This window comes from Rathayibacter sp. AY1B6 (genome assembly GCF_002932755.1).
Taxonomy (GTDB): Bacteria; Actinomycetota; Actinomycetes; order Actinomycetales; family Microbacteriaceae; genus Rathayibacter.
This window is the reverse complement of sequence record NZ_PSWL01000002.1, coordinates 1-55,781: the sequence shown is the minus strand read 5'-3', so window position 1 is coordinate 55,781 and position 55,781 is coordinate 1. Positions and strand designations below refer to the sequence as shown.

Below are 55,781 nucleotides of genomic sequence, written 5' to 3'. Positions count from 1 at the left end.
GAGGCGTTCGGCGCCGACTACGAGCTGCCCCCGGACCGCGCCTACGCCGAGACCTGCGCGGCGATCGGCTCCACGATGCTCAGCTGGCGCCTCCTGCTCGGCTCGAACGAGCCCCGCTACGCGGACCTCATGGAGCGGACGCTGCTGAACGCGGTGCTCCCCGCGACCCGCGACGACGGCCGCGCCTTCTTCTACACGAACACGCTGCAGCAGCGCGTCGACGGAGTGGCTCCGGACGAGTCGCGCGAGACCGACCGCGCGCAGTCCAGCCTCCGCGCGCCCTGGTTCTGGGTCTCGTGCTGCCCGACCAACACCGCCCGCACCCTGGCGAGCGTGGAGCTCGGCTTCGCGACCGCCACCGACGAGGGCGTGCAGCTGCACCAGTACGGCGCCTACGAGGTGCGCACCGGAGGCGTCGCGCTGCGCGTCGAGACGGAGTACCCGGCCGACGGCGAGATCGTCGTGCGGATCCTCGAGGACGCGGAGTTCGCGCTGACGCTGCGGGTCCCGCCGTTCGCGCGGGGCTCGGCGCTGCTCGACGGCGAGCCGGTCTCGACGCCGACCGTCACCGTCCGCCGGGCGTTCTCCGCCGGCGACACCGTGCGGCTCTCGCTGCCGATGACGGCCCGCTTCGTGGCCCCGCACCCCCGGATCGACGCGGTGCGCGGCCAGGTCGCCCTCGAGCGCGGGCCGTTCGTGCTGGCGATCGAGTCGCTCGACCTGCCCGAGGGTCTGGACACCGAGCACATCGCGGTCGACGCCTCGGTGCCGCCCGTCGCGACCGCGGAGGGTGCGCGCGTGGCTCTCGTGGCGCGGGAGGCGGCTCCCGGCTGGCCCTACGGCTCCGTGCCGGTGGAGGAGGGGCGCCGCTTCGAGGCGGAGTTCGGGCCGTACCACCGCTGGGCGAACCGCGGACCGTCGACGATGCGGATCTGGACGCCGACGGCCTGACCCGGCGGCGCCCGCGAGAACGCGGAAGTCGTCGCACTCGAGCGCGAGTGCGACGACTTCTGCGTTGTCGGCGGTGGTGCAGCCGGGCCGTGCGCTCAGATCCAGCCGCGCTCGCGGGCCTCGATGACCGCGCGCTGGCGCGTGTCGACGTCGAGCTTGCGGAGGATCGACGAGACGTGATTGCGGACGGTGCCGGAGGAGAGGTGCAGCGCCGCGCCGATCTCGCCGATCGTCTCGCCGCGGGAGCCGGCGCTGAGCACGTCGAGCTCGCGGTCGGTCAGCGGGCTGCGCGTGTTCGCCAGGGCGTCGGCGGCGATCTCCGGATCGACGTAGCGGCGTCCGCTCGCGACCTGGCGGATCACCTCGGCGACGTCCTCGACCCGGCGCGACTTCGGCAGGAAGCCGCTGACGCCCGCTCCGAGCGCCCGCCGCAGGACCCCCGGCCGCGCGTGCCGGGTGACGACCACGACCCGCGTCGCCGAGACCCGGCGCAGCCGCTCCGCCGCCTCGATCCCGTCGAGCCCGGGCATCTCGACGTCGAAGAGGCACACGTCGGGCTGCAGGCGCAGCGCCTCCGCGACCGCCTGCTCGCCGTCGCGGCACTCGCCCACGATCTCGAGGTCCTCCTCGAGGCGGAGGAGCGCGGCCAGCGCCGTGCGGATCATGTCCTCGTCGTCGGCGATCAGCACCCGGATCACGAGTCGCTCCCGACCGGCAGGCGCGCGTCCAGCTCGAAGGAGCGGCGGACCGCCCCGGTGCGCAGCGTCCCGCCTGCCCGCTCGACCCGCTCCGCCATGCCGAGGACGCCCGAGCCGGTCCCGTCCGCCTCCTCCGCATCCGGTGCCAGGTCGTTCACCGCTTCGAACCGCCACTCGTCCCGCTCGCGAGCGAGCCGCAGCCGCGCGCTGGTGCCGCCTCCGTGCTTGAGGATGTTCGTCGTCGTCTCGCGGACCACCGGCCCGAGCGTCTCGGCGGGCGCCTGGGCCGCCGCCGGGTCGACCTCGAGCTCGACGCGGAGCCCGGCCGAGCGGAGCAGGTCGGCGGCGTTGGCCAGCTCGTCGACGAGCGGGACGCTGCGGAAGCGCGTCGCCAGCTCGCGGGTGCCGGTGCGGGCGCCGTCGACCGAGCGCTGGGCGGCGCGCAGCTGCTCGAGCGCGGCCTCCGGGTCGCTCCCGAGGAGACGCTCGGCGAGCTCGAGCTGCAGCGCGATGACCTGGAGGTGGTGGCCCTGGAGGTCGTGCACGTCGCCGGCGAGCAGCAGGCGCTCCTGGGCGGCGGCGAGCCGGCCCTCGGCGGCGCGCGCCCGGTCGAGCTCGCGGACGATGTCCCACCACCACAGCGCGCTGACGACGGTCAGGGGCAGCAGCGTCGCGAACAGCAGGAGGGTCGAGAGCGCGGCCGACGCGTCCGGTGCCGCGCGCGTCTGCTCGAGCACCGCCGCGACCCCGAGGACGATCGTGCAGAGCACCATCACCCGGAGCCGCACCCCGCTCTGCCAGGGCAGCACGGCGACCAGGGTCGCGGCGAGCGAGAGCCCGAGCGCGAGGCTCCCGGCGGCCGTGCCGGTGAGCGCGGCGGCCGCCACTCCGAGGCAGAAGACCAGGGTCGGCGCGGCCCGGAGGCGCACCGGACCCTCGCGGTCGGCGCGCCGGTACGCGAGCGCGGTCGGCGAGAACACCGCGATCCAGGCGGCCGCGCCCAGGAAGTACGCGCCCTTCCGCCACTCCTCGGCCTCGGCGCTCAGCACCGCCACGGACCAGACGGCCAGGACGACCACCACGAAGGAGGCGGCTGACGCGAGGGTGTACCACCAGGTCACTGCGACGCCGCGGCCTGCGCGCACGGGCGGATCCGCCTCGGTCGTGTTCACCATGCGGCCCAGGCTACGACCATGACACTTGTCACCCCTCGGACCGTCGATCGTCCCGGACAGCGGTGACCCGGCGGCACTGCCGCGGCGCTCCCGGACACGGTCGGATGGAGGAGTCCCGAGAGCCGGGGCCCCGCATCGGAAGGCACGACCATGACGATCATCAGCGACGCGATCCTCGGATTCCAGGACCTGATCGGCCGCGTTCCGGAACTCGTACAGCCCCTCGTCGTCGCGGCGGCCGGGGCCGTCCCCTTCATCGAGGGCGAGGGGGCGGCGTCGATCGGCATCATCGGCGGAATCCACCCGGTGGTCGCCGGACTCGCCGGGGCGATCGGCAACTTCGTCTGCGTGGCGCTGCTCGTATTGCTGGGCACCGGCGTCCGCTCGGCGATCACCGGCCGCTCGGAGGCGAAGCGGACGAGTCCGCGGCGCGAGAAGTTCCAGCGGGCCTTCACCCGCTACGGCGTCCCGGGCGTGAGTCTGCTCGGGCCGCTGCTGCTCCCGACGCACTTCACCGCGGTGATGCTGGCGGGCGCGGGAGTCGGCCGCGGGCGGATCCTGCTCTGGCAGGGCGTCGCGATCGCACTGTGGACGACGGTGCTGACCGTGATCGTCGGGCTCGCCGTCTCGGGCGCGACGCAGGCGGGCTGACCGCGCCGGGCACCGGTCCTGAGGCGTGCGAACCCGGTGGCGCAGTTCTGTCCGCACCGGCGGTCACCGCCGGATGCGCCGCCCCGGTCCGTCGTCCGGGTCCGCCGGGCTGCGGGGCTGCAGCTGCGTGTGCAGGCGGATGAGGGTGTCGCGCAGCCGCGTCTTGACGGTGCCGAGGGGGATCGACAGCTCCTCGGCGATCTCGGAGTGGCTGTACCCGCGGACGTAGGCGAGGTAGAGGACGTCGTGGTGGATGGCGGCGAGCTGCCGGATCGCGCCGGCCGCGGGCGCCAGGGCCAGTCGGACGTCCGAGCGCTCCCACTCGTGATCCCTCGGCCGGTCGAGGACCGTGTACTGCACCTCCCGGCGCCGCGCCGACCGGTCCGCCCGGGCGCGGTCCACGGCCCGACGGTGCGCGACCTGGGCCAGGAAGGCGAGGACGGGACGGCCCGGGTCGAGCGAGCGCGCCGTGCGCCAGAGCTCGAGGTAGACCTCCTGCGCGACCTCCTCGGCGGCGGCGCGGTCGTCGAGCACCGCGTCCGCGACGGAGAGGACCCTGCTCGCGGTGAGCGAGTAGAGCTGCCGGAAGGCGGTCCGGTCGCCTGCGCAGACCCGCAGCAGCAGGGCCGCCGACCGCGCAGGGCCGTCCCCGGGCTCACGCCGCTTGCCTGTCATCGTCGACACAGGGCTCAGCCTGGCACCGCGGACGCGCTCCTCCCGGGGTCGTGCCCCCAAAGATGGCCCCCGTTAGAGGCTCACTTCTGCTCTCGTCCGCCGATGCGCGCCGCCCGATCCCCCCTCTGTGCAGGGCCGGCCGTTCGCAACCGAGGCTCGGAGCGTCCGACGGGGCCCATCAGGCCAGTGCCGGGCCGCTCGACCTCGGTTGCGGACGGGCTCAGGCGGCGACGCGCGCGTTCGACTGCGCGAGGAGCGCGACCGAGCGCAGGCGGGCCTCCGTCTGCAGCGACGCGTGGGCGACGATGACCTCGTCGGCGTCGGCGGAGCGGGCGAAGTCGGCGGCGTAGTCGGCCACCTGGTCGCCGGTGCCGACACCGGTGTAGGTGGTCATGCTCGCGACGTGGGCGCCGATCGGTGCGCTGAGCAGGGCGTCGAGCTCCTCGTCGTCGAAGGTCTGGCCGACGGGGATCTGCCCGCTCTGGCGCAGCAGCATCATCAGGCGGGCGCGCTTCATCTGCGCGAACTGCTCCTGCGCGTCCTCCTCGGTGTCGGAGGCGATGGCGTTCATCCCGGCGATCACGTACGGCGCATCGAGCTGCTCGGAGGGGCGGAAGCCGCGGCGGTACTCCGCGACGGCCTGGTGGAGCGCGTCCGGAGCGAAGTGCGAGGCGAACGCGTAGGGCAGGCCCAGGGCGGCGGCGAGCTGCGCGCCGAAGAGCGAGGAGCCGAGGATGTAGAGGGGGACACGGGTGCGGGCGCCCGGCGTCGCGCTGACGCCGGGGATGCGGGACTCGCCGGCGAGGAAGGCCTGCAGCTCGAGCACGTCCTGCGGGAAGCGCTCGGAGGAGTCGGGGTCGCGGCGGAGCGCGCGGAAGGTCGCCTGGTCGCTGCCGGGGGCGCGGCCGAGCCCCAGGTCGATCCGGCCCGGGTGCAGCGTCTCGAGGGTGCCGAACTGCTCGGCGATGGTGAGCGGGGAGTGGTTCGGCAGCATGACGCCGCCGGAGCCGAGGCGGATCGTGGAGGTCTGCGAGGCGACGTGCGCGATGAGCACCGAGGTCGCGCTGGAAGCGATGCTCGCCATGTTGTGGTGCTCGGCGTACCAGACGCGGCGGTAGCCGTTCCGCTCGGCCTCCTGGGCCAGGGCGACGGAGGCGGCGAAGCTGTCGCGAGCGGTCTCACCGGGGGCGATGGGGGCGAGGTCGAGGATGGAGAGGGGAACGCTCATGGTGAGGGCAACGCCCGCGACGGCTCCGGTGTTCCCGTCGCGGGCGCCTTCCTCACGCCTCAGGGATGGCGCGGCCGAACGCCTCCAGCGTCACGGCCTCGGGCTCCGGTCCGCCGCGCACGCCGGCCTCGAGGGCGTCGATGCGGGCGAGCTCCGAGCCGGAGAGCGCGAAGTCGAACACGTCGATGTTCTCGGCGATGCGCTCGGGGCGGGTCGACTTCGGGATGACCTGGCGGCCCTCCTGCAGGTGCCAGCGCAGCATCACCTGCGCGGCCGTCTTCCCGTACTTGGCGCCGAGCTCGAGGAGCACCGGGTCGTCGAAGCTGCGGCGCGGGGAGTCGCGGTAGGCGGTGATCCCGCCGATGGGCGACCAGGCCTGGGTGAGGATGTCGTTCTCGCAGCCGAAGCGCTCGACCCGCCGCTGCTGGAAGTACGGGTGCACCTCGAGCTGGTTGACCGCGGGGACGACGTCGGTCTCGGCGAGCAGGCGCGTGAGGTGCTCGACCATGAAGTTGCTCACCCCGATCGCCCGCACCCTCCCGTCGGCGAGCAGCCGCTCGAGCGCCCGGTAGGCGTCGAGAGTGCGGTCGAAGGCCTCGGGCAGGGCCTGGTGCAGGATCAGCAGGTCGATCCGCTCGACGCCGAGTTTGCCCGCGCTCTTGTCGAAGGCGTGCAGCGTCTCGTCGTAGCCGTAGTCGCTGATCCACACCTTCGTCTCGAGGAAGACGTCGTCGCGGCCGGCGATCGCCTCGCCCACCTCGCGCTCGTTGCCGTAGGCCGCCGCCGTGTCGATGTGCCGGTATCCCGCGTCGAGCGCGGCGGTGACGGCCGCGCGGGTCTCGTCGGGCGGAGTCTGGAAGACGCCGAGTCCGAGGGCGGGGATCTCGACACCGTTGTGGAGAGTGAACGTGTTCATGAGCTCACGCTACGACCGCAGACGCCGAGTCGCCCGAGAAGCCGCGCGCGACTCCTCAGGCGACCCCGTCGCTCCGGCCCTGCTCAGCCGTCGATCGGCAGCAGGATCCCCTTCACCGTCTCGTCCGTGGCGAGGAACTCCTGCACGGCCGGGTCCTGGAAGGCCTGGACGAGCTTCTTCACGTTCTCGGTGTCGCGGTACTCCGAGCCGATGGTGAGCTGCCCGGCGAAGTCGTCGGGGGCCTGCGGGGCGAAGATCTGCTGCTCGATCGGGATGCCGGCGGCGAGGTAGTACTCGGTGTAGCCGACGGCCGCGTCGAGGTCCGGCAGCGCGCGCGACTGGGCGGCGAAGTCGAGCAGGGTGAACTGCAGGTTCTTCGGGTTCTCGGCGATGTCGTCCTGGGTCGCGGTGCCCGGCTCCGTGCCCGGCTTCAGCGTGATCAGGCCGGCGTTCTGCAGCAGCCAGAGGCCCTGCGCCTCGTTGGCGGGGTCGGAGTAGAGCGAGACCGTGCCGCCGTCGGGGATCTGGGAGACGTCGGAGTACTTGTCGCTCCAGAGCCCGAAGCCCCAGCGGAAGACGGGAGTGGCGGCCTCCTCCTCGAAGTCGGGGTTGGCCTCGAGCACCTGCCCCAGCCAGAGCTTGTGCTGGTACACCGTGGCCGCGACCTCGCCCTCGCTCACCGCGCGGTTGATGGTGTTGCTGTCCGAGAGCCCCTTGAAGGCGACGGTGATCCCGTAGCGCGGCGCCACCTCCTTCGCGACGAAGTCGACCAGGGCCTGCTCGGAGGCGTTGCCCTCGGCGGTCGCGACGTAGAGGGTCGCGCCCTCCTGCTCGTTGGCCGAGACGGCGGGGGAGAGGAGCGGGACGGCGATCGCGGAGGCGACGCCGACCACGACGACGGCCGCTCCGGCGATCCAGGGCCAGCGGCGCTTCTTCTTGAGGTCGAATCCGAGGTCGTCGGGAGTGGACATGGCGGTGCCTTTCGAGGAGGGGGTGCGCGGGCGCGCTGGAGGGACGCCCGAGGGCGCAGGAGGAGGAGTGGTGGTTCTAGACGGCGGCCGCGACCCGCGGCGCTCGCCGCGAGCGGGAGGCTCCCGGGGTGGTGGCGCGGACGAGGGCGTCGCCGGTGAGCTGCACGGTCGCGACGGTGGCGACCAGGATCACGATGGTCGCGAGCATGACCGTGGTGTCGAAGCGCTGGTAGCCGTAGGTCACCGCGACGTAGCCGATGCCGCCGGCACCGATCGTCCCGGCGATCGCCGAGTACTCGATCATCGCGATCGTGTTGATCGTCAGGCCGCCGATGATCTGCGGCACCGCCTCGCTCAGCTGGGCGGTCCGCACCACCTGCAGCCGCGACGCTCCGGAGGCGCGGGCGACGCGGGTGAGCGAGAGCGGCACGCTCCGCAGCGCGTTCTCGACGATCCGGGTGAAGAAGGCGATCCCCGCGATCGACATCGGCACGACGGCGGCCGCGATCCCGATGTTGGTGCCGGTGATCAGGCGCGTGAACGGCATGATCGACGCCATCAGGATGAGGAACGGCAGCGAGCGGCCGACGCTGATCACGGCGCTAAGCACCTGGTGGGCGGCCCGGTTCTCGGCCAGCCCGCCCGGAGCGAGGTTGTGCACGAGAGCGCCCAGCGGCACGCCGACCAGCACCACGACCGCCATGACGATGCCGACCATGATCAGCGTCTCGCCGAGCGCCGGCAGCACCAGCGCGGGGATCTGCTCGAGCGGGACCTTGTTGTCGAGGTGGAGGATCACGCCGCCACCTCCTCGGCGAGGACGCGCACGCCGGCGGGCCGGACGGACAGGCCGAGCTCGGCCGCCGCGCGGGTGAGCCGCGCCTCGTCGACCGGGCCGAGCCCGATCGTCGCGTGGCCGACCGCCTGCCCGTCCACCGTCTCGATCGCCGCGCCGAGCAGCGCGACCGGGCCGACCGCCTCCGTGAGCCGGGTGACCCAGTCGGACGGCACTCCGGAGCGGGAGTAGCCCACCACCCATTCGCCCAGGCCCGGGCCGGGCGCGACGGAGGGGCGCACCGGGTTGAGGGCGAGGCCGAGCGGGGACGCGGGGTCGCGCAGCAGGTCGACGAGGCGCCCCGACTCCACGATGCGGCCGTGGTCGAGGCGGGCGACGGAGTCGGCCACCTGGCGCACCGTCTCCATCTCGTGGGTGATGAAGAGGATCGAGAGGCCCAGGTCGTCGCGCAGCTCCTTCAGGAGCGTGGTGATCGCGCTGGTCGAGGCGGGATCGAGGCCCGAGGTGGCCTCGTCCGAGAGCAGCACCGAGGGGCGGAGTGCGAGCGCGCGGGCGATGCCGACGCGCTGGCGCTGACCGCCGGAGAGCTGGTGCGGGTAGTAGCGGGCGCGGTCCGAGAGACCGACGCGCTCGAGCAGCTCCGCGACGCGGCGCTTCGTCTCGGCGGCGGTGACGCCGAGGTACTCCAGCGGCAGGGCCACGTTCTGCTCGGCGGTGCGGCGGCTGAAGAGGCCGTCGGACTGGAAGACGGTGCCGATGCGGCGGCGGGCGACGCGCAGCCGCTCCTCCGAGAGCTGCGAGAGCGCCTCCCCGTTGACGACGACCGTGCCCGAGGTGGGCCGCTCCAGGAGGTTCACGCAGGCGGCGAGCGTGCTCTTGCCCGCACCGCTCGGGCCGACGACGGCGAAGATCTCGCCGGTCGCGACCGAGAAGTCGAGGCGGTCGAGCACGGTCGCCTGACCGTACGACTTGCTGAGCTGCTCGAGCCGGATCATCGTGTTCCTTCGGACGGGTCGGGCGGCCGCGGCCTCTCCGCGTCGTCCCGGACACGATGATGGAGCACCGCGGGTCCGCTCGTCCCGGCCCGCGTCGCCCGGCGTCATCCTTCGTCGCCGGGCGTAACACTGCGCGGAGCGGAGGGGGCGAGGCCGCGAGACGCGACAGGTCCGCCGCGGCCGGCAGCACGCGGGCTACCTTGACCGGATGCAGCCGAAGTGGGAGTCGACGACCATCGAGCGCGCCTTCGACGAGGGGTGGTCGGACGAGCCGATGGGGACGAAGGAGAAGTTCTGGCTCGTCGCCGACCGCGATCTGTGGCTCTTCAAGTTCGCCCGCCAGCGAGGAGACGAGACCCGCGGTGAGGACTGGGCGGAGTGGGTGTCGTTCCATCTCGCGCGGATGCTCGACGTCCCGTGCGCGGAGATCCGACCTGCGACGGTGGGCGGTCGGCGCGGAATCATGTCGAGGAACGTCATCGAGCGCGAGCAGATCCAGAGCCTCGAGATCGGGAACAGCCTGCTGCGCCACTCCGATCGCCACTACGACCCCACTCGGAGGCGGCCCAACGACCGCTACACCGTCGATGCGGTGAGACGTGCTCTCGACGGCGTCGACGCTCCCACAGGCTTCGACGCCGTCGCCGGACTGAGCGGTTTCGACGTGTGGGCGGGCTACCTGCTGTTCGATGCCTGGGTCGCGGGACGGGATCGACACGACGAGAACTGGGCGGTCATCGCCGGACGCGGTCATCGGACCCTCTCGCCCTCGTTCGATCACGGCAACGCCCTCGGGTTCCAGGAGACCGAGGAGAAGCGCGCCGCCTGCCTCGCCGATGAGGCTCTCTTCGACCGGTGGGTGCGGAGAGGAAGGAGTCACCATTTCGCCGGGAGGCCGCTGCTGGTCGACCTCGCGATGGAGGCCCTCGCGGCGGCCTCTCCGGAGGCGCAGGCGTTCTGGCCTGCTCGACTCCGAGCGATCGATCCCTCTGCGGTCCGCGAGGTCCTCGCGGCGGTTCCTCCGACCCTGATGTCGGAGACGTGCGCTAGTTTCACGGAAGGACTGCTGGCAGCGACACGGAGGAGGATCCTCGATGACTCTCCTCGTTGATCGACCGGCGCCGCGTCCGGCCCCTGGTGTCCGTGAGCTGCTGCTCGTCTGGCAGAACCCTCGTACCCGCCGATTCCTCCGCGCGGCGGTGCTGTCCGTCGGGGTCGACGGCTTCCTCTTCCGGTACGAGCCGGACGCTGTCGCCGACGAGGACTTCTTCCCGCTCGCGGAGTTCCCCCTTGTGGATGCGGAGTACCGGAGCTCGTCCCTTCCGCCGTTCTTCGCCAACAGGGTGATGTCGTCCGAGCGCGGCTCGTACGAGGACTACCTGGGATGGCTCGGTCTCGAGGCGGCGTCCCCCGACCTCCCCGTCGAGATCATGGTCCGGACCGGCGCGACGCGAGCGACCGACACCTTCCACGTCGTGGAGAAGCCTCTCCGCACCGCGCAGACCCTCATCAGTCGCTTCTTCGTGTCGGGAGTCCGCCATCGGGCGGAGCTCCCGCTTCCGGTGCTGCCTCTCGAGCAGGGCGGCGGGCTGGTCCTCGTGCCCGACGCCTCGAACTGCCGCAACCCGGAGGCCTACGAAGTGGCCTCGGTGTCAGGAGAGCGGATCGGATGGGTGCCGGACTGGCTGTGCGCTGAGGTCGCCGCGCTCATGGCGTCCGGATGGGAGTTCGAGGCGGTCGCCGAGAAGGTGAACCCCGAGGCCCCGTCCCACATCCAGGTGCTCTGCCGGATCACCGCGACCCTGCGTCACTGAACCCGCTCGCGCTCCCGCTCAGCTGGCGGCGGCCGCCGCGCGGGGGGTGTCGGCGCTCGCCTCGCGGTCGAAGCGCTCGCGGCTGAAGACCTGGTCGGCGGTCGTCAGGGCGAGGCCGATCACGCCGGCCAGCTCGCCCAGGTCCGACGTGTGGATGGTCAGGTGCCGCGTGGCGAGCGGGTGGGTGCGCAGGTAGACGCGCTCGCGCAGGCCGGACATCAGCACCTCGCCGCAGTCGCCGAGCTGGCCCGAGATGACGATGGTCCGCGGGTTGAGGATGTTGACGAGGTCGGCGACCGCCTCGCCGAGGACGCGGCCGGCCTGGCGCACGGCCTGCGTCGCGCGCATGTCGCCGCGGAGCACGCGGGCCGTGACGTCGGCGACGTGCTTGATCGAGGGGTCGTCGGCCGAGAGGTCGCGGACGAGGGCCCAGCCGCTCGCGTAGGCCTCCACGCAGCCGGCGTTGCCGCAGCGGCAGGGCAGCGGATCCGCGTCGACCGTGCCGGTGACCGCGCGGGTGTGGCCGATGTCGCCGGCCGCGCCGACGGCTCCGCGGATCGTCGCTCCGTTGAAGACGAGGCCCGAGCCGATCCCGGTGCCGAGCTTGAGGCTGATCAGGTTGTCGGAGCCGTGATGGCGCGACTCGGCGAGGGCGCGGGCGTTGGCGTCGTTCTCGATGACGACCTGCACGCCCTCGTAGGGCTCGGCGAAGTAGCCGGCGATGTCGAAGTCGTCCCAGCCGGTCATGATCGGCGGGTTGCGCACGCGCCCGGCGGCGAACTCGACCGGTCCCGGGACTCCGACGCCGATGCCGGCGACCGCGTCGCCCTGCTGCAGCCGCTCGAACGCGGCGAGCACCAGCGTGAGCACGGCGTCCGGCCCCTCCCAGACGTCGACGACACCGCTCTCGTGCCGGAGGGGTGTGCCGCGCAGGTCGCAGGCGGCGGCGACGAATCCGCTCGCCCCGATGTCGGCGGTGAGGAACACCGTGCCGACCAGGTTCATCGCGAACATGCTCGAGGGGCGCCCGCCCGTGGACTCGCCGCCGGTGGTGGGGGCGATCAGGCCGAGCTCCACGAGGGTCGCGAGGCGCTGGTTGACGGTGGAGCGGGAGAGCCCCGTCTGCTCCATCACCGCGTTGCGCGAGACCTCGCCCTGCTCGCGGAACAGCGCGAGGACGTCGGCCACGTGCGAACCGGCCTCGCCGGTAGAGTACCCCGTCATCGCTCCCCCTCTTGTCACGGTCAGCGTACATGGCTGCCGACGAGGAACTTGAAGATCCCCGACTTTCGTATTGCGGTAACGCGAAAGCCCGGGTAGTTTTCGTACACCGGCACGCAGTGGTGCCCTGATCTTCAAGGATGACGATGAACCGCACAGCACGCCGCCTCCTCCCGGTTCTCGCACCGGTCGGCGCCCTCGCACTCCTCCTCACCGGCTGCGCCTCGGGTGGCGACACGGCCGCCGGCGGCTCCGGATCGACCAAGGTCGCCGCGGTCATCAAGGGCCTCGACAACCCGTTCTTCCAGGCGATGGAGAACGGCATCGAGGACACCGCGAAGGACGACTCCGTGGACGTCTCGGTGCAGGCCGCCGCCGACATCGGCGACACCACCGGCCAGGCCGACAAGCTCACCACCGTCGCCGGTCAGGACTTCGGCTGCCTGATCGTCAACCCGATCAGCGGCACGAACCTGGTGCAGGCCCTCGCCTCCGCCACCGGCAAGACGATCGTCAACATCGACAGCCCGCTCGACCCCGACGCGGTGCAGGCCGCGAACCTCGACGTCACCACCTACATCGGCACCGACAACGAGGCCGCAGGCGGCAAGGCCGGCGACTTCCTCCTGAAGCAGCTGCCCGCCGGCTCCGAGGTCGCCGTCATCGGCGGAGTCTCGGGAGACGTCACCAGCGCCGCCCGCGTCGACGGCTTCACCGCCGCGATCGGCTCCGACCTCACTGTCGTCCAGGAGGCCGCGGCCGACTGGAAGCGCGAGGTCGCGCTGACCAAGGCGACCGACATCCTCGCCGCGAACCCCGACGTGAAGGCGTTCTTCGCCGCGAACGACGACATGGGCCTCGGCATCGTCAAGGCCGTCGAGAACGCGGGCCTCACCGGCTCCGTCCAGGTGGTCAGCGTCGACGGCAACGAGGACGCGCTGCAGTCCGTGAAGGACGGCGGCCTCACCGCCACCGTCGCCCAGTACCCGTACGCGATCGGCCAGCTCGGCGTGCAGGCGTGCGAGGCCGTCGGCGCCGGCGAGGAGATCCCCGCCGAGATCGAGTCGCCCACCGCGCTCGTGACCTCCGAGACCGCGGAGCAGGCCCTCGGCGCCTTCCCCCAGCCGTTCGAGGAGTTCGACAACCCGCTCGCCGCGCTCGTCCCCAGCAAGTAGGACCTCCCGCCCATGGCAACCCAGGAAGCGACCATGACCTCAGTCACCGCCCGACCCCCGGCCAGCGCCTCCCCGCTGCTGGCGAACCTCCGTCAGCTCAGCTTCTGGGCCGAGAACGCCGCACCGATCGGGCTCGTCGCTCTGGTGATCGTGTTCTCGATCGCGACGCCGACGTTCCTCAGTCTCGGCAACATCAAGGCGATGCTCGTCGCCGCCGCGATCCTGGTCATCCTCTCGATCGGCCAGTCCTTCGTCATCACCACCGGCGGCATCGACCTCTCGATCTCGGCGACGATGACCGTCGGAGCGGTCGGCTTCGGCATCGGCTGGAGCGCCGGCTGGGGCTTCTGGCTCTCGGCGCTCGCGGCCCTGCTCTTCGCGGGGCTGATCGGAGTGATCAACGGCTTCCTGATCGCGAAGGGCAAGGTCACCGACTTCATCGCGACACTGGGCACGCTCTCGGTGGCCACCGGCCTCGCGCTGATCGTCTCCGACGGCAAGCCGATCACGGTCGGCAGCCCCGAGCTGCTCCGCCTCACCACCGGCTCGATCGGGATCATCGGCTACCCGATCATCCTGGCCGCGGTCATCGGAGTCGTCGCCTGGGTCGTCATGTTCCGCACCCGCTTCGGCCTGCACGTGCAGGCGGTCGGCGGCAACGAGGAGAGCGCGGTCGCCAACGGCATCAAGGCCGGGCGCGTGCGCATCGCGGTGTACATCATCGCCGCGGTCCTCGCCGGAGTCGGCTCGCTCCTCCTCGTCGCCCGCGTCGGCGCCGCGGAGCCGGCCATCAACACGCAGTACCTGCTCAACTCCATCGCGGCCGTCGTGCTCGGCGGAGTGAGCCTCACCGGCGGCAAGGCCAAGATCGTCGGCCCGATCATCGGAGCGTTCCTCCTGACCGCGCTGACCAACGGCCTGACCCTGCTCGGCGTCTCGCAGTTCTACCAGCCCCTCGCCGTCGGCCTGGTGGTCGTGCTCGCCGCCCTCATCACCCGCTACCAGAAGAAGTGAGCCCAGCCATGACCAGCGACATCCTGCTCGAAGCGCGGGACATCAAGAAGTCCTTCGGCGGCGTCCACGCTCTCAAGGGAGCGTCGATGTCGATGCGCCGCGGCGAGATCACCGCCCTGATCGGCGACAACGGCGCGGGCAAGTCCACCCTCGTCCGCTGCCTCTCCGGGGTGCACCCCGCCGACTCCGGCACCATCACCCTCGACGGCGACGTGGTGCACTTCACCACTCCGCTCGGCGCGCGGGACGGCGGCATCGAGACGGTGCACCAGACCCTCGCCCTGGTCGAGGACCTGACCGTGTGGCAGAACTTCTTCCTGGGCCGCGAGCTCACCAAGGGCGTGCCCGGGGTGCGGTTCCTCGACCGGACCCAGATGAAGAAGACGGCCCAGGAGCTGCTCGGCGACCTCGCCGTGAACGTCCCGCCGGTCACCAGCAAGGTCCGCCGCCTCTCGGGCGGCCAGCGCCAGGCAGTCGCGATCGCCCGGGCCGCGGGCTGGGGCAGCAAGATCGTGATCATGGACGAGCCGACCGCGGCGCTCGGCGTCCAGGAGACGGCGCGCGTCGAGAAGATCATCCTCAAGCTGCGCGACGCCGGAGTGGCCGTGCTGCTGATCAGCCACAACTTCGACCAGGTGATGCGCCTGAGCGACCAGGTGTGGGTGATGCGCGCGGGCCTCGCCGTCGCCGGCCGCCGCACCGCCGAGACCAGCGGCGACGAGCTCGTCTCGCTGATCACGGGCGCGAAGGCCGCCTGATGCACCCCGAGTTCCTGCACCGCGGGAGCACGGAGCGCTCGTCGCCGATCGGGGTCCACGCGGGCCTGCTCGTGGGCGACTGGACGCCGGAGTCGGGGCGCCGCGCCATCGGCACCGCCGCCTCGATCGGCTTCGACCTGATCGAGATCCCGGCGCCCGCCGACCCCGACGCCTCCGCGTGGACCTCCGGCCTGCTCGACGAGCACGGGATCGACGCGGTCGTCTCGCTCGCGCTGGACGCCGACTCCGACATCACCGACCAGATCACGGCCGAGCGCGGCGAGGAGCGGCTCCTGGCGGCCGTGCGGTTCGCCGAGGCGATCGGCGCCCGCTACGTCGGCGGAGTCACCTACTCGGCCATGCGCAAGTACGAGCACGCGGCCGACGCCGCGGCCCGCTCGCGCTCGCTCGACGTGCTGCGGAGGGTCGCCGCGGCCGCCGCTCCCGCCGGCGTCGTCGTCGGAGCGGAGTACGTGAACCGCTACGAGAGCAACCTGCTGAACACGGCCGCCCAGACCGCCGCGTTCCTCCGCGAGCTCGACGCGCCGAACGTGCTCCTGCACCTCGACACGTTCCACGCCCACCTCGAGGAGGTCGACCTCGCGAGCGCCGTCCGCGACGCCGGCGACCTGCTCGGCTACCTCCACGCCTCCGAGAACCACCGCGGAGAGCTGGGCACCGGGAGCACCGACTGGACCGGGCTCGCGGCGGCGCTCGCCGACTCCGGCTACCGCGGCCCGCTCACCCTGGAGAGCTTCTCGCCCGCCGTCCAGCCCCCGGCCTCGGCCGAGGGCATGGGCCTCTGGCGCGAGCTCTGGCACGACCCCGTCGCCCTCGCGACCTCCGGCCACGCGTTCCTCGCGGGCCTGCTCGACACCGACCCCGCGGCCCGACGCCGCCCCTGAACCTCTCGAACCAAGGAGCACCACCATGACCACGAACCCTCTCGGAGTGCACGCCCTCGTCTTCGCCGGCGGCACGACCCCCGACGAAGTGACCGCGACGATCGAGCAGACCAAGGCGGCCGGATTCGACCTGCTGGAGCTCTCGCTGCACGACGTGCAGAACCTCGACACCGCCTCCGCCCGCGCCGCCCTCGAGGCGAACGACCTCGGCATCGTCTGCTCGCGCGGCCTCGCCTTCTCGGCCGACGTCTCCAGCGACGACCCCGAGGTCGTGGCCCGCGGCGCGAAGCTGCTCGCCGACTCCCTCGAGACCACGCACGCGCTCGGCGGCACGCACTTCACCGGCGCCCTCTACAGCGCGCTCGGCAAGTACAGCGCGCCCCTCTCGGCCGCGGGCCGCGCGAACGTCGTCTCGGTGCTGACCGACCTGGCCGCGGAGGCCTCGACGAAGGGGATGACCCTCGGCCTCGAGATCTGCAACCGCTACGAGACCAACGTCATCAACACCGCCGCGGACGCCCTGCGCCTCGCCGACGACATCGGCGCCGACAACGTCCTGATCCACCTGGACACGTACCACATGAACATCGAGGAGGACGACTTCTTCCGCCCGGTGCTGCTGGTCGGGGATCGTCTCGGGTATGTCCACATCGGCGAGAACCACCGCGGCTACCTCGGCAGCGGCCACCTCGACTTCACGACGTTCTTCCACGCCCTCGCCGCGATCGACTACCGCGGGCCCATCACCTTCGAGTCGTTCTCGTCGGCCGTCGTCTCGCCGACCCTCTCGAACGACCTGGCCGTGTGGCGGAACCTCTGGAACGACGGCCCCGCGCTCGCCCGTCACGCCCACGGCTTCCTGGTGAACGCGCTGGAGAGCAGCCGTGGCGAGGCCTGAGACCGAGGTCGCCCCCGAGGTGGAGTGGCCCGGGCTCGATGAGCTGGCCGGGCGCGCCCTCGCGCTGACCTCGCCGGGCCGCCGCGCGATCGTCGCGATCGCCGGCAGCCCCGGCGCCGGCAAGACCACGCTCGCCCGGGCCGTGGTCGCCCGCGCGAACGAGCTCGCGGGGGAGGGGACCGCCGCCTTCGTGCCGATGGACGGCTTCCACCTCGCCAACGCCACGCTCGACGAGCTCGGCCGCCACGACCGCAAGGGCGCCCTCGACACGTTCGACGGCTGGGGATTCCTCGCCCTGGTGCGGAGGCTGCGCGCCGAGACCGACCACGTCGTCTACGCGCCCACCTTCGAGCGCACCGTCGACGAGGGAGTGGCCGGAGCGCTGGCCGTGCACCCCTCCGCGTCGCTCGTCGTGCTGGAGGGCAACTACCTCCTCGTGGACGAGGGCCCGTGGGCGCTGCTGCGCGCCGAGTTCGACGAGGCCTGGTTCTGCGCGACTCCCGAGACCGAGCGCTTCGAGCGCCTGGTCGACCGCCACGTCTCCTTCGGCCGCGCCCCCGAGGCGGCCTCCGCCTGGGCCTCCGAGGTCGACGGGCGGAACGCGGTGCTGATCGAGGCCACGCGCGACCGCGCCGACCTGATCGTGTCGGGGACGGCGGCGGGGGTGGTCTGACGCTCTCCTGCACGTGACGTGCTCTCCTGCGCGCTGGATTCGCGGATTCGGCGAGCACAACGACATCCGGCGTGCAGGAGCGCCGGGATGTGATCCAACGGGCGCGCCCGGTCCGACCGCGCCTACTCCGTCGGGTAGTCGGGCGCGACGAAGACGCAGAACGGGTGGCCGGCCGGGTCCGCGAGGACGTGGAGCGCCTCCTCCGGGTCGTCGCTCCTGTCCTCGATCAGCGCGGCACCGAGAGCGAGGGCGCGGGTCTTCTGCCGGTCGAGCTCGTCGGCGTCCGCGACCATGAAGTCGAGGTGCAGCTGCTGCGGGACGGGTCCCTCCGGCCAGGTCGCGCGCGGCAGGGCGGCCACCCGCTGGAACGTGAGCTTCGCGCCGTCGGCGGTGACGATCGCGACCCACTCCGCCTCGTCGTCGGAGCCGTCCGCGGGCGGCTCGTCGCCGGGACGGTACTCGCCGCCGAGCAGGGCGAGGTAGAAGGCGGAGAGGGCGCGGGCGTCCTCCGTGTCGAGGACGACCTGGCGCAGGCGCATGCGGGCAGGCTACCGCCGGACGGCCCGCACGGGCGCTGCGGATCGTGATCGCCGCACACCGTCGGCTGAGAGCGGGGTCCCTGCCCCGACAAGGCAGGCCGTCCCCTCTCAGCCGAGGTCGTGCAGCCCGCCGCGCGCCGCCCTGCCACTCCGCGCCCGCTTCCTCAACCCCTCCCGGCTCCCGGCCGCGCGCCAGGGCCCGGCGCGTACTGTGGCCGCTGACTCACGACGGCTACGAGGGAGACACCATGACGGAGCAGATCGGAATTCCCGAGGCCGCGGCACTGGGGAGCGAGCAGCGGAGCATCGCGATCCTCGGTGCGGGCGGCGACCTCACCGAGCGGCTGCTGCTGCCGGGCCTGGGCCGGGTGGCCGAGCTCGCGCGCGATATCGAGCTCACGCTGATCGGGGCGGCTCGCACGCCGCAGACCGACGAGGAGTGGCAGGGCCTCGTCCGCCGCAGCCTCGAGGCGGCCGGAGTCGCCGCGCACACGGTCGAGGCGCTCGCGTCGCGCGCGCGCTTCATCGCCACCGACGCCTCCGACCCGGAGCAGCTGAAGGCCCTCCTCGACGCTTGCCCGTCGACCCCGGTGCTCTACGTCGCACTGCCGCCGGCCATGGGGCACAAGGTCGCCGCCTCGCTCGCCGAGCTCGACCTGCCCGAGGAGCTGGTCGTCGCCATCGAGAAGCCGTTCGGCGAGGACCTCGACGACGCGATCGCCCTCAACGCGGCGTTCGCGAAGGTCCTCCCCGAGAGCCGCCTCTGGCGCATCGACCACTTCCTCGGCAACGCGACCGTGCTCGGGATGCTGGGCCTGCGCTTCGGCAACAGCCTGCTCGAGGCGAGCTGGAGCGCCGAGTGGATCGAGAAGGTCGAGATCGTCTACGACGAGACGCTCGGCATCGAGGGGCGCGCGGCCTTCTACGAGAAGACCGGCGCGCTGCGCGACATGCTCCAGAGCCACCTCCTGATGGTGCTCGCGCTGACCACGATGGAGCGCCCCGACGAGGTCACGCCCGACGAGGTCCACGCGCGCATGGCCGAGGTGCTCGGCGCCGTGCGGCTCTGGCGCGACGACCCCTCCTCCGCCCGCCGCGCCCGCTACACCGAGGGCCGCGTCGACGGCCGCTTCTTCCCGTCCTACGTCGACGAGCCCGACGTCGACCCCGAGACCGGCACCGAGACCCTCGCCCAGCTGCTGCTCCAGGTCGACACCCCGCGCTGGGCCGGCGTCCCCTTCGTCCTCCGCTCCGGCAAGGCGATCGGCGACCCGCGCCGGGAGGTGGCGATCCACTTCCGCGCCGCCACGCCCCCGCGCGGCCTGCAGGCGGCCGAGGGCGACGCCGGGACGGTCCTCCGGATCGGCCTCAAGGGCGGCGACGTCAGCCTCGACCTGGTCGTGAACAGCGCCGACGAGCTCACCGACCTCGAGCGCACCACTCTGACGGCGCAGCCCGGCGCGGCCACGCTCGACCCCTACGCGCAGGTCCTCGCCGGGATCCTGCAGGGCGACACCCTGCTCTCGGTCCCGGGCGACGTGGCCGAGCAGTGCTGGCGCATCATCACTCCGGTGCTCTCCGCGTGGGCCGCGGGCGACGCTCCGCTGGACGAGTACGAGGCGGGGAGCGCGGGGCCCGAGGGCTGGTGAGCGCGCGGGCAGAGCCGACCGCTCCCCCCGCCGCCGCGCCTCAGTAGGCGAACTGCCACATGTAGCGGCGTCCCTCCAGCGCGTAGCCCCGGGCCGCGGCCCAGTGGGCGGCGAGCCGGGAGACGAGCGTCGAGTACACGAGCGGTGCGACGAAGGCGCGCTGGGACGCCGCGATCCCGGGCAGCTCCAGCTCGCGGGAGTCCACGTAGTGGGTCGTCCCGCTGTACTGGTCGAGGAAGCTCCGGGCGCGCTCGCCCATCGGCCGCGTCGCGTCCTCCGCCAGGAAGACGAGGGACTGCGTCTCGCCGTCGAACACCTCGAAGGGGCCCTGGAAGAACTCGTCCGCGTTGATCGTCGCGGCGTGCATCCACTGCATCTCCTGCAGGTAGCAGGTGGTGAACGTCTGACCGGGGTTCATGAGCGACCCGGAGGTGATCAGGTAGGTCACCGGGACGTCCTTCATCGCGGCGGCCAGCTCCTCCGCCCTCGGCTCGAAGGCGGCGACCGTGGCGACCATCGCGGACGGCAGGGCGCGGAGCGCCTCGAGCCGATCCGTCACGTCCACCCCGTCGCGGCGCAGGACCGCGAGCGCGAGCAGCTGCAGCACGAGCTGCGTGCCCTGACCGGTCTGCGCGACGAAGGCGGTGTCGAGGGCGAGCGCGAGCGGTCCCTCCTGCTTGAGGGTCACGCCGACCACGGCGGCGCCGCGCTCCTGCGCCCACTCGCCGGCCCGCACGGTCTCGGGGGTCTCGCCGGTGCCCGAGAGCACGACGACGAGAGCGCCGGGGCCGACCGAGGCGGGGGCCCGGAAGAAGAACTCGTCCGAGTTGTAGGAGGCGGCGGACGTGATCGCGGCCGTGTCGAGCAGGTACTGCGCGGCCTGGACGCCCATCAGCGATCCGCCCGCGCCGACCAGGAAGACGCGGTCGACCGCGGGGAGGGAGGCGACGTGGTCGTCGATCCGGCCCCACAGCGACAGAGCGTGCTCCATCGAGGGGGCGATGTCGTCGGGGACGGGGGCGACGGGGCCCGGTCCGAGGTAGGTGCCGTCGGTCATCAGAGTTCTCCTTCTGCGAGGGGGTGGGTCTGGTGGTCGAGGGCGGCGGCCGCGGGCGGGCCGGCCTCCTCGGTGATCTCGATCGGCGCCCCGTAGCCGAAGGCGCCGTGCTCGGTGCAGGTGAACGCGGCCGAGATCGAGGCCGCGGCCATCAGGTCGTCCAGCTCCTCGCCGCGCAGCAGCCCGATGAGCGTGCGGGCGATGAACGAGTCGCCGGCGCCGAGCGTGTCGACGACGCGAGTGGCGACCGGGGTGCTGACGGCCCGGTGGACTCCGTCGGAGAGCACGGCTCCGCGCTCGCCGCGGGTGACGAGGGCCCAGGAGGCGCCGGCGTCGAGGGCGCCGGCGAGCAGGTCCTCGATCTCGTCGTCGCTCCGGCCTCCTCCTGAGAACGAGGCGAGGAAGCAGTGCTGCGCGACGCCGGCGACGGATGCCCGGTCGAACTCGGAGGAGAAGTCGTACGACACGCGCGTCCGCTCGGCGAACGCGCCGAGGTGCTCGTCGAGGAAGCTCGAGGCGCCGACGTGCAGGGCGTCGAAGCCCGCGATCGTGTCGAGGTCGGCGGCCGAGGGGGTGAAGAGCGAGACGCCCTTGCCCGGGTCGAGGAAGACGCGGTCGCCGTCGATCAGGCCGATCCGGCAGTAGGCGGTCCAGCCCTCCTCCTGCCGCAGGCGCGACACGTCGACGCCCTCGGCGGCGAGGGAGGAGCGGAGGAGCCGGCCGGCGGCGTCGTCGGAGACGGCGCCGATGTAGGCGGTCGGGACGCCCTCGCGAGCGGCGTAGACCGACACGTTGACGCAGTTGCCGCCGGGGTACATCAGGCCGTCGGCGGTGTAGCAGTCGACGACGTTGTCACCGACGGCCACGATCCGCGGATCGGCGAGCGGGAGCGGGCGCATCAGGCCGTCACCGCGCTGAACCGCGACGAGCGGAAGGGCCGCAGCAGCGGGCTCGCCTCGCCGGAGAGGATCTCGAGGGCGATCAGCTCGCCGGCGATCAGGCCCAGGGTCGCGCCGCTGTGGGTGAAGAGCGCGTGCAGACCGGGGATCTCCTCGACCGCCCCGAGCACGGGCTCGCCGTCGCCCGGGATCGGCTTCGGGCCGGCTCCGAACGAGTCGAGCTCGAGCCTCGGGTTGCCCGCGAGCACGGCCGACGCCTCCTCGAGGGATTCTGTAGGTGAGTCCGGTCCCAATCGGCTACGTTGAGACCGGACTCACCGCGGTATCGAGGAAGCTACCCCGCGCTGGGAACGAGTGTCAAGGGCAGTGGAGCATCGGATCGGAAGGAGCGTCGTGGCCGAGATCACGAAGCGCAGGCGCGAGGTGACCGTGGCCGATGTGGCCCGGGAGGCCGGCGTGGGCAAGGCCACCGCGGCGCGCGCGCTGGGCAACTACGGCGCCGTCAGTGAGAGCGTCCGTGACCGGGTGCTGGCCGCCGCCGAGCGTCTCGACTACCGGCCGAACGAGCTCGCCCGGAGCATGAACACGGGCAAGTCGAAGACCATCGGCGTCATCGTCGGCGACATCGAGAACGGCTACTTCGGCCTCGCGATGAGGGGCATCACCGACGCCGTCGCCGGAGCGGGCTACGACGTCGTCCTCATCAACACCTCGGAGGACGTCGACACCGAGGTCGACGCCGTGAGGGTGCTCCTGGACAAGCGCGTCGACGGCATGATCGTCTCGCCCGCGTCGTCCTTCCACACGCAGCACCTCCACGACGTCCACGCCACGGGGCGTCCCCTGGTCCTGCTGGACCGGCGGATCGACGGGCTCCCGGTCCCCTCGGTCGGTGTCGAGATCGCCGTGGCCGCCGAGCAGGCGACCGCCGCCCTGCTCGAGGCCGGGCACCGCCGGGTGGCGTTCGTGACGGCGCTCGCCGACCCCGGCGACTGGACGCCGGGCGAGCCCCTTCGCGTGTCCTCCGTGACCGAGCGCCTGTCCGGCATCTCCGCGGCGCTCCGCTCGGCAGGCATCGCGCCCGACCGGGAGCTCATCCACTTCGGCGCGATCGGCTTCGTCGAGGCGGCCGCCGTCCTCGACGACCTCCTCGCGCTCCCCGAGCCGCCCACCGCGATCCTCGCCTCCGACAGCCTCATCGCCCTCGACCTGCTCCGCGCCGCGAGGGCTCGCGGCCTGCGCGTCCCGGACGACCTCTCCTTCGTGATGTTCGACGACTTCCCGTGGGCCGAGCTGATCGATCCGCCCCTGTCGGTGGTGTCGCAGCCGATCTACGACGTGGGAGTCGCGGCCGGCCGCACGATCCTGCGCCTGCTCAGCGGCCGGACGGAGTCGGACGCGGAGCTGCTCGCCGCGACCTTCATCGCCCGAGAGTCCATCGGGCCGGTGGGCGGCGGCGCGCCGGAGGGGCGCGTGGACTGAGGCGTGGTGCCGATGTCGGCAGGCGCTTCTCCGCGGCGTGCCGGAGCGCGGGGGTCCTGCGCCAGTTCGTGCCGCGGTCGCGGCCGTCTCCGTAGGCTCCGACGCATGACTGATCAGGTCCAGGCCGGAGTTCAGCGCGGAGCGGGGCGGGGGACCCTCGCCCACCGGTGGTTCGCGGTCGCGGCCTCCCTGGTCTTCGCCTTCGGCTGGCTGCTGATCCCCGGAGTCGGCTGGCCGATCGGCGCCGTTCTGGTGCTGTGGAGCTCGTCGTGGACCGGCGCCGAGAAGAGGTCGGCGCTGGCGATCCCGCTGGTCGCGGCCGCGCTGGTCGGCAGCGGAGTGGGGCTCGCCTTCGGGCTGCACGCTGTTCCGAGTTCGAGCATGACGATCTGGACCGCGGTGTCTGCCGGGGTGCTGGCGGGCGGCGCGGCGAGCGTGGTTCTGGGGGTCCGGCTGTGCGCCCGGGCGCTCCGCCGGCCTGCAGCGTCGGGAAACCGCTCGCTGTCCGGGGCGGCCTCTGCGCCTCGCGCGCACGACGTCAGCTGAGAGGAGGGGGCGTCGCCCCCTGGGGGAGGCCGCCCTGTCTCAGCTGACGTTGTGGACACCGGCGCTCGCCGACCGGAGGGTCCGCTGGAGTTCCGGTTCCGGCAGCTGCCCGACCCGGAGCGCGCACGACGTCAGCTGAGAGGAGGGGGCGTCGGCTCCTGGGGAGGCCGCCCTGTCTCAGCTGACGTTGTGCGCAGGCCAGTCGAGGCGAGCGCCTCGACGGCGCGAAGGGCGCAGCTCTGCCGGCGTTCTCGCGCGTCGGCAGATCCCGCTCAGCGCCCGCCGGCCCCGCTCGCGTCGTAGCGGAGCCGCACCAGCTCCGAACCCGGCAGGACCGTCGCGTCGAGCAGGCGAAGCCCATGCTGCGGCGCCCCGGAGTAGAGCGGCGACCCGCCGCCCGCGAGCCCCGCGCCGACGAGGACGATCAGCTCGTCCACCAGGCCCTGCTCGAGGAGCGGATTCCAGGTGGTGCCGCTGCCGAACATCAGCAGGTCGCCCCCGTCGGCCCGCTTGAGCCGCTCGATCTCCGACGGACCCTGCTCCCGCGGCACGATCCGCGTGGTGGCGGCCCAGGGAGCCTCCGGATCGGGCGCCAGCGAGTCGCTGATCACGAGCGCGTCGAGCGACGTGACGAGCCGCGCCGTCTCGTGCTCCCGATCGCCCGCCGTCTCGTCAGCGGCGACGGCGCTCCAGCTGTCCCAGTTGTCGCGGAACCAGCGTCCGCCGTAGACGAGAGTGCCCGCGCGGCGCAGCAGCTCGAGGTTGTGGTCGTTGAAGGCGTCCTCGAACGGCAGCGCCGACAGGTCGTGCCCGGGCCCCTCGAAGCGGCCGTCGAGCGAGGTGAGGACGGAGACGACGAGCCTGCTCATGCGGGGGATGCTACTCAGGGGAGGGTGCCGGGTGAAGGGGTGCGGCGGGCCCCGCCACCCTCCTCAGTCCGCCGCCCCCAGCGCCTCCCGCAGCGTCGCCCGCGCCCGCGCGTGGCGGCTCCGCACCGTCGCCGCGCGGAGGGACAGGATCTCGGCCGCCTCGGCGAGGGAGAAGCCATCCCAGTAGACGAGGGTGATGATCTCCTGGTCCACGGGCTTCAGCTGCGCGATCGCGGCGCGCACGTCCTCCGCCGCGTCGTCGGCGGGTGCGGGCGGGGTGACGCGCAGCTCCTCCGCCAGCCGCTCGACCAGCGCGCTCCTCCGAGTCGCGGTGCGGCGCTGGCCCGAGAGCACCCGCCGCGCGACGCCGAACGCCCACATCCGCGCGCGCGTCTCGTCCTCGGGGATCGACCGCTCCTTCCGCCAGAGGATCAGCAGGGTGTCGCTGAGGAGGTCCGCGGCGTCCTCGGGGCTCGCCGTCCGCCGTGCGAAGTAGCGGAGCAGGTCCGGCGCCTCCCGCTCGACCAGGGCCGTGATCTCGGCCTCGCGGTCGCGCGCGGGGGAGCGGACGACGCTCCGGGCCATGGTCGGCGCCGCCTCGCCGGCGCTCATCACAGCTCTCCCGTGCAATCGGTGCTGCCGCCCAGCCCGCCGTCGCCCTCGACGATCGCGCCCTCGGGGATCGTGTCGAGGATGTGGTCGTCCGCCGCGGTGATCCAGGCCCGCCAGCGGATCGTCTCGTCCGAGAGGCCGGGGCCGTCGCTGTTCATGTCCGAGGCCAGCCACGCGGGATCGGTCGTGTAGGCGACCGCGTCGTCGTGGATCCGCTGGCCGACGCCGCTCCAGTCCTGCGCGCGCAGGTAGTCGGTCGCCAAGGTGGTGACCTCGCGGTAGTCGATCTCGCCGTTGAAGTAGTCGATCGAGCAGGTCACGGCCGCGCCGGAGTCGGTGGTGTAGCTGATCGGGATCGTGAAGTCGGGGACGGAGCGGACATCGGTGCCGGCGCTGGTGGCCAGCACGAGACCCGGGACGATCAGGACGGGAGCCGCCAGCCACCACGCCTTCGAGCGCGCGGGCCTGCGGGGCGCGCGCTCGCGGGTCTCGGCGATCACGGCGTTCAGGGCGGTGCGGACGCCGGGCGCCCGGTCGTCGGTCGCGGGGTCGCTGCGGGAGAGCAGGTCGTCGAGTGTGCGTCGCGTCATCGGGTCCATCCTTCGTCGGTCGAGCGTCTACCGAGTACATGGCCGGGTCGAGGTCGAGCGTTGCACGAAGGGAACGGATCCGTGATCCTGCCGCGAGCAGATCGGCCGTTCGGGGGTCTTGCTTGAACGGTATTCCACTGAGACAGTGACGCTGCTCGCACACAGGGTGCGAACGGCCGCCGCTCCGCTAATGGAGTCGATGCTCCGGCACAGGCGCCAGCACCAGACGAGGCCGCGAGGCCCCCGACGACGAGGACCCGACGTGACGCTGCCCTTCGCTTCCTGGAAGCACCCCCGAGCCGCTCGAGCGGTGGCCGCCGTGTCGGCCCTGCTCCTGGTGGGCGCCGGCGCCCTCGCCTCCGTCACTCCGGCCGCCGCGGCGGCGCAGACCGGATGCTTCGACCCCGCCTCGGGCGCCCTGCGTCCGGTCGCGTCGTCGGTGCACTGCGGTTCGGACGGGCAGATCGCGGTCGCCTGGACGACGGACCCGACGTCGTCGGCCGATGCCCGCACGGTGGCTGCGTCGTCGACGGTGAGCACCGGTCCGCGCGGAGCCACCGGTCCGCGTGGAGCGACCGGTCCGCGGGGCGCGACGGGCCCGCGAGGAGCGACGGGTCCTCAGGGGGCGAAGGGTGCTCCGGGCGCGAAGGGCGCGACCGGCGCGAAGGGGGCGACGGGCGCGACCGGAGCGACGGGGCCGCGGGGCGCGACGGGCGCGGCAGGAGCGACGGGGCCGCAGGGAGCGACGGGCGCGGCAGGTGTGGACGGAGCCGCCGGGCCTGCGGGTGCGGACGGTCCGGCGGGAGTCGCGGGAGCGGAGGGGGCTACTGGAGCGACGGGTGCTGACGGCGCGACCGGAGCGACGGGTGCTGATGGTGCGACCGGTGCGACGGGTGCTGATGGTGCGACCGGAGCCACGGGTGCTGACGGAGCGACCGGAGCCACGGGTGCCGATGGAGCGACCGGAGCGACTGGAGCGGACGGTGAGGCGGGCCCGGCCGGTGTCGACGGTGCCGATGGTGCCGACGGCGCGACCGGCGCGACCGGCGCTCGGGGTGAGACAGGTGCTGACGGGGCGAAGGGCGCGACCGGTGCGGTCGGCGCTACCGGAGCAACGGGCGCGACCGGAGCGACGGGTGCAGCTGGAGCGCAGGGTGCCATCGGCGCAACAGGTGCGACCGGTGCCCAGGGCGCGACCGGCGCAACAGGCGCGACCGGCGCGACCGGTGCCCAGGGCGCAGCCGGCGCTGACGGCACCGCGGCCTGGTCGACGGTGACGCAGTGGAGCGACCGGACCGCGTACCGAGTCGGCCCGCCGTCGAGCGTCGTGGTGTTCGGAGGCGGCGCCTACGTCGCCGTGGCCGACAACCGCGCGATCTCCCCGGCCGCCGGCACCGGGGCCTGGGTGCAGATCGCGGCCCCCGGAGCACGAGGTCCGGAGGGCATCGTCGGCCCGCAGGGTCTGCAGGGGCTCCAGGGCCTCCAGGGCGCGCGCGGCGCTGACGGCACGGTCGGCGCCACCGGCCCGACGGGCGCTCAGGGAGTGAAGGGCGATACGGGCGCCGCCGGTCCGCAGGGAGCGAAGGGCGACACCGGTGCCGCCGGTCCGTCGGGCGCCCCGGGCGTGAAGGGCGACACCGGCGCGACCGGCGCTCAGGGACCCGCCGGCCCCGCCGGACCCGCCGGCGCCGCTCCGGAGGACACCTCCCTCGGCTTCCCCGAGGGCTGCACTCCCGCCGGTTCCCCGCTCATCACCTTCGCCTTCGACGCCACGACGATCGCCGTCGACGGGAAGGGCTTCTGCTCCCTGACGGAGTACCTGGGCGGCCGTGCCGACACGACGACCGTCGTCGACATCGACACCGCGACGATCGCGACCGAGCTCGAGAAGGCGCTGAACGCCCGATCGGTGATCCCCCACGTGACCGTGCAGCTCGGCGCCGTCGGCACGTGCGACTCCTCCACGGCGCCCTGCAAGCGGCCCGGCGGGATGACGTACGCCTTCGACTCCGTGACCATCGACGCGCTCAGCATCAGCACGACGGGAGACGGATCCGCGACGTTCCCCCTCATCTGGAAGAAGATGACCGTCTCGAAGGAGGGCTCCCGGCTCGATCCCGTCGTCGACGCGGTCGGCAACGAGCGCTCGACGTCCCGCGGCAGCCTGGGGGTGTCGTGCCGTCCGTCCGAGGGGATCGTCCGGACCCTGACCGTGTCCTCGGTCGGCTCGACGAAGCCGATCCTGTCCACCGCCGTCCTCGGAGGAGCCGAGTGCTTCGACTTCACGCCGGCGGGCAGCACGATCCTCCAGCCTCTGAAGACGACGATCGCCGATCCTCGAGGCGACCTTCTGAGCGTCGCGGAGGGCACCACCCGGCGCGTCGTCCTGACGACCACCGACTCCTCGACCGGGACGACGAGCACCGTCGACCTGACGGCTCAGCGTTCCGGGACGATCAGCGGCGGAGGTGTCAACGGCGACCGGCTCACCGTGACCTGGGTGCCGCTGAAGGTCGCCCAGACGATCACCCCGGCGAGCGGCAGCCCGTCGACCTTCTCGGCGGACTACACGAAGCAGTAGGGCGTGGCGGCGGCGCTCCTCAGGCGGGCCGCCACTCCTCGAGGAACTCGGCGACGGTCTTCGTCTCGAGATCGAGCTCGACCTGGCCGAGCAGGTAGTGGGCGTCGGTGAGATCGGCCTTCACGCGGATGATCTCTGCTCCCGTGTCGAGGCGGAGGACGACGAGGTCGTAGGGCGCGAGGATCCCGCTGCCCAGCGCCATGTCGATGGTGAGTCGGAGCCGCCCGAAGCGCCTCAGCTGCAGCTCGGCACGCAGGTGCTCAGCGGCGACCTCGGGGACGTCGGGAGTGGGGTCGGGCATGGGGGAGACGGTACCGAACCCGTCGGAGCGGACTCCTGGAGGGGAACCAGGGTCGGCCCGAGACGGTCGCGTGATGGTCGCCGGGAGGACGCCGGACACGACCGCTGCGGTGGCGAAGGGGGTGCGAGTCGCGGGGATGCACCGGCGCGCGTGCCCGCCGCGGTCCCGATGACGACAGCCGGTTCCCCTTCGAATTCGACGAAGCGAGAATGTCTCGTGCAGTCGGACAAGAAGGGCAGTGATGCGCAGTGCTCGTCGTCGTGGATCCGGTCACGCAGGTCGAATGGGTTGTCCCCCCGTTCGCGACGGTCGAGAGCACTCTCGCCAGAGCGGCACAGGCTCGCGAGGGTGAGCTCGCCCGCGTCGTCATCGGTCCGGATCACGGGACCCCCTACGCCCTGTGGATGGACTACGCCGCCGTTCATGAGCCCGACGCCATCGGTATCCCGCCTGCGGTGGCGCAGGATCTGAGGGAGTGGCAGGAATTCTGGAGTCGCGGCTTCTGGCCGGAGGCCCGGTGGTCCAGTCCGAGTCAGGAGGCGATCTTCGAAGCCGAGGGTGAGCGCCTGCAGACAGCGGTGGAAGCGCTTCTCTGGAACGTCGCCGTCGTCGTTCGCGGCTTCTGACGGGGCGTCGTCTGCAGCGGTGTATCCGACGCCCCGTCCAGATCGTCGGAGTTCGTCTGGACAAGCAGATTCTCGAATGTCGGCACGATTCTCGCGGTTGTCGTCTCGACAGGAACGCTGTCGGCGACACCCCCGCTTTTATGAGAGATCAGGTCGACTGCTCGGTCGCGCACAAGAGGGGCGCTCATGCAGGTGCTGAGGTGGTCAGTCCCGCAGGCCGACCGTTACCGCCCGGCTCTCCGGCGCCTCGATCAGGTTCTTCGCCACTGCGGCCGAGAGGTAGGACGTCGCGTCGTGCCGGCGCAGGGTGACAATAGAGGCGACGGCTCGCACCGCCAGGACGATGGGAGCGAAGCTCGGCCCTGAGGTCAACCAGTCTCCGACCGCGACGCCGACCTCGGTCATCGGGATCAGCAGAGTCATCGGATCGAGTCGCCCGCCGCCCTCGCCTTTCAGAGGTCCGGACGCCCGGTGCAGCTCCGTGACGCGCGCCTTGTAGGTGAGGAGCGCGTCCTCGAGCTCCCGGCCGTCCTCCGCCTCGGCGACGGCGAGCCGCACGTCCCGGAGGCCGTCGAGGTACCGGGCGAGCAGCTTCTCCTTGCTCTGCCGGAAGGCCACGATGTCGTCGAAGGTCGCATCCTGGTGTGGCTCGGGGATGTCGTAGAGCGTGAGGGCGAGTGCGCGCTGGTCGGAGGCGTCGTCGATCGCGAACAGCGCCTGGCGGGCAGTCGCCGTCGTGGCCACGCCGTACTGCCAGCCCTTCGCCTGGCAGAGACGCCGGCCGCAGACGAGGAGCGCGGGGACGAGGTTCTGTCTGGTCGCTCGGAACTGAGAGCCGTCGCGAGAAGCCGGCCTGAGGTAGTCGTTCTCGACGAGCCAGTGCTCCAGTTCGTAGGGGAGCTTGCGGGCGAACAGCCTGTCGGACTGCTGCCAGTCGTCGGTCGTGAACGTGTACCGCTTTGCCGCGCGGACGCACTCGCTGACGGCCCGCTCTCGAGTCGATTCGTCGAGGTCATCGAGGTGAGCGGGGACCCACCAGCCTCGCTCCTTCATCTCGGCCAGCGTCTCGGTGCGCGGGAATCCCCGTGGAGCGATCGTCGAGAACCGCTCGCTCAGCAGCAGGGCCTTCTTCATCTCCGTGTCGGGCGGAACGATGAGCGGCGACAGCAGAAGGGTGTCGTCGAGCGTGTGGGTCATGGAGTTCCGATCGTCTGGCCGGTGGTGCTTCAAGCCACTCGTATCGAGATGTGTACTCCGGCGTCACTTCTGTCACGGACGCACGCGACGGGGGCCAGGAGTACTCGCACCCTGCTTCTGGCCGATCCCGTGCGCATCTGCGGCCCTCGCCCTTCTACTCGGGGCGGTGGTAGCCCTGAGAGTAGGCCCGACGCTCCGATCCGGATAGGGCCGGAATCGCTGCTCCTCAGGCGGGCCGCCACTCCTCGAGGTACTCGGCGACCGTCTTCGTCTTCAGGTCGAGCTCGACCGGCCCGAGGAGGAAGTGCGGGTCGGTGAGACCGGCCTTCACGCGGATGATCGGCCAGCTCGGGTGGAGGCGCGGCCCGATTGGCGAGAGGCGGAGGCGCCACGGCACTGGCGCCACCACGATCACTTCGCCGCTGCGGTCGGCAAAGCGGCGGCCGGGTCGACCTGGTTGCTAGCCGAAGCGCTCGTGGTTCGAGAGTCGGAGCAGGTGAAGACGCTTGGTCGAGTCTTGCAAGAGTCATGCGAGACGTGTTAGCTTCGTCTTGTTCGAATCCTACCCACCATGAAGAGGAAAAAATCATGTCTGACTATGTGATGGTCCCCGTCCCCGAGAGCCTCGTGATCCCCGTGATGCGCCTCATCGCCGAGCACGACTCCGCCGATGAGCGACTGCGCGGTCGAGGGTCGGCAAGAGTCGTGGATCACGACGACACGGAGGCCGAGGATTCGCGGGAGTGGACCCTCGAGGAGTTCGAGGTCCTGCGATCCGGCGAAGCGAAGTCCATCAAGCTCTTCTGCGAGGTCCTCGACGTCCTCGCCGCGGCGTCGCCGTCGGCGGTCGCCCTCGAGGACGTGGCGAAGGTGACCGGCGTCGAGCCGCTGACCATGCAGCGCGCGTTCGGCCGGGCAACGGTGTGGATGAAGAACCGCATGGGCGGCGACACCCGCTGGCCGATCTTCTGGCCCGGCGACGGCTGGGCGATGACGGAGACCAACGCCTCGCTGTGGAAGTCGCTCGCCGAGTGAGCGGTGGGATGTGGTGATTCTCGTCCTCCGTGCCTGAGGCCTCGTGTCGGCTAGCGATTTTCGGGGGCCGGAGCCGGCCGGCCGCCGCTGGGCCGTGGGTGCGAGGTCAAGCCGGGCGGTCCGAAGCGCTCACGATCGCTTCTCCTTTCGCATCGGAGCCTGAGGTCAGCACCGCGGGGCGGTATGGAAGCGGCGGCGCGAACTCCTGGATGCGGCCAGTGGGATCACTGGAAACGAGTTCTGAGACGCCAGAACGGATCTGCTCTTCGAGCCCGCGCGATGATCTGCTCTCAGATCATCCGCTGCTGCTGACAAGTGCGTTGTCGTGCGCCGCCAGCTCGCCCACGAACCACTCGAGCACCTCGACGAGTTGCAGTCGAGCAGACCGATCGGCGAGGACATCGAGATCGAAGGATGGGCGCTTCTCCAATCGGTCGGCGGGCAGGTCGACGCCGCTGACCGCGTTGAGGCGGCTGAGCAGCGCCTGTCGGAGCGTGACGGAGTCGAACGGCGGTCGGCTCGGCATGTGCTGGAAGACGACCTCGACATTGCCGCTCGGGTAGATGGTCAGCGGCCCGATGCTCTTCTACGCAGGCGCGGGGCCGCGTGCGACGAGGAAACACGGCTTCTCCTCCGCGGCGCTGAAGTCCATGACGCCTCCGAGACGTTCCCACTCGTCAAGGGGCTCGACGAAGCCGTGGACGGTCGACGGAGCCTGCCGGTCGGCCACGCCGGCGAGGAACTCGGCTCGCTCGATGTTCCCCTCGTTGAGCGCGGAGTAGACCGGAAGCCCCTCTTCCGAAGAGAATGCGCTCCTTGCAGTAAGGGATATCGTGGATTCGGTAGACCTCTCGCAGCGATTACTGCAATCGACGTACGCTCACGTTCCATGCAAGTCGAAAATTTGATGGAGACACACTATGAAAGCTGTGGACGCGAACCTGCTGGAGTTGTTGAAGAAGGCTGATCGTTTCGTCGTACCGATCTACCAGCGCGTGTACTCGTGGGGCGAGGCGGAGTGCGGACAGCTCTGGACCGACATCACGCGCGCCGGAGCCCGGGACGGGCTCAGCAGTCACTTCACTGGCTCGATCGTCTACATCGAGCGAGGCCAGGGCACCCGGACATCGAGCGAGCCTGACCTCCTCATCGATGGGCAGCAGCGCGTGACGACGGTGACGTTGCTGCTCGCGGCCCTTGCAGCTCGTCTAGACGAGCTACCCGAGGAGGAACGGGAGCCGGTGGCGGGGTTCGCCCCACAGAAGATCCGCGGGCTGTACTTGACGAACCCGTTCGAGTCGGGGGACGGGTTCTTCAAGCTGATCCTGTCGCAGCGAGACAAGGAGGCGCTGAAGGCCGTAATCCGAAACGCTCCCCTGCCGGTCTCAGATTCTCGGGTGATCAGCAACTACCTCTACTTCGTGGGCCTACTGCGCGGAGCCTCCACTGACGCCATCGTCGACGTGTGCCGTGGCCTTGCCAAGCTCGTCGTGGTCGACGTGAAGCTGACCCGGGGCACCGATGATCCGCAGCTCGTTTTCGAATCGATGAACGCAACGGGCAAGAAGTTGTCCCAGGCTGATCTGATCCGGAACTTCGTGCTGATGGATCTGACGCCCTCGCGGCAGGAGCGTCTCTACGAGGTGTACTGGTTCCCGATGGAGCGGCAGTTTCAGGGAGCCGACGAGGGCCGCTTCGACGAGTTCGTGCGTCACTTCCTCACCGTGAAAACCTTCGCGATTCCGCGCATCGACGAGATCTATGACGCGTTCAAGAGCTACGCCTTTGACCAGGAGCGAGACGGGACCACCCGCGATCAGCTGGTAACGGGTCTGAGCCATCACGCCGGCTGGTTTGCGGCGATGGCGCTCGGCGCGGAGACGAACCCGGCTCTGGCGAAGCGCTTTCGAGAGCTCGACCAGCTGGCCACAGTCGCCTATCCCTTCCAGCTGCGCCTGTACGCGGACTACGTCGCGGGCGTTCTCGACAGTCGAGCGTTCGTTCAGATCCTCGACGCGATCATCGCGTACCTGTTCCGCCGCGCCGTTTGCCGGATCCCCACGAACAGCTTGAACAAGACCTTCGCGACCCTCGCCTCCGCCATCGATACGGAGCACTACGTCGAGAGCGTCTACAGCCGTCTCCTGACCCTTCCGGACTACCGGCGGTTCCCCACGAACGAGGAGTTCGAGGAGGCCCTGAAGACCTCGGACATGTATCACCTGAAGCGGCGCGGCTACTTCTTCCGCGAGATGGAGAACCACGGCCGGAAGGAAGAAGTCTCCACAGCGGAGTACACCATCGAGCACATCATGCCCCAGCACGTTACCCGCGCCTGGCAGCAGGAGCTCGGCGCCGACTGGGAAGCCGTGCACGACCGCTATCTCCACACGCTCGGAAACCTGACACTTACCGGCTACAACCCGGAGTACTCCGACCGGCCGTTCCACGAGAAGCGAGACATGCCAGGCGGATTCCGCGACAGCCCCCTCCGCCTCAACAAGGGACTCGGACAACTCGAGGGATGGAGAGCAGCCCACATCGAGCAACGCGCTGCCTCGCTCGCCGCGCAAGCGGCAGCCATCTGGGCCATCCCCGCACTCGAGGAGCCGATCCTCGCTCAGTACCGGGAACGATTCAGCGACTCCCGACGATTCGACTGGTCCCAAGCGCACTCCATCCTCGATGCCCTCCCCGCCGGACGCTGGACGAGCTACAACAACCTCGCCGAAGCCGTCGGCACCGGCGCGCAAGCCATGGCACGGCACCTGGCCGCATGCAGCAGGTGCGTGAACGCCTATCGAGTGCTGACCTGGGACGGCACCATCGCTGAAGAATTCCGCTGGCCCGACGCCGGAGACAAGCGCGACCCCGCAGACGTGCTCACCAACGAGGGGCTCGCCCTCATGGGAGGACGGGCTGACCCTGAGCAACAAATCTCCGCCGAGGAGCTACTCGCACTCATCGGAGAGGACGAGCGGTAGCACCTTCGCTGGCTTCTAATCCGCGCTGCATGCGCAAGTGTGCCTCTGCGCATGCCGGTGACACCCTCTCTCCACCGGCACGTGCGTGTCTGTAGGTCGGTAGCCCCTTCTTCTGTCAGGCACTGCCCCTCAACCGCTAGCCGCCTGCTGTGAAAGCTTCGAATACCGGACAAAAAGCGCGGCCTCCCGAGTTGCTGTTGTTGGACTACGCAGTCCATACAATTCGTCAACCACGCGGTCGATATCCTCATGCGCCTGACGGAGCTCGGCGGGAGTATCTGAAGGTTTATAAAGCTCGCTGAGGCTCTTGGTGCTTCGAAGCGGTTCGCGAATTGCCAGCATCTGCCGGGTTGCGGCTTCAAGTAGAGAACGCATCGATGTTGGCAACTCCGGCCACGGGAATGAGTTATATGCGAGGTCTGCAGTGATTGTCGGATCCTCCCGCAGGCGACCGCCAACCGCTCGAATCCACGTTTGATACATCTGAGATTGCAAAAACCCCAACAGCCACACTTCCGCCGGGTAGACAATCGTGGCCTTATTAGATGCCACAACACCTGTACCGAAAATCTCAGCGGGTATCCATCGCCGACTGTCAGTCGAATTCTGGGGCAAAGCAATGTACTCGACGTTAGGATGCTTTCTATGCGTGAATAAGTGACCAGGGGTGGCGCGGAAGGCTGCCGTTGGAGACTTTTGGCGCTCTTTCTCGACGGCATTCACGCGCTCCTCGATCAAGGACGACCTCGAAAGCTCAGTAGGATCTGCTCCTTCCATGTACAAGCACCAGATGACTTTGCCAGAGAGCAGCTCTTTGGCCCCCATGTAGCGTCGTAGATATTTCGACGCGATTGGGTCGACCTTAAACGGCTTAACCTCTTCTTCACTCAGCAATAGCAAACCCCCGTCGGTCGGCTGAGAGCCGACCGTCATTCGAGGCAAGCCGCTGATGAAGGGGCTTCGTCTGGGATGAATCTCAACATGTGGAGCTGGCGTAAGCCACCAATTTATCTCGGGGTGCCACGTCGGTGTTGCCTCGTTGCCAACAAACAGCGCGGCCTGACCCGAATACCCAGCCGAGAATCCAATAATGACGACGTGAACGCCAGCAGGGTTTTGTGCTTCGGAGCTCCACAAAAACGAGCGGCGAGCGAACACGATTCTGGCGCCCAGCCGTGTCATAAGCGGGCCCATAACCCTTGCCTGCTCGCCTTGTGCAATGCTGTTCGTCGCCACGAACGCAATACGTGCAGAAACCTGTCGACTGAAATCAGCCGCCTTAGCGAACCATGCACAGACGTAATCGATACGACCGACGCGTAACCCAGTACTCTCGGGAAGAGAGTCGTAAAGACGAGTACGCTCTGCCTGTTGTTCAGGTAGAAGCTTCAGGCCGCCTTTATAAGGTGGGTTCCCGGCAACGATGACTTCGCCATCACCTACAATCTTTCCCCAATCTGCGTCCAGCGACCGACCAACTACGATCTCGGCTCGAGTCTTGAGGGGTAGACGTTCCGGAGCACTTCCGAAGCGGTCCTTCAAAAGCAGGTCGCTCTGGCGATCAACCATGAACATGGCAGTCTCCGCGATGCGTGCTGGCCATTCGTCTACTTCTATGCCAAAGAAGTGGTCGAGCCGAACCAGGAGAGTGCTAGTCCAGTCGGTGTCCAAGGCGACACCGTTCTCGCCGACCTCTTCAACTGACAGTGCTTCGAGTACGCGAAGCTCTAGGTCCCGTAACTCGCGATACGCAACAATGATGAAGTTTCCGCATCCACACGCTGGGTCGAGGAAGCGGATGGCGCCCAAGCGAGTCCACAGCCGACGCAACGAGTTTATTCTCGTCTTCGTGGTGTCTCGGGAGAGAGCAGCGCTCAGATCTGCTCTGAGATCATCTAGGAAGAGTGGATTCAAGGTTCGGAGAATATTCTCCTCCGATGTGTAATGCTCTCCAAGCTGACTTCTTGTCTCTGCATCCCGGACCGCTTGGAACATAGATCCGAAAATAGCAGGACTGATTGTTGACCAATCGACCGCACATGCGCGGAGAATTGCTTCGCGTAGGTCGCTGCCTAGCGCTGGAAGCTTTATTGGCTCCTGAAAGAGGCCTCCGTTGATGTAGCGGAGACCATAGCTAGACAAGTCTGGATCTTCGCTATTTAACTCAGCAAAAAGGTGGGTGAGAGAAGCCCCGAATCCTTGCTGCGAGGCCTCATTATGCTTGACATAATTACGAAATGCGTTTGGCTCCCACATTTCTGTATCATCACCGAACATTAGGAAAAGTATTCGCGCGAGTGTGACAGATATTTCATGATCCCGAACGCGGCGATTGTAGTCGGTCGGATATGCTCGTTCGAGCGAGGTGTACATGTCAACCATGAACTTTGACGCTTGCTTTGATTCATTTCTCGATTCAACATCGAAGGCCTGGCGTAATCTTGACAAAACAGTATTGACGTCCAGCACTTCGCTCGAAGGGAGACGGATAACCTCTAGTCGTGCTTCGAAACGGTTGTTCACCTCGCCGATACGATGGCGATGGGACGTTAGTCGGGAGGCGACGCTGTTATCGAGGATGCGGCGAGATGGCCACCGCCATACTTGGTCGACCGCATTGTGAAATATGACCAGCCGGTCCGTCGAGACTCTACCGATTTCGCGATCGAGGAAAGCTTGTGCTGTTGTCGACGGAAGTTGCTCACAGACCCAGACTCGCAACCCAAGAAAGGATGATACGTTGTGAGCAATTAGCGAGGAGCCGTCTTCAAGTTGTACGTCCACTGGCTTGCGGTCCGGAGCGTGCCAATTCAGATCTTCTAGAAATAGGGTCTGGAAATCGAGCGAATTGACGCGTTCAATTAATCTCATTACTCCGCCTTCACTACGCCGATTGAGCAAACAATCCGCATTTCGTCTGTCTCGGTCGTGCCGATGACGAGGCGGTCCTCCGAATGGAGCCGGTTCATCAGATCAAGTACGTCGCTGTCGGAGTACCTGTTGCGGCGAGCAAGAGACAATTGATTTGTTGCATACGCTGTCAGAGAGCGCGCGTGCAGCGCCCCCAGCGCGTCCTGCGCAGACTCCGACCCAAGCGAACCACCGAACCGGTTCCACGCCCACTTTCGGATCCCCTTCAAATTGCCCATCGAGGCCGCCTCGATCGCAAGGGGCCCTCGCACCAGGCCGGCCTGCCGCTCGAAGTGATCTGCACGACGTTGTCTCGCCGGTGTCGTCGGTTCCGCGTAGAAACTCCGAAGTGCCTCAGATTGAGTCAAAAGACTTTGGCTGCCGTCAGCATCGTTGTACGTTGCGAAGGCCTCCGTTCCCCCTTCGGTGCGTACGAAACAGGTGACTCCACCATGGCTCTCATTCGCATATTCGGACCGGGTACTTTGAATAAGATCGGGCAAGGTCAGAGCGCGATTGGCCGCGTCGGGACTTTCTTGTTGTGCTTTGGTCCAAACCAACCAAGCCTCACTTACGGCATCGGCCTCGCCGTCAAGTTCGTCATCATCATCGGTCATCCGGCCATTGTAGAAATCATCCAGAATCTTGACTTCGCGTTCTGTCCCGAAGAATTGCTCGTCAGACCCAAACGCCTCAGCGGAGGCATTAAGTCGTTCCTTTATGCGGGTCCTAAGGTTGATTTCATCGTCAATCTTGTCGTGACTAAAGATGTAGACATCAACTTCGTCGGATTGCTGCCCAACCCTGTCAACTCGTCCGGCTCGTTGGATTAGACGAATAATGGCCCATGGAAGGTCGTAGTTCACGACAATGTGCGCATCCTGAAGATTTTGGCCTTCGGACAGTACATCAGTCGCCACGAGAACATTGATCGAATCCGGCGGTACAATAACCGAATCGAGCGTTTGACCGGGAAGGCGGTTTGCCACCGGTGCAAATCGACGTGCAATTTCGGAGGGATCGGTAGATTCGCCAGATGCGAGACCGACACGCTCCACCCCCGCTGCGACCAGCGATTCCGACACGTACCTTGCTGTGTCTAGATACTCGCTGAAAATTAGCACCTTTTGATTGGGGTGGGTCTGCTGGATTAGCTCCACAAGTCTTGTCATCTTAGAATCGGTCGAGCGATCCCAGGATCCAAAACGAGCTAACAACTCCGATATCGTTTTATTATCGGCTTTGAGATCTGCGCGAAGCGAACTGGTAAATACCGTGCTGTTGATCCATTTCGTCTTCTTGGATGCATTTTCACGGATCTGAGAGTATCGCTGCTCGGCTGTGCCGACCGCGGTGTCTTCGAGCTCGATGTCCTTGTCGCCTAAAGTTATAAAAGATTCACTGAAGCTGCCAAGCGGTAGTGGCAAGTCGTTCTCAATTGCGTAACAAAATATTTCATTTCGGGCTTTTTGGCGCTCAAGGGATAAGATGAATGAGTGTCCTGACGATGATAGTCTCTTAAAGAGCCCGGTTCGGACGAATCCACTAACGTTGCCGCGCCCGGATCGGATATCGTCGAGGTATCGGGAGTCATCGGGACTCTTTGGAGCTCGCCGATTCTCATAGTCCGCTAGCCGATAGCGTGGCAGGTTGAGAGACGAGACAGCATTTAGGGTTGTATCATCTTCCATTTTGGCGGCGGGGTCGTCTGAGCTAAAAGCAAGAGGGAGATGATGTGGAATCCGTGTCGGGAAAAAGAAGTTAGTTCCGTCTGAGAACTTGAGGTAATCCCGAGTGCGCGTCGTTCCATCTACGAGGGTCTCTGTGACTCGCTGGGCGGTCCGCTTCACGAAGCTTCTTGTACGACGAACGAGATGGTCTGACATGAGGCGCCGCCAGTCGTCTGCTTCATCAGAAAGCTTGAAGGCATCCAGTGTGTTTGTTTTTCCGTCGACTTTGTCTGCTAGCTTGGGGTCTTTAGCGAGAGCTGCAGACGGGACGATACCGAGGTCCTCGTCTTCTTCAATGTATAGTGCAAGTTGGTTTGCGACGTCTGTGAAAGCGAGATTGTATGGCGTTGCTGTGAGTAAAAGCACCTTAGAGTTGTTCCGTCTTACGTATGAGCGAACGGCCTCATATGCGCGGGTGCTTTCGTTCCGCAGATTGTGCGACTCGTCGCAAATAACAAGTTTGAATAATTTCAGATCGGGCAAGAGTTTATGCGCCATTGAGTACGGTACAACTCGCGCCCCGTCCATGTTGTATGCATCGATGTGGCGTTGCCACATGTCAACTAGATTTTTCGGGCAGAGAATCAAGGTTGTGTAGTCCTCGGCGGATTGAAGCATGAGGGACGTTGCTACCGCAGTTAAGGTTTTACCCAAACCGACGACGTCGCCGAGCATTGTTCCGCCTCTACGCACGATGCGTCGGGCAAGTGTCCTGACGGCGGTTGCTTGGTAATTGAGAAGAAGGTCTTCCATGGATTTCGGAAGAACGTATCCCATTCCGTCGCGTGCATCCTGCGAGAGCGCATGACATACTTTTAGATAGACCTCGTATGGCGTGGGTTGCTCAGGGTCCCCCCACGACTCTGCAATTAGATCGATAATGTCTTCTGTGATGTCGAGAGAGAATTTGTCGGCCCACCGCTCTTCAAACCAGTGCGAGAGCTTTTCCGTTGCATCGTTGTCGGGAACGTCGATGTTTAGTTCGAGGTTCGTGCTTAGGCCGGCAGCTGTAAGGTTAGATGAGCCAAGGTAGCCCCAGGATGGGTTCTGATGAAGGCCTTCAGTCAATATGTATGTTTTTCCGTGCAGTGGACGGCGAGTATAGACCTTCATTTGTACGCGTCCCTCTTGAAGTTGATCTTTCAAGAGTTGTAGTGCTTCAAGTCCTGATTGGGTGGGTAAACCCCGCATCAATTGAGTTCTGAGGTGTTTCACCAAGCGTGATCGCTGTTCAATGGCTTTGCCAATGTCCGGGATACCTGCGCCCATAGCTGGTTCTTGTACCTGATCTTGCAGTTCGGCGAGGATCGCGGCGGCATCTGAGGGTGCAATCATGCCGACTAGTATCCGTGCGACAGGAGAACCATCGGTCGGTAGTGCCTTCGTTTGAATAGACGGACCCAAGTGGTCCCAGCCTCGAAGGTCGATGTAGCCGGTCGCTACGTCGACTCGCTCATAGTGGTTGTCGAAGGTTGCCCTGATGTCGGCGCCCAGTCGAGACGCTGGCGTCAGGTTGTCGAAGATTTGAGGCACGGATCGATCTTGCCGCATCTAGCGACGTCTTCAGCAGGGGCCGAGGTGGGCGGTCTCCGTGTCGTGTGGCGTGGGTCCCTGCGGGATGCGTTCGTTTGCCAGTAAGGTCGGCGCCTTCAAACCGGTGTCCGGTCGTCTCGCTGGTGCTGCGACGGAGTCGATGGCCCGGGACGCTCACGGAGCTTTAGGTTTTGCTGTTGCTTCGTCTGAGACGACGATGCAGGCGGGGGGCCGGTCGGCTCGGCGAGCATGTAGAGCGTTTCCTCCGGTTTGACGCTTCTGATCATCGGTGACCGTCGCACCCACTGCGACCGCTGGTGCTTCCTGCTGCTCGAGCTCGTCCATGCCCGTGTCCGTGGCGGTTACCAGGGTGCCGGTTCGCGGCCGTTGCGGGAGCCTTCTGCTCCGACGATCGCTGCTGTGCACAGGACGAGAGCTTCGTAGAGTCGTCCTTCGCGCTTGAGTTGCTTGATCGGCTCGACGAGCTCCAGATAGTGCACTTCGTTCACCATCCCGCGCTCGAAGTCCTTCGCACGCGCTCCGCCGCCGGCGAGGGCCTCTTTGACCATGGTTCGGGAGGACTGGTGGTGCGCGGCGGCTTTCGCGGGTGAGGACAGGGGTGGTCGGTTCGATGCGGACCATTGCTACCGCGCCGGTCCATCGCCCAGCCATGCCCATGCCTCGGCTCGCAGGCCGGCGGGTAGTAGTTCGGTGAAGATCTGCACTTCAACGACTTCTGCCCCGTCCTCGCTCAGCTCGAGCTCCTGAGCGATGAAGCTGGGGAGGTAGCCGATGCGCTCGCCCTCAACATGCCCTCCTACGGCGAACGGGTCTGCTCTGTTGTCGGGCTCTCGTTGCAGGGATCCGCTCGTCTCGATGTAGCCGCCTTCGGCGGCGTGATGGCGTGATGCCAGCGCCGTGATCGCCCCGCGGGCGAAGGTCGTCGTTCCCGTCAGCTGCACCACGCCAAGCTCGATCGTGGTGCTGAGGTTCACGCGAAGTTGAACGCGGTGCGCGGATGGGGACTCTGCGCTCGGCTCGTCCTTCGACGTTGCGTTGTCGGTACGAGGAGCAGTCCGGCCCAGCAGCCTGTCGAGGAAACCCATACCCCGCATCATCGGGCAAAGGATCCCGAATCTGTACTGCGGCCGGGGTCCCGCTGTCCGCCTGTGTGCAGGCCACCCCCAGCGAGAGCTGGGCTGTGCATAGGTGGTCAGGGGGCGTCCGTGAACAACTCAGTTTCAGCCTCCCTGGTCTCGCAATCAGCCGAGGTTCCGTCCGCCCGATAAAGGAGCATCAGCTTGGCCTCACAGCGCAGCCGCACCGGTGTCAGCCGGGACGGAGAAGCCCTTTTGAACGGCAGGCTCGAGCGGGGGCTTTCCGACGCCAGCGAGGGCGCGCTGGGTCGAGCGCAACGCTACTCGGCAGGCCAGCTAGCAAGCGCATCGGAAAACGTGAGGGTAGGCATGCCGTCGACGTCCTGGACGGCCGTCCCGGGCTCATTGAATCCGGCAGAGTGCGCTATCCGGCAAGCACGAGACGGGCGTGCTCGTAGTTAAGTCCGGCGACGTCCTCGCGCAGGTCCACGGGTGTACCGGGCCCAGGCGAGGTGGCCATCCGGGCGATGCGTTGTTCGCCGCCGTTGAGCGCGCCGATCTCGTAGCCCAGGCGATCGAAGTCGACCGCGTTCGTCTTCCAGGCGTTGTCGGTCCGGACCCACGGAGCGCCCTCGTAAACGAGGCCCGATCGGATCAGGAGCTCAACCGCTGCAGCGAGCGGGCTCGACCCCTCGGCACACGCGCGGATGGTGAAGCCCCGGTTGGCTGCTTGAACGAACTCTGCAGACGGAAGCACTTTTCGCTAACGCACTCACAGGACGGCATTCGACTCATACCCTTACTCGCTGCATCTAGCATGACTCGCCTCTATGTCGTTCCACGGCATTGCAGCTGGGATCGTCCTCACTCATGGAGTTCGTGGACCGCCTCCTCCGAAACGCTTTCCCCGAGGACGTCGTCCTCGGTTGGTTGCGCGCCAACTAAATTGACCTCGCAGGAACCATCTACGAGAAGGACGGGAGGACGTTACCGACGAAGAAAGGACAGGCCCTCTGCTTCGTTCACCGCGGACTGGCCGTCGAGAACGAGTCGATCTTCCACCAAATGGCCGCTATCGGCGTGGCCGAAGCTCGAAGCCGACTGCAAGCCCTGAAGTACGCTGAGACCGGTAGCCCGGCGGAGATTGACGAGATGGAGAAGCTCCTCTACGCAGTCGAGGGCTACTTTCTCTTCGCGATCCGAGCCGGCTGGATCGGGGCCGGCGACTCTGAGCTTGCAGATATTCGCACCAGGCTCGAGGGCAAGCGCTGACTCAGGAGCGCGTCGGCCGAGGCGAGCTGACGCTCGCTGCGGGCAGTCACTCGTCGTGCTTGGGGAGCTCATTTAGTCCGACATCCTGATGAGCTTCCCAGCATGTCGGCGACCTGCGTAGGACCGACGCGAATATCCGATAATCGCGACTGTCAGGGCGCTACTGGCGATGAAGGGGTGCCGGTGAGGACAGTGGACTCGTCAAGTTGCGCTGACGCCTGCTTTTCCCCGCGGTGACCCGCGAGACGAGGTCACGAACAGCAGCGGAGACGCCGACGTTCGCCGCGAGTTCAGCGCCAGAGACGCGCCGTCTCGAGGTTGGGTCAGGCGGTACGGTTCCATGTGTCCAGCAAGCTGCTGGACACGTGGAGAGCGCGGTCTATCTGCGTCACCCGCAGTAGACCTCGCGGGTCGAGTAGGGGAGCGCCCTAGTTACGTTGGGCGGGTGGTGTCAAATCTCGAGCAGTTGCCCTCCGATTACATGGCAGTTCTCCGCGACCTGAAGCGTCAGGTGCTAACCGCGCAACTCACCGGGCAGCGCCGCGTGAACACGGAGCTGTGAGCTTGTACTGGTCGATCGGGAACAGGATCCTGCCGGGTCAGGCGGACCAGGGCTGGGGATCATCTGTCATCGCACGTCAGGCCTAGCATCTACGCACGGAGTTCACCGCGATGCGAGGTTTCTCCCGATCCAACCTCATACCCGAGACATTTCGTCGAAGCGGATCTGTCCCCGCTAGTGACGGCACTACCCGATCGCGGGGCTCGTACCGCGCATCATGCCGAGGCCGGAATCTACCGGCCCAGCACCGGAATCTCGCCGATACAAGTTGCCGGTGTTCGCTTGGAACGCAGCGACCCATCCGGCTCCGGACCGAGAGATAGACGGGGATGTTCCAGTCATCATTCCAAGTTGTGTGTCGACTGTTCCGGCATCTCCCGTTGCCCAAAGATTGCCGGTGTTCGCCTGGAATGCAATTTCGTAACCGCCGTCTGACAGGGCAGTAATGGCTGGACTGGTGCCATTCTTCATACCCAAGTTGAGGTTTGTAACGGAGCCAGTGGACGCGTACTGATACAGATTCCCCGTGTTCGCCTGGAACGCGACCTTGTATCCACCATTCGTGGCAGCAATAGCTGGAGACGTCCCCGGCATCATGCCCAAACCGGTGTCGCGGGTGCCGGCGTCACCCGTGACCCAGAGATTGCCTGTGTTCGCCTGAAAGGCAATCTGGTAGCCCCCGGTAGATAGGGCGGCAATGGCAGGGCTGGTGCCCGATTTCATGCCGAGATTGAAATTCGCCGCGCCACCCGGTGACCCAAATTGGTAAAGGTTGCCAGTGTTCGCCTGGAACGCGATTTTGAAGCCACCCCCGGGTGAGGCGGCTATTGCGGGCGAAGTGCCACTCATCATACCCAGCCGAGTGTTGTAGCTGCCTCCATCGCCAAATGCGTAAAGATCCCCAGTGTTCGCTTGGAACGACATTTCGTAGCCACCAGACGAGAGCGCGACGATGCTCGGGCTGGTTCCAGCGCGCATGCCCTGACCGAGGTCGGCGGCACCGGTCGTCAACGAGTTTGTGTACAAGTTCCCGGTGTTCGCCTGGAAGGCGGTCTTGGACACGCCCAGGGGTGTCGTCGGCGAAGTATTTCCAGAATTTCTGAAGTTGTTTTGAGGGGCGTGCAGCACGGCCTTAACGCTGGTCGGCCCGCCGAGGTAACGGCCGCCATTGTAGCGATACGTCGATCGCCCTGAGCTGGCGACGCCATTCTGCTCGACGACGAAGATTGAGTCGCCGCTCGCATAGTCAACGACGGCCACATGGCCGTAGGGCCATGCCGATGTGGCGTTCGAGATGACCAGGTCTCCGGGGACCGGGAAGTAGCCGGATCCCGAGTTGTGGCGTGTGAGCCCCGGTGAGCCTTCAGGGATATAGGCAGCGCCTCCGTTCCCCGCGGCGTAGACCCGAGGCCAGCCGAATTTTGGGTAAAGGCGCATTTGCGGCAGCTCGACGCATTGGTAGTAGGTGTTCAAATTTCCGCCATTCCCGACGACGTCGACACCCTGACCTTGAAGCCAGGAACTACCGGGGATCAGTACACCGCCGGGGGCGGCGGCGGCAGTCGTCGCCACCGTCGTGACGACGGCGCCTGCGGCGAATGTTCCCATCGCGACCGCGAGCACGTTGCGGCGAGAGGTGCTCGCGCCGCCCGAGAAGCATGAAAACATTTTTCTCCTACATTTGACAACGTCGTGTCGTGAACTGTAGAGGACGTCCGTTTGGGACACCAACCCCAGTCGGGGCCCTCGTGCCTTCTCGGGTTGAGTGGAAGCGCGACACCGATCCCGCCGGGTTCCAGCACTACTGGGTGCAGACATCGATCGACTGGAACGATGCCGATCGGGTTAGCACCCCGACCCCGCTGCCGTCGGCGTTGCGCGAGTGGCGCTGGTCGAGGAATGGAAGGACACGGTGGCCCGTAAGCGCGCCTGTGCGAGCGCTGAGCTGATGGAGGCGCAGCTGCTCATCGCGGACGCCGATCGGCTCGACCGAGACAACGACGACGCGACGTCGCCGTCGCTCGAGAAATCCCCAGCGCGGCCGATTTCGACAACGGTCAGGCGAACATGGCGGCCGAGCTCGAAGCGGGCACGAACAACTACGACCGCGACGTCGCAGTCGGCGGTACCGCCAACGCGATTCCCGATGAGCCGCGAACGCAGTGGTCCACGCAATTGGCGAACCGACTCGGCAGCGCTTGTTGCCCGACGAGCGACCTGCGACCATACCCCTTCTGGGCGCATGAGATTGTCTCCGACAATCGAGATTATGTCTGCCACGCGGGGTCGGCGTTGGGGTACGTGGGGTCCCGGTGCCCGCGCTCGTCAGGTCGAAGACGTGTCGCTTCTCCGACCCACTACTTCCGCCGATTCAGCACCTTCGTCCCCACCCCCGCGATCGCCGCACCCACGATCGGCGCCACCAGGAACACCCACACCTGCCCCAGCGCGTCCGGCCCCGCGAACACCGCCGCAGCAATGGACCGAGCCGGGTTCACCGACGTGTTGCTCACCGGGATGCTGATCAGGTGCACGAGCGTCAGCGTGAAGCCGATGGCCAGGGGCGCGACGGCCTTGTACTCGCTCTTGGCGGTGACGGAGAGGATGACGGCGACGAAGACGGCGGTCAGGACGATCTCGGTCAGCATGACCGCGCCGAGGCCGAAGCCGCCGGGGGAGGCGGCGCCGTAGCCGTTGGAGGCGAAGCCGGAGTCGCGGGCGGCGGCGAGGTAGCCGGCGGGGCCGTCGGCGGCGACGAGGAAGACCATTCCGGCTCCGACGAGTCCACCGATGATCTGGCTGACGATGTAGCCGGGGATGTGCTTCCACTCGGTCCGGCCGGCGATGGCGAGGCCGATGCTGACGGCGGGGTTGAAGTGGCCGCCGGAGATGTGGCCGACGGCGTAGATGCCGGCCATCACGGTGAGGCCGAAGGCGAGGGCGACGCCGAGGAAGCCGACTCCGAGCGCGTTGCCGGAGTCGGGGAAGGCGGAGGCGAAGACCGCGGTGCCGACGCCGCCGGCGACCAGGAGGAAGGTGCCGAACGCCTCCGACGCGTAGCGCGCTCCGGCCGAGTACTGCTCGGCGTGCTCGGTGCGCTGCTCGCTCGTGGTGCGGCTGGCGGAGTTGGGGCGGGCCATGGTCGTTCTCTCTCTCTCGGGTCGGGGACGTGCCGCGGGGTCGCCGGGCACCCGGACACTCCAGCACCGCGCGGCCGAGCCGCAGCCGGGTCGCGGAGTGCTCTCAGACTCCGCGGCCACTCGCTTCCGTGAGCGGCCTACGAGCACTCGCTCCGCGGCCACGGGTGGAGGCGCCCATACGCAGATGCCAGTCGCCGTAGCGGCGGACGGCGGCCGGTACGTCCTCGTGTCGGGGACAGGCGTGAAGCTCCGCCCACCTGGCACGGCGAGAGGATCGGCGCGGAACGGCTCCGAGCTGAAGCACCGGGCCATTGCGGACGCAGGTGCCGCGGGCGAGAGGCGCGTGGGAGGGCCCCCATCGACTCCTAGGAGTGATCCCTGATCCGGTTCCAGACGGACCTCAGACTCTCTCCGCCCACGCCGGCCTCCGCATCCTTCGCCTCGAAGAGCGCACGTCGCTGCTCCTCGTCGGCTCGCTCGTGCTGCAGGAATCGATTCAAAGCCGTCTGATTGAGATGCCCCAGAGGCGCCTCCAGCATCAGCTCGAAGGGCGCATTGCCGTGAACGCGCACCATCTCCTTCAGCTCGGGATGCGTCCCGGCGATGGTCAGGAGGACTGCCGTCGGTGTCGAAGGGTTCGACAACAGGCCGCCAGCGATCCCCGGGTCGCCGAGAGACGCGAGGTGGACGAAGGCCTCGTCGGACAGGTTCTCGTTCACTGCGGCGAACCACCATTGATCCCGACGAGAACCGTGGAACGCCAGCCATTCGGCACTGCGCCCGGGACAGCTCGGCCGGTGCGGTCCAGCGAAGAAGCCTGGGACCACCTGCTCCTCCTTCCGTCTATGCGACACGAGCGGGTATCCCGCGAGCCTCGAGGTCCTCGTGGACGCGGGCGAAAGGACTCACGCGGACGACGGTCACGGTAGCGACCTGCCGGACACGCGATGTCCCCGCCGAGAGGACAGGCGGGAACCACCGCCCGGGTGGCGCGGCAGAACGGCCGACGAACCCAGCCCGACGCCCTCACCTCGCTCCCTCTTCTCCTCCGCCCGTCCCCCTGCTACGGTGCCCTGAACCGGTTTACAAAACCGGTTCAGACCTCAGCGACGAGCGAAGGATCTTTCATGGCGAGCAGACCGACGATCCTCGACGTCGCGCGTGAAGCCGGCGTCAGCAAGGCGCTCGTCTCGTTCGCGCTCAACGACCGGCCGGGCGTCTCGCCCGACTCCCGCGAGCGGATCCTCCGCGTCGCCGCCGAGCTCGGCTACCGGCCCAGCCTCACCGCTCGCTCGCTCTCCACCAGCGTCTCGTTCGCGGTGGGACTCGTCGTGGCGCGCGACCCCGAGGTGATCGCGGCCGATCCGTTCTTCCCCTCCTTCATCTCGGGTGTGGAGCGGGTGCTCGCCGAGCGCGGCCGGGTGCTGGTGCTCAGCGTGGTCGATCCGGGCGCCTCCGAGGAGGCCGTCTACCGCACTCTCGCGGCCGACCGCCGCGTCGACGGCGTGTTCCTCACCGACCTCCGGCAGGACGACTCCCGGCCGGCCCTGCTCGCCGAGCTCCAGATCCCCGCGGTCACGCTCGGCCGCGTCGACGGGTCCACCTCGCCCGCGGTCGTGATGGACGACTCCGCCGGGATCGCCGCGGCCGTGCAGCACCTCGCGGGCCTCGGCCACCGCCGGATCGCGCACGTCGCCGGGCCCGACCACCTCCTCCACTCCTCCCGCCGCCGCGACGCCTTCACCAAGGCCTGCGCGGAGGCGGGGCTCGAGCCCGCTGCGCTCGTCGCCACCGACTTCAGCCCGCAGCAGGGCGCCGAGGCCACGGAGCACCTGCTCGACAGCCCCACCCCGCCCACCGCGATCGTCTACGGCAACGACCCGATGGCCATCGCCGGCCTCGGAGTCGCGCACACCCGCGGGCTCCGGCTCCCCGACGACCTCTCGATCACGGGCTTCGACGACTCCGAGATCGCCGCCCACGTCTACCCGTCGCTGACCTCGGCCCGCACGCGTCCCGCGCGCTGGGGCGAGGAGGCCGCCCGCACGCTGCTCGACCTCATCGAGTCCGGCAGCGCCCCCGACGTCGACCTCGAGCCCGCCGGGCTCGTGGTGCGCCACTCGACCGCTCCTCCGCGGCCGTCGATCCACTGAAGACGCGGGCGCACCGTCGCGCCCGCCGGACAAGGAGTACACCATGGGCACCTCAAAGACGAGACGCTGGCTGACCGGGATCGCCACCGCCTCCCTCGCGACACTCGCCCTCACCGCGTGCGGCAACGGCGGCGGAGCGTCGACCGACCTCACCGCCACCGGCCCGATCACCATCTGGTACTCGAACAACGAGCAGGAGGTGCAGTGGGGCAAGGCGATGGTCGACGCGTGGAACGCCGACCACCCGGACGAGGAGATCACCGGGCAGGAGATCCCCGCGGGCAAGAGCAGCGAGGAGGTCATCGGAGCCGCGATCACGGCCGGCAACGCGCCCTGCCTCGTCTTCAACACGGCCCCCAGCGCGGTCGGCCAGTTCGAGCGCCAGGGCGGACTCGTCGACCTCTCGAAATTCGACGGCGGCGCCGACTACATCGAGACCCGCAGCGGCGACCTCGCCGAGCAGTACCAGAACGCCGACGGCGAGTACTTCCAGATGCCGTGGAAGAGCAACCCGGTCGTCATCTTCTACAACAAGGACCTCTTCGCGAAGGCGGGCCTCGACCCCGAGAACCCGTCGCTGTCGACCTACGACGACTTCCTCGCCACGTCGAAGACGCTCGTCGAGTCGGGCGCCGCGCCCGCCGCGATCCAGCCCGCGCCCACCAGCGAGTTCTTCCAGACCCAGTTCGACTTCATGCCGATGTACGCCGCGGCCACCGGAGGGACGAGCCTCGTCGAGGACGGCAAGGCCACCTTCGCCGACGACCAGGGCTACGAGGTCGCCGACTTCTGGAAGAGCCTCTACGACCAGGGCCTCGCCGGCCGCGAGCAGTACCAGGGCGACGCGTTCGCCGACGGCCAGGCCGCGATGTCGATCGTCGGCCCGTGGGCGGTCTCGGTCTACAAGGACCTGAACTGGGGCTCCGTCTCGGTGCCCACCCCCGACGGCACGCCCGCCGAGGACACCTGGACCTTCAGCGACGCGAAGAACGTCGGCCTCTACTCCGCCTGCGCCAACAAGGGCACGGCCTGGGAGGTGCTGAAGTTCGCGACCAGCGAGGAGCAGGACCGCTCGCTCCTGGAGACCACCGGCCAGATGCCGCTGCGCACCGACCTGCAGACCACCTACGCCGACTACTTCGAGGCGAACCCCGCCTACCAGCGCTTCGGCGACCAGGCGAGCCGCACCATCGAGGTGCCGTCGGGACCGAACACGGTGCAGATGCTGCAGGCGATCCGCGACGCGTGGGGCAAGACGGTCATCTTCGGCGAGGGCGACGTGAAGACGGCGCTCGACGGAGCGGCCGAGACCGTCACCGGGCTCGCCGGCCAGCAGTGACCCGGCCGTGACCACCCTCACCCGCCGGCCCGCGCCGGCCGGGGCGCCGGGGAAGCGGAGCCTGGTGCACCGCGTCCTCGGGCCCCAGCCCCTCGGACTGCTGTTCGGCAGCCCCTACCTCCTCTTCGTGCTCGCGGTCTTCGCCTTCCCGGTCGTCTACTCGGTCTGGATCGCGTTCCACGACTTCTTCTTCGCGGCTCCCGGCGTGCAGGTGGAGCGGCCGTTCGTCGGCCTCGACAACTTCGTCACGGCGTTCTCGAGCCCGCAGGTCATCCGCTCCTTCGGCAACATCGGGATCTTCCTGGTGATCAACGTGCCGCTGACGGTGGTGCTCTCGCTCCTGCTCGCCGCCGCGCTCGACAAGGTCGTGCACCTGCGGACGTTCCTCCGCGTCAGCTTCTACGTGCCGTACGTCACGGCGAGCGTCGCGGTCGTCGGCGTGTGGCTGTTCCTCTTCAACGGGAACGGACTGGTCAACAGCCTCCTCGGGCCGCTGGCGCCGAATCCGTCCTGGCTGATCAACGAGCAGCTCGCGATGCCGATCATCGCGCTCTACGTCACCTGGAAGCAGCTCGGGTTCTACATCCTGCTGTACCTGGCGGCGCTGCAGAACGTGCCGAAGGAGCTCTACGAGTCGGCCTCGACCGACGGCGCCGGACGCATCCGCCAGTTCTGGTCGGTGACCGTGCCGAGCGTGCGGCCCGCGACCCTCCTGGTGCTGCTGGTGTCGACCGTCACCGGAGCGAACCTCTTCACCGAGCCCTACCTCCTCACCGGCGGAGGCGGCCCCAACGGCGCGTCCGCCTCGCCCGTGCTGCTGATGTACCAGCTCGGGATCCAGCAGGGGCAGCCCGACGTGGCCTCGGCCATCGGCGTGGTCCTGGTGCTGCTGGTGCTGGTCATCGCCTATCTGCAGAACCGCTTCGCGGGGGAGAGGAACTCATGAGCACCCTGTCCAGTGCCGGAGGCGCCGCCTCGGCCGTGCCCGCCGCCGTCTCCCCGGAGAAGTCGCCGCGGAGGCGCCCCGTCGGGTCCAGCCGCGGAGCCGTGATCCTGCGCGGAGTCGTGCTCGCGATCGGCGCGATCGTCTTCCTCTTCCCGTTCTACTACATGATCGTCGGCTCCCTGCAGACGGACCCGGACCCGACGCTGGCGGGAGCGATCCCGGAGCCGGGCAACCTCACGCTCGACAACTACGTCAACGTGAACGAGCGGATCAGCCTGCTCACCGGCCTGGTCAACTCGGGGATCTTCACCGGCGGAGTGCTGCTGTGCACGGTGTTCTTCGGCGTCCTCGCCGGATACGCGCTGGCGATGCTGCAGTGGCGCGGGCGCAACGCGGTGTTCGCGCTCGCCCTGCTGGTGCAGGTCATCCCGTTCCAGCTGCTGCAGATCCCGCTCTACGTGCTGATCGCGCGCGACTACGGCCTCGCGGACAGCCACCTCGGGATGATCCTTCCGTTCGCCATCAACTCGACGGCGGTGATCATCTTCCGGCAGTACTTCCTGCAGCTCCCCAAGGAGCTGTTCGAGGCGGCCCGGATCGACGGCGCCGGCGAGCTGAAGCTGCTGTGGACCATCGCGCTCCCGCTGGTGCGGCCCGCGCTGGTGACCGCCGTGCTGCTGACCTTCATCGGCCCCTGGAACGAGTTCCTCTGGCCGTTCCTCATCACCAAGGACGCGTCGCTGCAGCCGCTCGCCGTGTCCCTGGCCAACTACATCTCGAACGTGGCGTCGTCGACCGACAACCCGTTCGGGGCGATCCTCGCGGGAGCCGTCGTGCTCGCCGCGCCCGTCGTGGTGCTGTTCATCGTGTTCCAGCGCTACTTCGTCTCGACCGATCTCGGATCCGGAGTGAAAGGCTGACCATGTCTCCCACCCTCACCACTGTCCCCTACCGTCTCGAGCGCGTCGGCGTCGTGATGGAGCCCGCCCTGGGCGACGCGCTCGAAGCCGAGGGGGTGCTCAACCCCGGCAGCGGCCGCGGACCCGACGGCGAGCTGTACCTGCTGCCCCGGATGGTCGCCGCCGGCAACGTCTCCCGCGTGGGGCTCGCCCGCGTGATCGTCGAGGGCGGCGTGCCCGTCGGAGTCGAGCGGCAGGGCGTCGTGCTCGCGCCCGACCGCGGCTTCGAGCAGGGCGCCCACAACTCGGGCGTCGAGGATCCGCGGATCACGTTCATCGAGGCGCTCGGGCTGCACGTGATGACGTACGTCGCCTACGGGCCGCTCGGGCCCCGGACGGCGCTCGCCGTGTCGGAGGACCTCCGCGACTGGCGGCGCCTGGGCCCGGTGACCTTCGCCTACGACGACGCGCTCGACATCGACCTCGGCCTGTTCCACAACAAGGACTGCGTGTTCTTCCCCGAGATCGTCGCCGCCCCGGACGGCACCCGCTCGTTCGCGGTGCTGCACCGGCCGATGTGGGACCTCAGCGAGACGAAGGCGGGCGAGGGCATCCGCCTCCCGGCCGGGATCGAGGACCCGCGGCAGAGCATCTGGATCAGCTACGTGCCGGTCGACGAGGTGGACCGGGATCTGGCGAACCTCACCCGCTGGACGCGGCACCGGTTCCTCGCGGGCCCGGAGTTCCCGTTCGAGGAGCTGAAGGTCGGCGGCGGACCCGTGCCGCTGCGCGTGCCCGAGGGCTGGCTGCTGATCCACCACGGAGTCACCGGAGTGATCGACAGCGCCTTCGCGCAGCAGCAGCACGTGAACTACTCGGCCGGAGCGATGCTCCTCGACGGCGACGACCCGTCGCGGGTGATCGCGCGCACCTCCGAGCCGCTGCTCGAGGCGGAGACGGAGGAGGAGCGCAGCGGGATCGTCCCGAACGTCGTGTTCCCGACGGCGATCGAGGAGATCGACGGCCAGCACTACGTCTTCTACGGCATGGCCGACTCGAAGATCGGCGCGGCCCGCCTCGTCCGCACGGACGGCTGACAATGCCTCGCTGGCCGAGTCCGCCTCCGGCGAACGCCTGTTTTGCTGATCGAGTCCACCTCCGGCGAACGCCTGTTTTGCTGATCGAGTCCACCTCCGGCGGACATCTATTTTGCTGATCGAGTAGCCCGCGCAGCGGGCGTATCGAGATCCACCACCGCCTGGACACCGGGGTCTCGATACGCCGCTTCGCGGCTACTCGACCACCAAGAGCCCGCGCAGCGGACGCCTTGTTGTTCGAGTCCGCCCTCCGTCGGACGCCTTTCTTGCTGATCGAGTAGCCCGCGCAGCGGGCGTATCGAGATCCACCACCGCCTGGACACCGGGGTCTCGATACGCCGCTCCGCGGCTACTCGACCACCAAGAGACCCGCGCAGCGTTCGCCTTGCTGATCGAGTCCGCCCTCCGCCGGACGCCTTTCTCGCTGATCGAGGAGCCCGCGGAGCGGGCGCATCGAGATCGGCCCCCGCACCCCCACCTCAAGGAGAGTTCGATGACGAACACGCTCACCAGATCGGCGGCCGTCCTGGCCGCCGCCGCCCTCACCGTCGGGGGCCTCGCCCTCGGCGCGACCCCCGCGCAGGCGGCCGAGCCGCTGACGAACACGGCGCACCTCGACTTCCTCCTCGACACCGCCACTCCGGTGCCCGAGCCCGGCCACACCACCTACCGGCTCGACGAGGAGCCGACCCTGGTCATGCCGTGGACCTACGCCGACGCCCGTGACGGCGGCACCTTCGAGCGCGTGGGCGGCGGCCGCCTCGATCCGGCGACCGGCGACTACGAGCAGGGGGCGTTCAACACCGACGACATCTCGCGCGCCGCCGTCGTCTACCTCCGCCACTGGCAGCAGACCGGATCGACCGAGAGCCGCGAGAAGGCCTTCGAGACCCTCCGCGCCCTCGCCTACTTCCAGACCACCGAGGGCGACGACGCCGGGAACGTGGTGCTCTGGATGCAGACCGACGGGGAGCTGAACGCGAGCGCCGAGCCGGTCGAGCTGCCGGATCCCAGCGACTCCGAGGACAGCTACTGGCTCGCCCGCACGCTCTGGGCGCTCGGCGAGGGCTACGCGGCGTTCCGCGACACCGATCCGGACTTCGCCGCCTTCCTGCAGGAGCGGCTGCGGCTCGGGGTCGGTGCGGTCGACCGCGAGGTGCTCACGCGCTACGGCGAGTACGCGCAGGCCGACGGCGTGCAGGTTCCGGCCTGGCTGATCGTCGACGGAGCCGACGCCACCTCGGAGGCGCTGCTCGGCCTCTCGGCCTACCTCGAGGCCGCTCCCGACGACTCCGCGGTGCGCACGAGCACGGCCGAGCTCGCCGAGGGCGTCGCCGCCTCCGCCCGCACGACGACGGAGGCGGACACCACCGCCTGGCCGTACGGCGCGATCCTCCCGTGGACGAAGTCGCGCACGCTCTGGCACTCCTGGTCGTCGCAGATGGCCGGGGGACTGGCAGCGTCATCCGCGGCGCTGGACGACTCCTCCCTCCTCGAGCCTGCGATCGTCGACGGCGCCCGCTTCGCTCCGGAGCTGCTGACCGCCGGCGGTCCGGACAACGGCTGGAACCCGACTCCGACCGACCGCGTGCAGATCGCGTACGGAGCCGACTCCCGGCTCCAGAACTCGCTCGCCCTGGCGGACGTCACCGGCTCCAGCGCCTTCACCGACCTCGCGGCCGTGCAGGGCGCCTGGTTCTTCGGCCTGAACCGCAGCCTCGGCCCGGTCTACGACCCGGCCACCGGAGTCGTCTTCGACGGCGTCCAGGCCGACGGCACCGTCAACCGCAACAGCGGCGCCGAGAGCACCATCCACGGGCTGCTGGCGATGCTGGCGCTCGACGCGCACCCGGACGTCGCCGACCGCGCGCGATCCGTCGCGACGGAGTCTTCGCGCGACGGGCTGACGCTGGTCGAGGCCGAGAGCGCGCGCGGCGGCACCGTCGTCACGCCGGAGTCGTCCTGGACCGGGGAGGCCGGCTGGAGCGGCTCCTACCTCTCGCTGACCGACCCGCGCCGCGCGGTGTCGATCCCGATCGGCCCGTCCACGCAGGACCGCGTGGTGGAGGCCGTCATCGACCAGCCGCAGCGCGGCACCGAGCGCACGCCGCTGAGCGTCTGGACCTTGGGCACGCGCCCGCTCGACCTGCTCCGTTCGACCGTCGGGTCGCAGGGGGTCACGGAGGCGTCGGGCGCGCTGCTCCCGCAGAAGCTCCGCCGCACCGTGCCGGCCGGCTCCTCGAGCGTCGAGGTCCGCCCCCTGAGCGGTGAGACGCGCCTGGACGCACTGCTGGTGCGCCCGCTGGTGTCGCGCCTCGTCGTGGGAGGCGAGGGCGGCCGCACCGAGCTGATCCGCAACTCCACCGACGGTGTGCGCACCACGGCGATCGGCGTCTCGGGCGGTTCCGGCACGCTGCGCGTCTACGACCGCAACGGCGCCCTCGTGCGCGAGACGACGCCGTCCGGTGCCGTCGCCGTGCAGCTCCCCGCGCAGGGCTTCGCGGTGCTCGTCGGCTGAGCCCGACGGGCGCCCCCTACGCCCGGCTCCACCCTCCAGAAGTTGCGGTACTCGCGTTCGAGTACCGCAACTTCTGCGTTCTCGGGCGCGGGGAACGGGCGGGC

The 55,781-nt window shown here is 68.7% G+C and carries 52 protein-coding genes (1 of these 52 running past the window's edge); 24 read left to right on the top strand and 28 right to left on the bottom strand.

Annotated elements, in window-relative coordinates; all coding sequences use genetic code 11:
• On the top strand, positions 1–951 hold the 3' portion of the coding sequence (locus tag C5D08_RS01220; RefSeq protein WP_104275460.1) for a glycoside hydrolase family 127 protein. The gene continues 939 nt to the left of window position 1, outside the view; the window shows 951 of its 1,890 coding nt (coding positions 940–1,890); its start codon lies beyond the left edge, outside the window; it ends in the stop codon at positions 949–951.
• A gap of 95 nt (positions 952–1,046) precedes the next feature.
• Here the strand turns inward: C5D08_RS01220 and C5D08_RS01215 are convergent, their stop codons facing one another.
• On the bottom strand, positions 1,047–1,649 hold the full coding sequence (locus C5D08_RS01215) for a response regulator transcription factor (protein WP_104237744.1): 603 nt from the start codon (positions 1,647–1,649) through the stop codon (positions 1,047–1,049).
• Positions 1,646–2,824 carry a sensor histidine kinase gene (locus C5D08_RS01210; RefSeq protein ID WP_104275459.1) on the bottom strand — a complete coding sequence of 393 codons (1,179 nt, stop codon included), beginning with the start codon at positions 2,822–2,824 and terminating at the stop codon, positions 1,646–1,648. The genes C5D08_RS01215 and C5D08_RS01210 overlap by 4 nt, the downstream gene beginning before the upstream one ends.
• Positions 2,825–2,974: 150 nt before the next feature.
• On the opposite strand from C5D08_RS01210, the gene C5D08_RS01205 reads away from it, so the two are divergent.
• Positions 2,975–3,475: a small multidrug efflux protein gene (locus tag C5D08_RS01205; protein ID WP_104222703.1), complete on the top strand. Its 501-nt coding sequence runs from the start codon at positions 2,975–2,977 to the stop codon at positions 3,473–3,475.
• A gap of 63 nt (positions 3,476–3,538) precedes the next feature.
• On the opposite strand, the gene C5D08_RS01200 is transcribed toward C5D08_RS01205, so the two are convergent.
• The 6 genes from C5D08_RS01200 to C5D08_RS01175 all read right to left on the bottom strand — a co-directional run bounded on the left by C5D08_RS01200 (position 3,539) and on the right by C5D08_RS01175 (position 9,056).
• Positions 3,539–4,150, bottom strand: a complete 612-nt coding sequence (locus C5D08_RS01200; protein WP_258067208.1) for a sigma-70 family RNA polymerase sigma factor — start codon at positions 4,148–4,150, stop codon at positions 3,539–3,541.
• Positions 4,151–4,370: 220 nt separating this feature from the next.
• Positions 4,371–5,378, bottom strand: a complete 1,008-nt coding sequence (locus tag C5D08_RS01195; RefSeq protein ID WP_104275457.1) for an LLM class flavin-dependent oxidoreductase — start codon at positions 5,376–5,378, stop codon at positions 4,371–4,373.
• A gap of 52 nt (positions 5,379–5,430) precedes the next feature.
• Positions 5,431–6,294 (bottom strand): aldo/keto reductase, encoded by an 864-nt coding sequence (locus C5D08_RS01190; protein WP_104275456.1) that lies wholly within the window; start codon positions 6,292–6,294, stop codon positions 5,431–5,433.
• An 83-nt stretch (positions 6,295–6,377) separates the two neighbouring features.
• Positions 6,378–7,265: a MetQ/NlpA family ABC transporter substrate-binding protein gene (locus C5D08_RS01185; RefSeq protein WP_104275455.1), complete on the bottom strand. Its 888-nt coding sequence runs from the start codon at positions 7,263–7,265 to the stop codon at positions 6,378–6,380.
• A gap of 76 nt (positions 7,266–7,341) precedes the next feature.
• Positions 7,342–8,064 (bottom strand): methionine ABC transporter permease, encoded by a 723-nt coding sequence (locus C5D08_RS01180; protein ID WP_258065338.1) that lies wholly within the window; start codon positions 8,062–8,064, stop codon positions 7,342–7,344.
• Positions 8,061–9,056 carry a methionine ABC transporter ATP-binding protein gene (locus C5D08_RS01175; RefSeq protein ID WP_104275454.1) on the bottom strand — a complete coding sequence of 332 codons (996 nt, stop codon included), beginning with the start codon at positions 9,054–9,056 and terminating at the stop codon, positions 8,061–8,063. The genes C5D08_RS01180 and C5D08_RS01175 overlap by 4 nt, the downstream gene beginning before the upstream one ends.
• Positions 9,057–9,264: 208 nt before the next feature.
• Here C5D08_RS01175 and C5D08_RS01170 point away from each other — a divergent pair, with 208 nt between their 5' ends.
• Both C5D08_RS01170 and C5D08_RS01165 read left to right on the top strand, forming a co-directional pair.
• Complete coding sequence (locus C5D08_RS01170; protein WP_104275453.1) at positions 9,265–10,167, top strand: hypothetical protein; 903 nt, start codon at positions 9,265–9,267, stop codon at positions 10,165–10,167.
• A complete protein-coding gene (locus C5D08_RS01165) occupies positions 10,151–10,870 on the top strand; it encodes an HIRAN domain-containing protein (protein WP_146086092.1) in 720 nt (239 codons plus the stop codon). Before C5D08_RS01170 ends, C5D08_RS01165 begins: the two co-directional genes overlap by 17 nt.
• A gap of 18 nt (positions 10,871–10,888) precedes the next feature.
• On the opposite strand, the gene C5D08_RS01160 is transcribed toward C5D08_RS01165, so the two are convergent.
• Positions 10,889–12,094, bottom strand: coding sequence for an ROK family transcriptional regulator (locus tag C5D08_RS01160; protein WP_104275451.1), 1,206 nt, complete (start codon positions 12,092–12,094; stop codon positions 10,889–10,891).
• A 143-nt stretch (positions 12,095–12,237) separates the two neighbouring features.
• On the opposite strand from C5D08_RS01160, the gene C5D08_RS01155 reads away from it, so the two are divergent.
• Genes C5D08_RS01155 through C5D08_RS01130 form a run of 6 tightly spaced genes read left to right on the top strand, consistent with a single transcriptional unit; the run spans position 12,238 to position 17,514 of the window.
• Entirely contained in the window at positions 12,238–13,266 is a 1,029-nt protein-coding gene (locus C5D08_RS01155; protein WP_104275450.1) for a substrate-binding domain-containing protein, read from the top strand.
• A 33-nt stretch (positions 13,267–13,299) separates the two neighbouring features.
• Positions 13,300–14,280, top strand: a complete 981-nt coding sequence (locus C5D08_RS01150) for an ABC transporter permease (protein ID WP_104222714.1) — start codon at positions 13,300–13,302, stop codon at positions 14,278–14,280.
• 8 nt (positions 14,281–14,288) lie between these two features.
• Positions 14,289–15,038, top strand: coding sequence for an ATP-binding cassette domain-containing protein (locus C5D08_RS01145; protein WP_104222715.1), 750 nt, complete (start codon positions 14,289–14,291; stop codon positions 15,036–15,038).
• Complete coding sequence (locus C5D08_RS01140; RefSeq protein WP_104275449.1) at positions 15,038–15,943, top strand: sugar phosphate isomerase/epimerase; 906 nt, start codon at positions 15,038–15,040, stop codon at positions 15,941–15,943. Before C5D08_RS01145 ends, C5D08_RS01140 begins: the two co-directional genes overlap by 1 nt.
• 25 nt (positions 15,944–15,968) lie before the next feature.
• Positions 15,969–16,841 (top strand): sugar phosphate isomerase/epimerase, encoded by an 873-nt coding sequence (locus C5D08_RS01135; RefSeq protein ID WP_104225811.1) that lies wholly within the window; start codon positions 15,969–15,971, stop codon positions 16,839–16,841.
• Positions 16,828–17,514: a nucleoside/nucleotide kinase family protein gene (locus C5D08_RS01130; protein ID WP_258065149.1), complete on the top strand. Its 687-nt coding sequence runs from the start codon at positions 16,828–16,830 to the stop codon at positions 17,512–17,514. Before C5D08_RS01135 ends, C5D08_RS01130 begins: the two co-directional genes overlap by 14 nt.
• A gap of 122 nt (positions 17,515–17,636) precedes the next feature.
• On the opposite strand, the gene C5D08_RS01125 is transcribed toward C5D08_RS01130, so the two are convergent.
• Positions 17,637–18,053, bottom strand: a complete 417-nt coding sequence (locus C5D08_RS01125) for a VOC family protein (RefSeq protein ID WP_104275448.1) — start codon at positions 18,051–18,053, stop codon at positions 17,637–17,639.
• A 248-nt stretch (positions 18,054–18,301) separates the two neighbouring features.
• Between C5D08_RS01125 and C5D08_RS01120 the strand changes: the two genes are divergently transcribed.
• A complete protein-coding gene (locus C5D08_RS01120; RefSeq protein ID WP_104275447.1) occupies positions 18,302–19,702 on the top strand; it encodes a glucose-6-phosphate dehydrogenase in 1,401 nt (466 codons plus the stop codon).
• A 40-nt stretch (positions 19,703–19,742) separates the two neighbouring features.
• Here C5D08_RS01120 and C5D08_RS01115 read toward each other — a convergent pair whose 3' ends face one another.
• From C5D08_RS01115 to C5D08_RS01105, 3 genes are read right to left on the bottom strand one after another with little or no spacing between them, the layout of a single operon-like run.
• Positions 19,743–20,759 carry an SIS domain-containing protein gene (locus C5D08_RS01115; RefSeq protein WP_104275446.1) on the bottom strand — a complete coding sequence of 339 codons (1,017 nt, stop codon included), beginning with the start codon at positions 20,757–20,759 and terminating at the stop codon, positions 19,743–19,745.
• The gene (locus tag C5D08_RS01110; protein WP_104275445.1) at positions 20,759–21,658 is read right to left on the bottom strand and encodes a PfkB family carbohydrate kinase; all 900 of its coding nucleotides are present in this window, start codon (positions 21,656–21,658) and stop codon (positions 20,759–20,761) included. Before C5D08_RS01110 ends, C5D08_RS01115 begins: the two co-directional genes overlap by 1 nt.
• Positions 21,658–21,951, bottom strand: coding sequence for a hypothetical protein (locus C5D08_RS01105; RefSeq protein ID WP_258067180.1), 294 nt, complete (start codon positions 21,949–21,951; stop codon positions 21,658–21,660). The genes C5D08_RS01110 and C5D08_RS01105 overlap by 1 nt, the downstream gene beginning before the upstream one ends.
• Before the next feature lie 100 nt (positions 21,952–22,051).
• Between C5D08_RS01105 and C5D08_RS01100 the strand changes: the two genes are divergently transcribed.
• Both C5D08_RS01100 and C5D08_RS01095 read left to right on the top strand, forming a co-directional pair.
• Complete coding sequence (locus C5D08_RS01100; RefSeq protein ID WP_104275444.1) at positions 22,052–23,140, top strand: LacI family DNA-binding transcriptional regulator; 1,089 nt, start codon at positions 22,052–22,054, stop codon at positions 23,138–23,140.
• Between the two features lie 105 nt (positions 23,141–23,245).
• Positions 23,246–23,686: a hypothetical protein gene (locus C5D08_RS01095; RefSeq protein ID WP_104275443.1), complete on the top strand. Its 441-nt coding sequence runs from the start codon at positions 23,246–23,248 to the stop codon at positions 23,684–23,686.
• Positions 23,687–23,958: 272 nt separating this feature from the next.
• Here the strand turns inward: C5D08_RS01095 and C5D08_RS01090 are convergent, their stop codons facing one another.
• The 3 genes from C5D08_RS01090 to C5D08_RS01080 all read right to left on the bottom strand — a co-directional run bounded on the left by C5D08_RS01090 (position 23,959) and on the right by C5D08_RS01080 (position 25,757).
• Positions 23,959–24,555 (bottom strand): dihydrofolate reductase family protein, encoded by a 597-nt coding sequence (locus C5D08_RS01090; protein WP_104275442.1) that lies wholly within the window; start codon positions 24,553–24,555, stop codon positions 23,959–23,961.
• A 63-nt stretch (positions 24,556–24,618) separates the two neighbouring features.
• Positions 24,619–25,167, bottom strand: a complete 549-nt coding sequence (locus tag C5D08_RS01085; RefSeq protein ID WP_219815132.1) for an RNA polymerase sigma factor — start codon at positions 25,165–25,167, stop codon at positions 24,619–24,621.
• On the bottom strand, positions 25,167–25,757 hold the full coding sequence (locus C5D08_RS01080; RefSeq protein ID WP_104275441.1) for a hypothetical protein: 591 nt from the start codon (positions 25,755–25,757) through the stop codon (positions 25,167–25,169). Before C5D08_RS01080 ends, C5D08_RS01085 begins: the two co-directional genes overlap by 1 nt.
• 1,273 nt (positions 25,758–27,030) lie before the next feature.
• Between C5D08_RS01080 and C5D08_RS17480 the strand changes: the two genes are divergently transcribed.
• Entirely contained in the window at positions 27,031–28,338 is a 1,308-nt protein-coding gene (locus tag C5D08_RS17480; protein WP_219815131.1) for a collagen-like protein, read from the top strand.
• Between the two features lie 19 nt (positions 28,339–28,357).
• Here the strand turns inward: C5D08_RS17480 and C5D08_RS01070 are convergent, their stop codons facing one another.
• A complete protein-coding gene (locus C5D08_RS01070) occupies positions 28,358–28,639 on the bottom strand; it encodes a hypothetical protein (protein WP_104275440.1) in 282 nt (93 codons plus the stop codon).
• A gap of 248 nt (positions 28,640–28,887) precedes the next feature.
• Between C5D08_RS01070 and C5D08_RS01065 the strand changes: the two genes are divergently transcribed.
• Complete coding sequence (locus tag C5D08_RS01065) at positions 28,888–29,265, top strand: hypothetical protein (protein ID WP_104275439.1); 378 nt, start codon at positions 28,888–28,890, stop codon at positions 29,263–29,265.
• Between the two features lie 204 nt (positions 29,266–29,469).
• Here the strand turns inward: C5D08_RS01065 and C5D08_RS01060 are convergent, their stop codons facing one another.
• Together C5D08_RS01060 and C5D08_RS16590 are read right to left on the bottom strand one after the other, a co-directional pair.
• A complete protein-coding gene (locus C5D08_RS01060) occupies positions 29,470–30,462 on the bottom strand; it encodes a hypothetical protein (RefSeq protein ID WP_104275438.1) in 993 nt (330 codons plus the stop codon).
• Between the two features lie 226 nt (positions 30,463–30,688).
• Positions 30,689–30,871 (bottom strand): hypothetical protein, encoded by a 183-nt coding sequence (locus tag C5D08_RS16590; RefSeq protein WP_181110148.1) that lies wholly within the window; start codon positions 30,869–30,871, stop codon positions 30,689–30,691.
• A gap of 179 nt (positions 30,872–31,050) precedes the next feature.
• Here C5D08_RS16590 and C5D08_RS01055 point away from each other — a divergent pair, with 179 nt between their 5' ends.
• A complete protein-coding gene (locus tag C5D08_RS01055) occupies positions 31,051–31,497 on the top strand; it encodes a hypothetical protein (RefSeq protein WP_146086093.1) in 447 nt (148 codons plus the stop codon).
• A 295-nt stretch (positions 31,498–31,792) separates the two neighbouring features.
• Here C5D08_RS01055 and C5D08_RS01050 read toward each other — a convergent pair whose 3' ends face one another.
• Positions 31,793–32,023 carry a hypothetical protein gene (locus C5D08_RS01050; protein ID WP_104275436.1) on the bottom strand — a complete coding sequence of 77 codons (231 nt, stop codon included), beginning with the start codon at positions 32,021–32,023 and terminating at the stop codon, positions 31,793–31,795.
• A 403-nt stretch (positions 32,024–32,426) separates the two neighbouring features.
• Here C5D08_RS01050 and C5D08_RS01045 point away from each other — a divergent pair, with 403 nt between their 5' ends.
• Positions 32,427–34,481 (top strand): DUF262 domain-containing protein, encoded by a 2,055-nt coding sequence (locus C5D08_RS01045; RefSeq protein WP_181110150.1) that lies wholly within the window; start codon positions 32,427–32,429, stop codon positions 34,479–34,481.
• Positions 34,482–34,610: 129 nt separating this feature from the next.
• Here C5D08_RS01045 and C5D08_RS16585 read toward each other — a convergent pair whose 3' ends face one another.
• The 5 genes from C5D08_RS16585 to C5D08_RS01025 form a co-directional block, all read right to left on the bottom strand.
• Positions 34,611–37,352 carry a DNA methyltransferase gene (locus tag C5D08_RS16585; protein WP_146086094.1) on the bottom strand — a complete coding sequence of 914 codons (2,742 nt, stop codon included), beginning with the start codon at positions 37,350–37,352 and terminating at the stop codon, positions 34,611–34,613.
• The gene (locus tag C5D08_RS01040) at positions 37,352–40,654 is read right to left on the bottom strand and encodes a helicase-related protein (protein ID WP_104275548.1); all 3,303 of its coding nucleotides are present in this window, start codon (positions 40,652–40,654) and stop codon (positions 37,352–37,354) included. Before C5D08_RS01040 ends, C5D08_RS16585 begins: the two co-directional genes overlap by 1 nt.
• A 362-nt stretch (positions 40,655–41,016) precedes the next feature.
• A complete protein-coding gene (locus tag C5D08_RS01035; RefSeq protein ID WP_104275434.1) occupies positions 41,017–41,223 on the bottom strand; it encodes a hypothetical protein in 207 nt (68 codons plus the stop codon).
• Positions 41,224–41,298: 75 nt separating this feature from the next.
• The gene (locus tag C5D08_RS01030) at positions 41,299–41,760 is read right to left on the bottom strand and encodes a hypothetical protein (protein ID WP_104355568.1); all 462 of its coding nucleotides are present in this window, start codon (positions 41,758–41,760) and stop codon (positions 41,299–41,301) included.
• Positions 41,761–42,175: 415 nt separating this feature from the next.
• On the bottom strand, positions 42,176–42,508 hold the full coding sequence (locus C5D08_RS01025) for a hypothetical protein (RefSeq protein ID WP_104275432.1): 333 nt from the start codon (positions 42,506–42,508) through the stop codon (positions 42,176–42,178).
• A 308-nt stretch (positions 42,509–42,816) separates the two neighbouring features.
• Here C5D08_RS01025 and C5D08_RS01020 point away from each other — a divergent pair, with 308 nt between their 5' ends.
• Positions 42,817–43,023, top strand: a complete 207-nt coding sequence (locus C5D08_RS01020; protein WP_104275431.1) for a hypothetical protein — start codon at positions 42,817–42,819, stop codon at positions 43,021–43,023.
• A 748-nt stretch (positions 43,024–43,771) separates the two neighbouring features.
• Here the strand turns inward: C5D08_RS01020 and C5D08_RS01015 are convergent.
• The 3 genes from C5D08_RS01015 to C5D08_RS01005 form a co-directional block, all read right to left on the bottom strand.
• Positions 43,772–45,253 (bottom strand): CHAP domain-containing protein, encoded by a 1,482-nt coding sequence (locus tag C5D08_RS01015; RefSeq protein ID WP_181110152.1) that lies wholly within the window; start codon positions 45,251–45,253, stop codon positions 43,772–43,774.
• A 689-nt stretch (positions 45,254–45,942) separates the two neighbouring features.
• Positions 45,943–46,725 (bottom strand): aquaporin Z, encoded by a 783-nt coding sequence (aqpZ, locus tag C5D08_RS01010; RefSeq protein WP_104275429.1) that lies wholly within the window; start codon positions 46,723–46,725, stop codon positions 45,943–45,945.
• Between the two features lie 365 nt (positions 46,726–47,090).
• The gene (locus C5D08_RS01005; protein WP_104275428.1) at positions 47,091–47,444 is read right to left on the bottom strand and encodes a hypothetical protein; all 354 of its coding nucleotides are present in this window, start codon (positions 47,442–47,444) and stop codon (positions 47,091–47,093) included.
• 408 nt (positions 47,445–47,852) lie between these two features.
• On the opposite strand from C5D08_RS01005, the gene C5D08_RS01000 reads away from it, so the two are divergent.
• From C5D08_RS01000 to C5D08_RS00975, 6 genes are all read left to right on the top strand, one after another.
• On the top strand, positions 47,853–48,878 hold the full coding sequence (locus tag C5D08_RS01000; RefSeq protein WP_104275427.1) for a LacI family DNA-binding transcriptional regulator: 1,026 nt from the start codon (positions 47,853–47,855) through the stop codon (positions 48,876–48,878).
• 43 nt (positions 48,879–48,921) lie between these two features.
• On the top strand, positions 48,922–50,217 hold the full coding sequence (locus C5D08_RS00995; RefSeq protein ID WP_104275426.1) for an extracellular solute-binding protein: 1,296 nt from the start codon (positions 48,922–48,924) through the stop codon (positions 50,215–50,217).
• A gap of 7 nt (positions 50,218–50,224) precedes the next feature.
• Positions 50,225–51,163, top strand: a complete 939-nt coding sequence (locus tag C5D08_RS00990; protein WP_104275425.1) for a carbohydrate ABC transporter permease — start codon at positions 50,225–50,227, stop codon at positions 51,161–51,163.
• On the top strand, positions 51,160–52,083 hold the full coding sequence (locus C5D08_RS00985; protein WP_104275424.1) for a carbohydrate ABC transporter permease: 924 nt from the start codon (positions 51,160–51,162) through the stop codon (positions 52,081–52,083). The genes C5D08_RS00990 and C5D08_RS00985 overlap by 4 nt, the downstream gene beginning before the upstream one ends.
• A 2-nt stretch (positions 52,084–52,085) precedes the next feature.
• Positions 52,086–53,159 carry a glycosidase gene (locus C5D08_RS00980; protein WP_104275423.1) on the top strand — a complete coding sequence of 358 codons (1,074 nt, stop codon included), beginning with the start codon at positions 52,086–52,088 and terminating at the stop codon, positions 53,157–53,159.
• 493 nt (positions 53,160–53,652) lie between these two features.
• Positions 53,653–55,677 carry a hypothetical protein gene (locus tag C5D08_RS00975; protein WP_104275422.1) on the top strand — a complete coding sequence of 675 codons (2,025 nt, stop codon included), beginning with the start codon at positions 53,653–53,655 and terminating at the stop codon, positions 55,675–55,677.
• Positions 55,678–55,781: the final 104 nt, after the last annotated feature.

What these genes read in the sequence shown, in the direction of transcription:
- C5D08_RS01030 (WP_104355568.1), bottom strand. Translation starts at nt 41,760, where the DNA reads ATGGGTTTCCTCGACAGGCTGCTGGGCCGGACTGCTCCTCGTACCGAC.
- C5D08_RS01155 (WP_104275450.1), top strand. Translation starts at nt 12,238, where the DNA reads ATGAACCGCACAGCACGCCGCCTCCTCCCGGTTCTCGCACCGGTCGGC.
- C5D08_RS01060 (WP_104275438.1), bottom strand. Translation starts at nt 30,462, where the DNA reads ATGACCCACACGCTCGACGACACCCTTCTGCTGTCGCCGCTCATCGTT.
- C5D08_RS01210 (WP_104275459.1), bottom strand. Translation starts at nt 2,824, where the DNA reads ATGGTGAACACGACCGAGGCGGATCCGCCCGTGCGCGCAGGCCGCGGC.
- C5D08_RS01185 (WP_104275455.1), bottom strand. Translation starts at nt 7,265, where the DNA reads ATGTCCACTCCCGACGACCTCGGATTCGACCTCAAGAAGAAGCGCCGC.
- C5D08_RS01140 (WP_104275449.1), top strand. Translation starts at nt 15,038, where the DNA reads ATGCACCCCGAGTTCCTGCACCGCGGGAGCACGGAGCGCTCGTCGCCG.
- C5D08_RS01085 (WP_219815132.1), bottom strand. Translation starts at nt 25,167, where the DNA reads ATGAGCGCCGGCGAGGCGGCGCCGACCATGGCCCGGAGCGTCGTCCGC.
- C5D08_RS00985 (WP_104275424.1), top strand. Translation starts at nt 51,160, where the DNA reads ATGAGCACCCTGTCCAGTGCCGGAGGCGCCGCCTCGGCCGTGCCCGCC.
- C5D08_RS01120 (WP_104275447.1), top strand. Translation starts at nt 18,302, where the DNA reads ATGACGGAGCAGATCGGAATTCCCGAGGCCGCGGCACTGGGGAGCGAG.
- C5D08_RS00995 (WP_104275426.1), top strand. Translation starts at nt 48,922, where the DNA reads ATGGGCACCTCAAAGACGAGACGCTGGCTGACCGGGATCGCCACCGCC.
- C5D08_RS01080 (WP_104275441.1), bottom strand. Translation starts at nt 25,757, where the DNA reads ATGACGCGACGCACACTCGACGACCTGCTCTCCCGCAGCGACCCCGCG.
- C5D08_RS01115 (WP_104275446.1), bottom strand. Translation starts at nt 20,759, where the DNA reads ATGACCGACGGCACCTACCTCGGACCGGGCCCCGTCGCCCCCGTCCCC.
- C5D08_RS01070 (WP_104275440.1), bottom strand. Translation starts at nt 28,639, where the DNA reads ATGCCCGACCCCACTCCCGACGTCCCCGAGGTCGCCGCTGAGCACCTG.
- C5D08_RS01145 (WP_104222715.1), top strand. Translation starts at nt 14,289, where the DNA reads ATGACCAGCGACATCCTGCTCGAAGCGCGGGACATCAAGAAGTCCTTC.
- C5D08_RS01000 (WP_104275427.1), top strand. Translation starts at nt 47,853, where the DNA reads ATGGCGAGCAGACCGACGATCCTCGACGTCGCGCGTGAAGCCGGCGTC.
- C5D08_RS01055 (WP_146086093.1), top strand. Translation starts at nt 31,051, where the DNA reads ATGTCTGACTATGTGATGGTCCCCGTCCCCGAGAGCCTCGTGATCCCC.
- C5D08_RS01200 (WP_258067208.1), bottom strand. Translation starts at nt 4,150, where the DNA reads ATGACAGGCAAGCGGCGTGAGCCCGGGGACGGCCCTGCGCGGTCGGCG.
- C5D08_RS01160 (WP_104275451.1), bottom strand. Translation starts at nt 12,094, where the DNA reads ATGACGGGGTACTCTACCGGCGAGGCCGGTTCGCACGTGGCCGACGTC.
- C5D08_RS01015 (WP_181110152.1), bottom strand. Translation starts at nt 45,253, where the DNA reads ATGTTTTCATGCTTCTCGGGCGGCGCGAGCACCTCTCGCCGCAACGTG.
- C5D08_RS00975 (WP_104275422.1), top strand. Translation starts at nt 53,653, where the DNA reads ATGACGAACACGCTCACCAGATCGGCGGCCGTCCTGGCCGCCGCCGCC.
- C5D08_RS01170 (WP_104275453.1), top strand. Translation starts at nt 9,265, where the DNA reads ATGCAGCCGAAGTGGGAGTCGACGACCATCGAGCGCGCCTTCGACGAG.
- C5D08_RS01135 (WP_104225811.1), top strand. Translation starts at nt 15,969, where the DNA reads ATGACCACGAACCCTCTCGGAGTGCACGCCCTCGTCTTCGCCGGCGGC.
- C5D08_RS01190 (WP_104275456.1), bottom strand. Translation starts at nt 6,294, where the DNA reads ATGAACACGTTCACTCTCCACAACGGTGTCGAGATCCCCGCCCTCGGA.
- C5D08_RS01050 (WP_104275436.1), bottom strand. Translation starts at nt 32,023, where the DNA reads ATGCCGAGCCGACCGCCGTTCGACTCCGTCACGCTCCGACAGGCGCTG.
- C5D08_RS01110 (WP_104275445.1), bottom strand. Translation starts at nt 21,658, where the DNA reads ATGCGCCCGCTCCCGCTCGCCGATCCGCGGATCGTGGCCGTCGGTGAC.
- C5D08_RS01035 (WP_104275434.1), bottom strand. Translation starts at nt 41,223, where the DNA reads ATGGTCAAAGAGGCCCTCGCCGGCGGCGGAGCGCGTGCGAAGGACTTC.
- C5D08_RS01095 (WP_104275443.1), top strand. Translation starts at nt 23,246, where the DNA reads ATGACTGATCAGGTCCAGGCCGGAGTTCAGCGCGGAGCGGGGCGGGGG.
- C5D08_RS01090 (WP_104275442.1), bottom strand. Translation starts at nt 24,555, where the DNA reads ATGAGCAGGCTCGTCGTCTCCGTCCTCACCTCGCTCGACGGCCGCTTC.
- C5D08_RS01020 (WP_104275431.1), top strand. Translation starts at nt 42,817, where the DNA reads ATGGCCGCTATCGGCGTGGCCGAAGCTCGAAGCCGACTGCAAGCCCTG.
- C5D08_RS01205 (WP_104222703.1), top strand. Translation starts at nt 2,975, where the DNA reads ATGACGATCATCAGCGACGCGATCCTCGGATTCCAGGACCTGATCGGC.
- C5D08_RS01150 (WP_104222714.1), top strand. Translation starts at nt 13,300, where the DNA reads ATGACCTCAGTCACCGCCCGACCCCCGGCCAGCGCCTCCCCGCTGCTG.
- C5D08_RS01195 (WP_104275457.1), bottom strand. Translation starts at nt 5,378, where the DNA reads ATGAGCGTTCCCCTCTCCATCCTCGACCTCGCCCCCATCGCCCCCGGT.
- C5D08_RS16585 (WP_146086094.1), bottom strand. Translation starts at nt 37,352, where the DNA reads ATGAGATTAATTGAACGCGTCAATTCGCTCGATTTCCAGACCCTATTT.
- C5D08_RS01175 (WP_104275454.1), bottom strand. Translation starts at nt 9,056, where the DNA reads ATGATCCGGCTCGAGCAGCTCAGCAAGTCGTACGGTCAGGCGACCGTG.
- aqpZ (WP_104275429.1), bottom strand. Translation starts at nt 46,725, where the DNA reads ATGGCCCGCCCCAACTCCGCCAGCCGCACCACGAGCGAGCAGCGCACC.
- C5D08_RS01125 (WP_104275448.1), bottom strand. Translation starts at nt 18,053, where the DNA reads ATGCGCCTGCGCCAGGTCGTCCTCGACACGGAGGACGCCCGCGCCCTC.
- C5D08_RS00980 (WP_104275423.1), top strand. Translation starts at nt 52,086, where the DNA reads ATGTCTCCCACCCTCACCACTGTCCCCTACCGTCTCGAGCGCGTCGGC.
- C5D08_RS01165 (WP_146086092.1), top strand. Translation starts at nt 10,151, where the DNA reads ATGACTCTCCTCGTTGATCGACCGGCGCCGCGTCCGGCCCCTGGTGTC.